Source organism: Anaerotignum faecicola, from assembly GCF_003865035.1.
Classification (GTDB): Bacteria; Bacillota; Clostridia; order Lachnospirales; family Anaerotignaceae; genus Anaerotignum_A; species Anaerotignum_A faecicola.
Window position 1 is genome coordinate 634386 of record NZ_BHVZ01000001.1, and the last position, 56175, is coordinate 690560.

Annotated in this window: 56 protein-coding genes, 2 tRNA genes, 1 pseudogene and 1 riboswitch (1 of these 60 cut by a window edge); of the genes and pseudogenes, 18 read left to right on the plus strand and 41 right to left on the minus strand. The window is 49.3% G+C overall.

Going from position 1 to position 56175, the window contains the following annotated elements:
• From EJE48_RS03005 to EJE48_RS03040, 8 genes are all read right to left on the minus strand, one after another.
• Positions 1-259, minus strand: the 5' end (the start) of a protein-coding gene (locus EJE48_RS03005; RefSeq protein ID WP_016407571.1) for a peptidylprolyl isomerase. The gene continues 716 nt to the left of window position 1, outside the view; only the first 259 of its 975 coding nucleotides appear in the window; the start codon lies at positions 257-259; its stop codon lies off the left edge, out of view.
• 53 nt (positions 260-312) lie between these two features.
• The gene (gene mfd, locus EJE48_RS03010) at positions 313-3819 is read right to left on the minus strand and encodes a transcription-repair coupling factor (RefSeq protein ID WP_124984289.1); all 3507 of its coding nucleotides are present in this window, start codon (positions 3817-3819) and stop codon (positions 313-315) included.
• Positions 3816-4520 (minus strand): aminoacyl-tRNA hydrolase, encoded by a 705-nt coding sequence (gene pth / locus EJE48_RS03015; protein ID WP_124984290.1) that lies wholly within the window; start codon positions 4518-4520, stop codon positions 3816-3818. The genes mfd and pth overlap by 4 nt, the downstream gene beginning before the upstream one ends.
• 245 nt (positions 4521-4765) lie before the next feature.
• A complete protein-coding gene (locus tag EJE48_RS03020) occupies positions 4766-5746 on the minus strand; it encodes a 2-hydroxyacid dehydrogenase (protein WP_124984291.1) in 981 nt (326 codons plus the stop codon).
• A gap of 389 nt (positions 5747-6135) precedes the next feature.
• The gene (locus EJE48_RS03025) at positions 6136-7098 is read right to left on the minus strand and encodes a ribose-phosphate diphosphokinase (protein WP_016407575.1); all 963 of its coding nucleotides are present in this window, start codon (positions 7096-7098) and stop codon (positions 6136-6138) included.
• A 107-nt stretch (positions 7099-7205) separates the two neighbouring features.
• Complete coding sequence (glmU, locus tag EJE48_RS03030) at positions 7206-8576, minus strand: bifunctional UDP-N-acetylglucosamine diphosphorylase/glucosamine-1-phosphate N-acetyltransferase GlmU (RefSeq protein ID WP_118579941.1); 1371 nt, start codon at positions 8574-8576, stop codon at positions 7206-7208.
• A 171-nt stretch (positions 8577-8747) separates the two neighbouring features.
• Positions 8748-9866, minus strand: coding sequence for a glucose-1-phosphate adenylyltransferase subunit GlgD (glgD, locus tag EJE48_RS03035; RefSeq protein ID WP_124984292.1), 1119 nt, complete (start codon positions 9864-9866; stop codon positions 8748-8750).
• Between the two features lie 3 nt (positions 9867-9869).
• Positions 9870-11141, minus strand: a complete 1272-nt coding sequence (locus EJE48_RS03040; protein WP_124984293.1) for a glucose-1-phosphate adenylyltransferase — start codon at positions 11139-11141, stop codon at positions 9870-9872.
• 369 nt (positions 11142-11510) lie between these two features.
• Between EJE48_RS03040 and murC the strand changes: the two genes are divergently transcribed.
• The gene (gene murC, locus EJE48_RS03045) at positions 11511-12884 is read left to right on the plus strand and encodes a UDP-N-acetylmuramate--L-alanine ligase (RefSeq protein ID WP_124984294.1); all 1374 of its coding nucleotides are present in this window, start codon (positions 11511-11513) and stop codon (positions 12882-12884) included.
• A 58-nt stretch (positions 12885-12942) separates the two neighbouring features.
• On the opposite strand, the gene EJE48_RS03050 is transcribed toward murC, so the two are convergent.
• The 6 genes from EJE48_RS03050 to EJE48_RS03075 form a co-directional block, all read right to left on the minus strand.
• Entirely contained in the window at positions 12943-13134 is a 192-nt protein-coding gene (locus EJE48_RS03050) for a hypothetical protein (protein WP_124984295.1), read from the minus strand.
• 27 nt (positions 13135-13161) lie between these two features.
• Positions 13162-13641: a 23S rRNA (pseudouridine(1915)-N(3))-methyltransferase RlmH gene (gene rlmH, locus EJE48_RS03055; protein ID WP_016407581.1), complete on the minus strand. Its 480-nt coding sequence runs from the start codon at positions 13639-13641 to the stop codon at positions 13162-13164.
• A gap of 12 nt (positions 13642-13653) precedes the next feature.
• Entirely contained in the window at positions 13654-14442 is a 789-nt protein-coding gene (locus EJE48_RS03060; RefSeq protein WP_118580469.1) for an MBL fold metallo-hydrolase, read from the minus strand.
• An 83-nt stretch (positions 14443-14525) separates the two neighbouring features.
• Entirely contained in the window at positions 14526-15788 is a 1263-nt protein-coding gene (locus EJE48_RS03065; protein ID WP_016407583.1) for a UDP-N-acetylglucosamine 1-carboxyvinyltransferase, read from the minus strand.
• Positions 15789-16054: 266 nt separating this feature from the next.
• Positions 16055-18328 (minus strand): stalk domain-containing protein, encoded by a 2274-nt coding sequence (locus EJE48_RS03070; protein ID WP_118579956.1) that lies wholly within the window; start codon positions 18326-18328, stop codon positions 16055-16057.
• Positions 18329-18491: 163 nt separating this feature from the next.
• Entirely contained in the window at positions 18492-19124 is a 633-nt protein-coding gene (locus EJE48_RS03075; RefSeq protein ID WP_118579959.1) for a Crp/Fnr family transcriptional regulator, read from the minus strand.
• Positions 19125-19420: 296 nt separating this feature from the next.
• Here EJE48_RS03075 and EJE48_RS03080 point away from each other — a divergent pair, with 296 nt between their 5' ends.
• Positions 19421-19741 (plus strand): helix-turn-helix domain-containing protein, encoded by a 321-nt coding sequence (locus EJE48_RS03080; RefSeq protein ID WP_118579962.1) that lies wholly within the window; start codon positions 19421-19423, stop codon positions 19739-19741.
• A 541-nt stretch (positions 19742-20282) separates the two neighbouring features.
• On the opposite strand, the gene EJE48_RS03085 is transcribed toward EJE48_RS03080, so the two are convergent.
• The 4 genes from EJE48_RS03085 to murA form a co-directional block, all read right to left on the minus strand.
• A tRNA-Met gene (locus EJE48_RS03085) sits at positions 20283-20356 on the minus strand.
• A gap of 70 nt (positions 20357-20426) precedes the next feature.
• The gene (locus tag EJE48_RS03090; RefSeq protein WP_118579965.1) at positions 20427-21140 is read right to left on the minus strand and encodes a M48 family metallopeptidase; all 714 of its coding nucleotides are present in this window, start codon (positions 21138-21140) and stop codon (positions 20427-20429) included.
• Between the two features lie 121 nt (positions 21141-21261).
• Positions 21262-23112, minus strand: a complete 1851-nt coding sequence (gene ftsH / locus EJE48_RS03095; RefSeq protein WP_118579968.1) for an ATP-dependent zinc metalloprotease FtsH — start codon at positions 23110-23112, stop codon at positions 21262-21264.
• Positions 23113-23307: 195 nt separating this feature from the next.
• Positions 23308-24570 (minus strand): UDP-N-acetylglucosamine 1-carboxyvinyltransferase, encoded by a 1263-nt coding sequence (gene murA / locus EJE48_RS03100; protein WP_118580472.1) that lies wholly within the window; start codon positions 24568-24570, stop codon positions 23308-23310.
• A gap of 184 nt (positions 24571-24754) precedes the next feature.
• On the opposite strand from murA, the gene EJE48_RS03105 reads away from it, so the two are divergent.
• Positions 24755-24825: transfer RNA gene (locus EJE48_RS03105), tRNA-Gly, on the plus strand.
• 99 nt (positions 24826-24924) lie between these two features.
• On the opposite strand, the gene EJE48_RS03110 is transcribed toward EJE48_RS03105, so the two are convergent.
• From EJE48_RS03110 to EJE48_RS03125, 4 genes are all read right to left on the minus strand, one after another.
• Positions 24925-25428 carry an HD domain-containing protein gene (locus EJE48_RS03110; protein WP_118579971.1) on the minus strand — a complete coding sequence of 168 codons (504 nt, stop codon included), beginning with the start codon at positions 25426-25428 and terminating at the stop codon, positions 24925-24927.
• 77 nt (positions 25429-25505) lie between these two features.
• The gene (locus EJE48_RS03115; protein WP_016406818.1) at positions 25506-26747 is read right to left on the minus strand and encodes an aspartate kinase; all 1242 of its coding nucleotides are present in this window, start codon (positions 26745-26747) and stop codon (positions 25506-25508) included.
• A 44-nt stretch (positions 26748-26791) separates the two neighbouring features.
• Positions 26792-27694: a homoserine kinase gene (thrB, locus tag EJE48_RS03120; protein ID WP_016406817.1), complete on the minus strand. Its 903-nt coding sequence runs from the start codon at positions 27692-27694 to the stop codon at positions 26792-26794.
• Positions 27695-27782: 88 nt separating this feature from the next.
• The gene (locus EJE48_RS03125) at positions 27783-28226 is read right to left on the minus strand and encodes an ACT domain-containing protein (protein WP_016406816.1); all 444 of its coding nucleotides are present in this window, start codon (positions 28224-28226) and stop codon (positions 27783-27785) included.
• A gap of 291 nt (positions 28227-28517) precedes the next feature.
• On the opposite strand from EJE48_RS03125, the gene EJE48_RS03130 reads away from it, so the two are divergent.
• From EJE48_RS03130 to EJE48_RS03160, 7 genes and pseudogenes are all read left to right on the plus strand, one after another.
• Complete coding sequence (locus EJE48_RS03130; protein WP_124984296.1) at positions 28518-30107, plus strand: hypothetical protein; 1590 nt, start codon at positions 28518-28520, stop codon at positions 30105-30107.
• Between the two features lie 40 nt (positions 30108-30147).
• Positions 30148-31244, plus strand: a pseudogene (locus tag EJE48_RS03135) (pyridoxal phosphate-dependent aminotransferase).
• 326 nt (positions 31245-31570) lie between these two features.
• Positions 31571-31966: a hypothetical protein gene (locus EJE48_RS03140; RefSeq protein ID WP_118579977.1), complete on the plus strand. Its 396-nt coding sequence runs from the start codon at positions 31571-31573 to the stop codon at positions 31964-31966.
• 12 nt (positions 31967-31978) lie between these two features.
• Positions 31979-32935, plus strand: coding sequence for a TIGR01212 family radical SAM protein (locus EJE48_RS03145; RefSeq protein ID WP_118579980.1), 957 nt, complete (start codon positions 31979-31981; stop codon positions 32933-32935).
• A 38-nt stretch (positions 32936-32973) separates the two neighbouring features.
• A complete protein-coding gene (locus EJE48_RS03150) occupies positions 32974-33534 on the plus strand; it encodes a DUF4364 family protein (protein WP_118579983.1) in 561 nt (186 codons plus the stop codon).
• 149 nt (positions 33535-33683) lie between these two features.
• A complete protein-coding gene (locus EJE48_RS03155; protein WP_016406810.1) occupies positions 33684-34271 on the plus strand; it encodes a VanZ family protein in 588 nt (195 codons plus the stop codon).
• 287 nt (positions 34272-34558) lie between these two features.
• A complete protein-coding gene (locus EJE48_RS03160; protein ID WP_243107949.1) occupies positions 34559-34795 on the plus strand; it encodes a DUF3955 domain-containing protein in 237 nt (78 codons plus the stop codon).
• A gap of 54 nt (positions 34796-34849) precedes the next feature.
• Here the strand turns inward: EJE48_RS03160 and trmB are convergent, their stop codons facing one another.
• From trmB to EJE48_RS03185, 5 genes are all read right to left on the minus strand, one after another.
• Positions 34850-35485 carry a tRNA (guanosine(46)-N7)-methyltransferase TrmB gene (gene trmB / locus EJE48_RS03165; protein WP_118579986.1) on the minus strand — a complete coding sequence of 212 codons (636 nt, stop codon included), beginning with the start codon at positions 35483-35485 and terminating at the stop codon, positions 34850-34852.
• Between the two features lie 69 nt (positions 35486-35554).
• Entirely contained in the window at positions 35555-35764 is a 210-nt protein-coding gene (locus EJE48_RS03170) for a hypothetical protein (RefSeq protein ID WP_124984297.1), read from the minus strand.
• Positions 35710-36639 carry a hypothetical protein gene (locus EJE48_RS03175; RefSeq protein ID WP_124984298.1) on the minus strand — a complete coding sequence of 310 codons (930 nt, stop codon included), beginning with the start codon at positions 36637-36639 and terminating at the stop codon, positions 35710-35712. Before EJE48_RS03175 ends, EJE48_RS03170 begins: the two co-directional genes overlap by 55 nt.
• A 79-nt stretch (positions 36640-36718) precedes the next feature.
• Entirely contained in the window at positions 36719-37204 is a 486-nt protein-coding gene (locus EJE48_RS03180; RefSeq protein ID WP_243107950.1) for a CYTH domain-containing protein, read from the minus strand.
• Entirely contained in the window at positions 37201-37665 is a 465-nt protein-coding gene (locus tag EJE48_RS03185) for a hypothetical protein (protein ID WP_016406805.1), read from the minus strand. The genes EJE48_RS03180 and EJE48_RS03185 overlap by 4 nt, the downstream gene beginning before the upstream one ends.
• 252 nt (positions 37666-37917) lie before the next feature.
• On the opposite strand from EJE48_RS03185, the gene EJE48_RS03190 reads away from it, so the two are divergent.
• Positions 37918-38469: a DJ-1 family glyoxalase III gene (locus EJE48_RS03190; protein WP_016406804.1), complete on the plus strand. Its 552-nt coding sequence runs from the start codon at positions 37918-37920 to the stop codon at positions 38467-38469.
• Here EJE48_RS03190 and EJE48_RS03195 read toward each other — a convergent pair.
• The gene (locus EJE48_RS03195; RefSeq protein WP_016406803.1) at positions 38438-38857 is read right to left on the minus strand and encodes a hypothetical protein; all 420 of its coding nucleotides are present in this window, start codon (positions 38855-38857) and stop codon (positions 38438-38440) included. The two genes, EJE48_RS03190 and EJE48_RS03195, sit on opposite strands and share 32 nt — an antisense overlap.
• Before the next feature lie 88 nt (positions 38858-38945).
• Here EJE48_RS03195 and EJE48_RS03200 point away from each other — a divergent pair, with 88 nt between their 5' ends.
• Entirely contained in the window at positions 38946-39467 is a 522-nt protein-coding gene (locus EJE48_RS03200; protein ID WP_016406802.1) for a DUF6648 family protein, read from the plus strand.
• A 220-nt stretch (positions 39468-39687) separates the two neighbouring features.
• Here EJE48_RS03200 and EJE48_RS03205 read toward each other — a convergent pair whose 3' ends face one another.
• Complete coding sequence (locus tag EJE48_RS03205) at positions 39688-40551, minus strand: MurR/RpiR family transcriptional regulator (RefSeq protein ID WP_118579992.1); 864 nt, start codon at positions 40549-40551, stop codon at positions 39688-39690.
• Positions 40552-40849: 298 nt separating this feature from the next.
• On the opposite strand from EJE48_RS03205, the gene EJE48_RS03210 reads away from it, so the two are divergent.
• The 3 genes from EJE48_RS03210 to spo0A all read left to right on the plus strand — a co-directional run bounded on the left by EJE48_RS03210 (position 40850) and on the right by spo0A (position 43574).
• Positions 40850-41347: a COG2426 family protein gene (locus tag EJE48_RS03210; RefSeq protein ID WP_243107951.1), complete on the plus strand. Its 498-nt coding sequence runs from the start codon at positions 40850-40852 to the stop codon at positions 41345-41347.
• Positions 41348-41359: 12 nt separating this feature from the next.
• Positions 41360-42238, plus strand: coding sequence for a 16S rRNA (adenine(1518)-N(6)/adenine(1519)-N(6))-dimethyltransferase RsmA (rsmA, locus tag EJE48_RS03215; RefSeq protein ID WP_118579995.1), 879 nt, complete (start codon positions 41360-41362; stop codon positions 42236-42238).
• A 550-nt stretch (positions 42239-42788) separates the two neighbouring features.
• Complete coding sequence (gene spo0A, locus EJE48_RS03220; RefSeq protein WP_016407644.1) at positions 42789-43574, plus strand: sporulation transcription factor Spo0A; 786 nt, start codon at positions 42789-42791, stop codon at positions 43572-43574.
• Between the two features lie 53 nt (positions 43575-43627).
• Here the strand turns inward: spo0A and EJE48_RS03225 are convergent, their stop codons facing one another.
• The 3 genes from EJE48_RS03225 to EJE48_RS03235 form a co-directional block, all read right to left on the minus strand.
• Complete coding sequence (locus EJE48_RS03225) at positions 43628-43909, minus strand: hypothetical protein (RefSeq protein ID WP_016407643.1); 282 nt, start codon at positions 43907-43909, stop codon at positions 43628-43630.
• 74 nt (positions 43910-43983) lie between these two features.
• Positions 43984-45873 (minus strand): ferrous iron transport protein B, encoded by a 1890-nt coding sequence (gene feoB / locus EJE48_RS03230; protein ID WP_243107952.1) that lies wholly within the window; start codon positions 45871-45873, stop codon positions 43984-43986.
• A gap of 1 nt (position 45874) precedes the next feature.
• Positions 45875-46102 carry a FeoA family protein gene (locus tag EJE48_RS03235; protein ID WP_016407641.1) on the minus strand — a complete coding sequence of 76 codons (228 nt, stop codon included), beginning with the start codon at positions 46100-46102 and terminating at the stop codon, positions 45875-45877.
• Positions 46103-46261: 159 nt separating this feature from the next.
• Here EJE48_RS03235 and EJE48_RS03240 point away from each other — a divergent pair, with 159 nt between their 5' ends.
• From EJE48_RS03240 to EJE48_RS03250, 3 genes are read left to right on the plus strand one after another with little or no spacing between them, the layout of a single operon-like run.
• Positions 46262-46813: a biotin transporter BioY gene (locus EJE48_RS03240; RefSeq protein WP_118580004.1), complete on the plus strand. Its 552-nt coding sequence runs from the start codon at positions 46262-46264 to the stop codon at positions 46811-46813.
• The gene (locus EJE48_RS03245; protein WP_118580007.1) at positions 46810-47211 is read left to right on the plus strand and encodes a DUF1284 domain-containing protein; all 402 of its coding nucleotides are present in this window, start codon (positions 46810-46812) and stop codon (positions 47209-47211) included. The genes EJE48_RS03240 and EJE48_RS03245 overlap by 4 nt, the downstream gene beginning before the upstream one ends.
• Before the next feature lie 32 nt (positions 47212-47243).
• Entirely contained in the window at positions 47244-48224 is a 981-nt protein-coding gene (locus EJE48_RS03250) for a biotin--[acetyl-CoA-carboxylase] ligase (protein WP_118580010.1), read from the plus strand.
• A 58-nt stretch (positions 48225-48282) separates the two neighbouring features.
• On the opposite strand, the gene metK is transcribed toward EJE48_RS03250, so the two are convergent.
• The 9 genes from metK to EJE48_RS03295 all read right to left on the minus strand — a co-directional run bounded on the left by metK (position 48283) and on the right by EJE48_RS03295 (position 56171).
• Positions 48283-49461 (minus strand): methionine adenosyltransferase, encoded by a 1179-nt coding sequence (gene metK / locus EJE48_RS03255; protein WP_118580013.1) that lies wholly within the window; start codon positions 49459-49461, stop codon positions 48283-48285.
• A gap of 139 nt (positions 49462-49600) precedes the next feature.
• Positions 49601-49700, minus strand: a riboswitch (SAM riboswitch).
• A gap of 147 nt (positions 49701-49847) precedes the next feature.
• A complete protein-coding gene (locus EJE48_RS03260; RefSeq protein WP_118580487.1) occupies positions 49848-50339 on the minus strand; it encodes a GAF domain-containing protein in 492 nt (163 codons plus the stop codon).
• 84 nt (positions 50340-50423) lie between these two features.
• Complete coding sequence (locus EJE48_RS03265) at positions 50424-50975, minus strand: DNA-deoxyinosine glycosylase (protein ID WP_118580016.1); 552 nt, start codon at positions 50973-50975, stop codon at positions 50424-50426.
• Between the two features lie 4 nt (positions 50976-50979).
• Positions 50980-51945, minus strand: coding sequence for a porphobilinogen synthase (gene hemB, locus EJE48_RS03270; RefSeq protein WP_118580019.1), 966 nt, complete (start codon positions 51943-51945; stop codon positions 50980-50982).
• Positions 51942-53465 (minus strand): uroporphyrinogen-III C-methyltransferase, encoded by a 1524-nt coding sequence (gene cobA / locus EJE48_RS03275; RefSeq protein WP_118580022.1) that lies wholly within the window; start codon positions 53463-53465, stop codon positions 51942-51944. Before cobA ends, hemB begins: the two co-directional genes overlap by 4 nt.
• Complete coding sequence (gene hemC, locus EJE48_RS03280; RefSeq protein ID WP_160117306.1) at positions 53462-54325, minus strand: hydroxymethylbilane synthase; 864 nt, start codon at positions 54323-54325, stop codon at positions 53462-53464. The genes cobA and hemC overlap by 4 nt, the downstream gene beginning before the upstream one ends.
• Positions 54322-54939: a precorrin-2 dehydrogenase/sirohydrochlorin ferrochelatase family protein gene (locus EJE48_RS03285; protein WP_016407631.1), complete on the minus strand. Its 618-nt coding sequence runs from the start codon at positions 54937-54939 to the stop codon at positions 54322-54324. The genes hemC and EJE48_RS03285 overlap by 4 nt, the downstream gene beginning before the upstream one ends.
• Before the next feature lie 88 nt (positions 54940-55027).
• Positions 55028-55738 carry a DNA alkylation repair protein gene (locus EJE48_RS03290; protein ID WP_118580028.1) on the minus strand — a complete coding sequence of 237 codons (711 nt, stop codon included), beginning with the start codon at positions 55736-55738 and terminating at the stop codon, positions 55028-55030.
• A complete protein-coding gene (locus tag EJE48_RS03295) occupies positions 55710-56171 on the minus strand; it encodes an HD domain-containing protein (protein WP_118580031.1) in 462 nt (153 codons plus the stop codon). Before EJE48_RS03295 ends, EJE48_RS03290 begins: the two co-directional genes overlap by 29 nt.
• Between the last annotated feature and the right edge of the window lie 4 nt (positions 56172-56175).

Consider the following 56175-nt stretch of genomic DNA (forward strand, 5'->3'; position numbering starts at 1 on the left):
GCAATGTGCTGATGGTGCGCTCCTCCACCAGCTCATCCGCCGTCTGCCCATCAAAATCCAGATTCCAGACATCCTCTCCCGCCGCAGAAACAAAGCTCTGCGTTGTGGTATAAAGGTAAACCATATATTCATATTTCGTAATATCGTGATTGTCAATTTTCAGCACAACCGTATCCGCTGTTCCGCCGCTGCCACAGGCTGTCAGCGCAAGCACCCCTGCCAGCAGAAGCCCAAGCAGACCTTTTCTTCTCTTTTTCATTCTGCACCCTCTCTCCGCATAGATATTGGTTTTTTTATTATACAGATATTCTCTCAGTCTTTCAATGCCTCAAAGCATTTTTTAATCAGTTCGAGCGGTTTTTCTCCCTCTCCCCTTGCCGGCTTGATGGTAAGGTATGGATTTGCGCCCGCGGTAAAGAGATATTTGCCCTTTTCCTTTGCAAGCAGCTGCATCAGCTTCTGTGGGTCAATATTAGGCTGCGGCTGAAATTCCAGAAGAAGATTCCCATGCTTCTGGCTGATGGCGCGAATCCCCATCTCATGTGCCTCTGCCTTCACAAGAACCACCTCCAGCAGAAGCTGTACGCTCTTTGGCAAATCGCCATAGCGGTCTTCGAGCTCCTCCTGCATGTCGTAATATTCCTCCATGGTGCGGATGCCTGCGATTTTTTTATACAGCTCCATCCGCTGCTCCTGATTCTTAATATAAAAATCAGGGATAAAGGCACTGATATTCAAATCAATCGAGGTTTCAAATTTTTCCTCCTTCGGTGCATCTCCCTTGAGGTTCTGCACCTCCTCCTCAAGCAGGCGGCAATACATATCATACCCGACTGCCTCCATGTGTCCATGCTGCTCCGCACCAAGAAGATTGCCTGCACCGCGGATTTCCAAATCACGCATGGCAATCTTAAAGCCCGATCCAAATTCCGTAAATTCACGAATGGTCTGCAAACGTTTTTCCGCCGCCTCGCGCAGCATTTTATCCCGCTTATACATCAGATACGCATACGCAATGCGATTGCTTCTGCCCACGCGTCCGCGCAGCTGATACAGCTGAGAAAGCCCCATGCGGTCGGCATCCTGAATGATGATGGTATTCGCATTGGAAATATCCATCCCCGTTTCGATAATCGTTGTGCAGACCAGAACATCAATCTCGCCGCTGATGAAATCACCCATAATGCGTTCCAGCTCTCGCTCCGACATCTGCCCATGCGCGTAGGTCACATTTGCATCCGGCACAAGCCTCTGCACACGGAAGGCCTCCTCACTGATGGATTCTACACGATTATAGAGATAATAAACCTGTCCGCCGCGGCTGATTTCCCTGTGAATGGCTTCACGAATAAATTCGGGATTATTTTCCATCACATAGGTCTGAACGGGATGCCTTTCCTGCGGCGGCTCCTCCAAAAGGCTCATATCGCGAATCCCCGCAAGGCTCATGTGAAGCGTTCTGGGAATAGGGGTTGCGGAAAGCGTCAGCACATCCACGTTTTCTTTGAGCGCCTTCAGCTTTTCCTTATGCGCCACGCCGAAGCGCTGCTCCTCATCCACGATAATCAGCCCCAAATTCTTGAACTTGACATCCTTTGAGAGAATCCGATGCGTCCCAATCAAAATTTCAGAATAGCCCTTTTCGATATTCTGCAAACTCTCCTTCTGCTGCTTCGGCGTACGGAAACGGGAGAGCAGCTCGATATGCACGGGGTAGCCCGTCATTCTCTGGGTAAAGGTATTGTAATGCTGCTGTGCCAAAATGGTGGTCGGAACTAAGAATGCGACCTGCTTGCCCTCCTGTGCCGCCTTGAATGCCGCACGAATGGCAACCTCCGTCTTGCCGTAGCCAACGTCCCCGCAAATCAGTCTGTCCATAACCTTGCTGCTTTCCATATCCTTTTTGACATCCTCAATGGCGTTCAGCTGGTCATCCGTTTCCTCATAGGGGAAGCTTTCCTCAAATTCCTGCTGCCAGACGGTATCCGCACCATAGACAAAGCCCTGCGCCGCCGCACGCTTTGCATAAAGCGCAACCAGATCCTCCGCCATAATCTGCACAGCCTTTCGCGCCTTCGCCTTTGCCTTTGCCCAGTCCTGTCCGCCAAGCTTATTCAGCTTGGGTGCGGCAGAGCCTGTACCGATATATTTCTGTACCATATCCATCTGGTTGACAGGTACAAAGAGACTGCCGCCATCCCGATAGGAAATCTTCATATAATCCTTCTGCACGCCCTCGACAGAGATTTTTTCCAGACCGCGAAATACGCCAATCCCATGGTTATCATGTACAACATAATCCCCGATATGCAAATCGGTAAAGCTTTCGATTGCCGCGCCGTTTTTCCTGCGCTTCTTTCGTTTTTTCTTTTCCTTGCCGCCGAATAATTCGCTGTCGCAGAACACGGCAAAATCAATATAATCATACCGAAAGCCCTTAGAAAGCGTGCCGCGTGCCACCCAGACGGCACCCTTCGGCACCTCCTTTTCCAGAGAATCGATATAAACGGCTTCCAGACCCATTTCCTGCAATTCCTTTGCCATACGCTGTGCCCTTGTACCGCTGCCGGCAAGAATCAGCGTGCGGAAATGGTTCTTTTTCAGATATTCCAGTTCCTCGCAGAAAAGGTCTGCGCGCTGCTGGAAGGAAGGCGTAGAGCGCACCGAAAGATTTACCATGGTTTTCGGATGGAAATCCACCGTCTTCCGGTTCAGCCCTGCAAGCAGAAGCTCCGCAAAGCCCTCCGCCTGCCGCAAAATTTCCGTATAATCATAGAGCATATTGCTCTGCCCTGGCAATAAATAGCCCTGCGCGATACGCCCCTTCACACTCTCGCGGTATTCCTCCGTCAGAATATCCATGTGCTCACGGATGCGCTCAGGCTCATCGAACACAAGCAGGGTGTCCTCCCGCAAATAGGAAAGCAGGCTGACGGGATTTTCATAAAAATAATCGGCATACGCCCCGAGTGCAGGCAATGTTTTTTCCGCACGCAGGCGTTCCGCATCCTCGCCGATATGCTCCCGCAGACGCTCTGCATTTTCCGCTTCGCCCTTCTGCTCCAGATTTTTCAGTACCTTCCGATATTCCTGCTCGATGCGCTCCGCCGCAGAAACTGCCTGCTCCTCGGTATAAACCATTTCCCGCAGGGGGAAGATGCTCGCCTCCTCCAGCTTTTCTACGGAACGCTGGCTTTGCGCATCCATGCTGCGGATAGAATCAATTTCATCATCCCAAAATTCGATACGCACGGCATCCTCCGCCGTCAGCGACCAGATATCCAGAATACCGCCGCGCAGGCTGAACTGCCCGGGGCTTTCCACCAGCTCCGTCCGCTCATAGCCCATGCGTACCAGCTTGCGTGTCAGCTCTGCGATTTCAACGATTTCACCTGTCCGCAGGGTCAGCCGAAAGGAGGCGAAAATTTCCTTCGGGGGATATTTATCTAACAGCGCTTCGGCAGATGCTACAATGATGGGCGTTTCGCCCTTGAGCAGACGCTCCAATACCAGAAACCGCTGGCGGTTCATTTCCATGCTATGCACATCCGCGCTGTAGAAAAGGATATCCTTCGCAGGATAATATGCACAGTCCTTCGTAAAAAAGGTCAAATCCTCCAGAATTTCCTTCGCGCGCAGCTCACTGTAGGTCAGAAGGAAAAGCGGACGCTTTGTTTCCGCCTGCAGGCTGTACGCCAGATGATTTTTTGCCGCATCAATGACACCTGTCGCAAAAACAGGCGTATTTCCCTTTGCAATTCCTTCCAGAATCTGTTGAAAACTGCCCAATTCGGTCAGCGGTGCGGTTAAGGCTTTCATTCTTTATTCACCCCGTCAGTAGTCTTTTCCGTTTCTTTTTCGGCTTTTTCTGCCTGCTCCTGCAAGGCCTTCTGTTTTTTCATGCTTTTCGGTTTCTGGTTCACACGGTTTGCCGCCTCCGCCACGCCGCGAGAGAGGATCAGCTCCACACCCTTGACCGCCTTCTCCATGCCTTCTTCCATGGCAGGCAAATCATCGGGACTGAATTTCGCAAGAACATAATCCGCCAAATCCCAGCCCTTTGGCTTTTCGCCAATGCCGACCTTAATGCGGTTAAACACATCCGTCCCCATTTGGTCGATGATGTTGCGGATGCCGTTATGTCCGCCATGGCTGCCCTTTTCGCGAATCCGCACACTGCCGCAGGGCAGGCTCGTATCATCGAAAATGACAACAAAGCGTTCCTGCGGAATTTTATAGAAATTCACGATTTCACGCACACTTTCGCCGCTGAGGTTCATAAAGGTCTGCGGCTTTACGAGAAGCACCCGCTTATCGCGAATCATGCCATCCCCAATCAATGCTCTGTTTTTGTATTTTTCCACCTTAATCTCATATTTTTCCGCCAGCTTATCAATTACACAGAAGCCGACATTATGCTTTGTTTCGGCGTATTCTCTGCCGGGGTTGCCAAGACCCACGATGCAGTAAAACTCCTGCCCTCTCGCTTCCTGATTTTTAAATCTGTCAAAAAGACCCATGTGCCTTTCCTCCTGTCCGTAAACACAACGAAATGCCCTAATCAAAAAATTAGAGCTGCTGTTCTAAGGTGTGTCCCAATAAGAAAACTTTCAGCATTTCAGAATGCAAGGTTTCTTATCCGGGCGCACCTTTATTCTGTTCATTTTTCAGAGTCATTATAGCATAAAAAAGCGGCAGAAAACAATAAAAAAGTGAGCACTTTTCAGTGCTCACTTTAATATTTCTATCTATGTATCAGATGAAATTATTTTACTTCGTTAACCAGTTCAGCGCCTTCCAGGAATGCCTTTGCATTATCCATTGTAATCAGAGCCATCTGTTCCAGAGCTTCTTCTGTCAGGAATGCCTGGTGACCGGAGATAACAACCTTATCGCTTGCCAGCAGTCTGGACAGAGTCTTGTCATGTTCTTTCAGGTTGCTTCTGTCTTCGAAGAAGTATTCATGTTCTTTTTCGCAAACGTCCATACCTACGCCACGGAATTTGCCGGCTTCAACTGCATCAGCCAGAGCTTCGGAGTCAACCAGACCGCCACGAGCAACGTTGATGAAGATAACGCCGTCTTTCATCTTAGCGATAGCATCCTTGTCGATCATGTGTCTTGTTGCGGGCATCAGAGGGCAGTGGATGGAGATAACATCAGCACGAGCATACAGTTCGTCCAGAGTTACATATTCCAGACCCAGGTTGGGGTTAGGGAATGCATCATAAGCGATGATGTCCATGCCGAAGCCTTTCAGAATGTTAATCATGCACTGACCGATTTTACCTGTACCGATGATACCTGCTGTTTTGCCGTACAGAGCGATACCTGTCAGACCAGCGATATCGAAGTTGAATTTTGTTGTTCTTTCATAGGACAGATGAGGCTTTCTGTTAACAGCCATCAGAAGCGCTGCGCCCTGTTCTGCTACGGACTGAGGAGAGTAAGCGGGTACTCTCAGTACGGGCAGACCACATTCTTTTGCAACATCCAGATCAACGCTGTCGAAACCTGCGCAACGCAGCAGCAGAACCTTGATACCCAGATTTTTCAGTTCACGGATAACTTCTGCGGGAACTTCGTCATTAACGAAAGAGCAAGTAGCGTCATGACCTGCTGCCAGATGAGCTGTAGCGGGTGTCAGTCTTTCGTTGAAGAAAGTGATTTCATAGCCATATTTTGCTGCTACGGGTTTAAAAGCGTCTACCCAGTAAGACTTTGTGTCAAAGAATGCAATTTTCATCGATATCTTCCTCCTAAAAATTTAAAAATTTGATAAGTGGATAGTAAAATTTTATAGCAAACAGAGCCATTCCCACACTGCGAATAGGAAATATGTCTTACTCTGTTTGTTTTACTTTTAACAATATAATCTATTTTACCCTTCTTGTCAACCGAGTTTCTGTAAAATTGGCAGTTTTGCCAAACCCATTTTTCCCAAAACGCTAAAAAAACACCAGTTTCCGCCGAGGTTTGGCTACCGCTTTTTGGATATTATTTTTTTTACCCATAACTGCTAAAAATATCTCCTCTCACTGCACTATTTTTCAGTAAATAAAAAGAAAAACTCCCATTTTTGTATTTGGGAGTTTTTTCTGTCATGATTTTGTGAATTTTTCGGCGCAATGCGAATCAGTCAAACAGCTGAGAAATAGAAACGCCGTTATGGATGCAGTTGATTGCATCTGCGAAAATATCTGCAACGGAAACCATTGTAATCTTGTCGATTTTCTTTTCCTCAGGCAGCTCGATGGTATCCAGAACCAACAGCTCCTTGATTGCGGATTTTTCGATTCTTTCGATGGCAGGACCGCTCAGAACGCCATGTGTACAGCAGGCATCTACCTCGATTGCACCTCTTTCAATCAGCGCATTGGCTGCATTTGTAATGGTACCCGCGGTATCAATCATATCATCCAGCAGGATAACCTTTTTACCCTTGATGTCACCGATGATATTCATAACCTCGCTGACATTTGCCTTCGGTCTGCGTTTATCAATAATTGCAATAGGAATATTCAGCTTTTCCGCAAATTTTCTGACTCTTGTTACGCTGCCCAGGTCGGGAGAAACCGCAACAAAATCTCTTTCCAGAGAATCGCCGAATTTTTTGATGTAGAAGTCTGTCAAGAGAGGGCTGCCAACCAGATTATCTACGGGAATATCGAAGAAGCCCTGAATCTGCGCACAATGCAGATCCATTGTCAGCACACGGCTTGCGCCTGCGCTTGTCAGAATATTTGCAACCAGCTTTGCACTGATGGGATCTCTCGCTCTTGCTTTTCTGTCCTGACGAGCATAGCCGTAATAAGGCATAACGGCTGTGATTCTTGCTGCGGATGCACGCTTCATTGCGTCAATCATGATGAGCAGCTCCATCAGGTTATCGTTTACGGGATAGGATGTGGACTGGATGATGAATACATCTGCGCCACGAATGGTTTCATTGATCTTTACGGAAATCTCACCGTCGCTGAACTTTTCTACTTCACAGTCGCCCAGTTTCAGACCAAGCTTATCTGCGATTGCATTTGCCAGCGTTTTGTTGGAATTGCAGGCAAAAACTTTAATGTTGCTGATGCCGGAATTAAGCATTTATCTGTCCCCCTATAAAAAATAATTTTAGGTTATATAAGCACATACAATATTATGTTACACCGAAAAACAATCAATTTCAACCGCTATTCGACAATTTTTTCAAATTATCTTTCAATTCTCTTTTTTGTCCAGCCTTCGATGACCTGCTGTCTTGCTCTGGCAACCGCCAAAACGTCCTCAGGCACATCCTTTGTGATGGTGGAGCCTGCGGCAATGTAGGAGCCCTTCTTCACGGTTACAGGTGCAACCAGATTTACATTGCAGCCGACAAAAACATTATCCTCAATGGTAGTGCGGTGCTTTTTCTTGCCATCATAGTTTACCATAATGCTGCCGCAGCCGAAGTTGATTTTTTCGCCTGCATCGGTATCCCCAACATAAGAAAGATGGGGAATTTTTGTGCCGTCGCCAATGGTGGAATTTTTCACCTCAACGAAGTCGCCAACCTTCACCCTGTTGCCGATATGGCAGTTCGGGCGGATATACGCGAAAGGCCCAACGGTGGTTTCGTTGCCGATTTCGGATTCGATTGCCGTAGAGGTCTGGAATTTCACGCCATTGCCAAGCTTGGTATCTGTCAGTCTGGAATTGGGGCCGATTTCGCAGTCCTCCCCGATTTCCGTATTGCCCTCCAGCACACAGCCGGGCAAAATCACCGTATCCATACCGATTTTAACATCACTGCCGATATAGGTATTTTCGGGATCCACGAGGGTAACACCGCTTTCCATGTGCTTACGGTTGATGCGGTGCTTCATGATTTTTGCAGCTTCCGCAAGCTGTACACGGCTGTTTACACCGAAAAATTCATCGGCATCCTTTGCCACAACAGCCTCCACCTTGCCGCCTGCCTTCAAAATCAGCTCCAGACAATCTGTCAGGTAATATTCCCCCTGCGCGTTATTGTTATTCAGCTTGCCCAGGGATTCCTTCAATTCCCTGCCGTTGAAAATATAAATCCCTGTGTTGATTTCGTTAATCATTCTCTGTGTATCTGTTGCATCCTTATGCTCCACAATGCGTTCAAAGCCGCCGTGGTCATCGCGCATGATGCGCCCGTAGCCGGCAGGGTCCTCTATTTTAGAGGAAACCACAGTTACGCTGTGTCCCTCTGTACGGTGTACCTCAACCAGCTTTGTCAGGGTTTCGCCTGTAATCAGCGGCGTATCCCCGTAGAGAATCAGCATATCACTGCTTTCATCAATAAAATCGCCTGCCATCATAACAGCATGTCCTGTGCCCTTCTGCTCTGCCTGCAAAGCAAAGGAGATGCCTTCCGCGCGGATGCCTGCCTTAACCTCCTCCGCCTTATGCCCAACCACAACGCAAACGTCCTCTGCGCCACAGCCTTTTGCGGTTTCAATCACATAATCCACCATGCTCTTATTCAGAATTTCATGGAGTACCTTAGGTTTCTTGGATTTCATACGGGAGCCTTCGCCGGCAGCCAGAATGATTGCTTTCAACTGTCTCATTTATTTTTCCTCCTACGCCAAAGGGCGAAATATTTTTCAAGATATTGTATACATACATTTTAGTATCGCATTTTTCCCTATAAAATTCAATATACTCTTTTACTAAAAAATGATTTCCGGAAAAGAAAAAAAGCAGAGAAAACTCCCTGCTTTTCGTTCTTAAAATCCGATTTATAATTTTGTGCCCTTTTTCAGCACTGCCGGTTCCTCGGAGGAAACGCCGATGACTCTTTGTCCTGCGGAAAGGACAACCTCCTTATCGAAGATAGCATTTTCCACTACGCAGTTTTCGCCAATCTGGCAGCCCTCCATCAGAATGGAATTCCTTACAGCTGCGCCCTTGCCGACACGCACCCTACGGAACACAACGGAATGCTCCACCTTCCCGTCAAAAATCGCACCGCTGCCGACGATGGAATCCGTCACATCCGCGCCCCTGTTGTATTTTGCAGGGGGCTCATCCTTCGGCTTTGTTTCAATATAGGGATATTCGTTGATAAAATGATCACGGATATCCTTTTTCAGGAAATCCATATTCGTCTCAAAATAAGCCGCAATGCCTGTGCCGATGGCATTCCAGTAGCCATCATATTCATAGCCGTAGATTTTCAGCGTATGGATAAAGCGGATGATAATATCCTTTACCAGACTGTATCTGCCTTCGGGGATAATCTGATTCAGCAGATTGATGAGCAGCGTTCTGGAGATAACATAAATCCCCAGGGAGGCCGCATCGGATTTCGGCTGCTCCGGCTTTTCCTCGAAGCCCTCCAGCTTATTGTCCGCATCCATCTGCAAAATACCGAATTTGGATAAATCCTTTCCCGTCATTTTCTGATAAACCACAGTAATGTCCGCATTTTTTTCCTTATGATATTCCAGCACCTTACGGTAATCCATTTTATAGATGGAATCGCCGGAGGTAATCACAACGTATTCCTCATTGCTGCGCTTGAGGAAGGTCATATTCTGATAAATGGAATCCGCCGTGCCGCGGAACCATGTAGAGCCTGCATTGCTGGTATACGGCGTGAATACGAACAAGCCGCCCTGCTTTCTGCCGAAGTCCCACCATTTGGATGACATCAGATGGTCGCGCAGGGAACGAGAGTTATACTGCGTCAGCACAGCCACCTTCCCAATGCCGCTGTTGGACATATTGCTCAATGTAAAATCAATGGCGCGATAGCAGCTGCCGATGGGCAATGCCGCCGCCGCTCTATGGTCGGTCAGAACGCCCAGTCTGCCGTCGTTATTGCCGCCTGCCAAAATAATACCGATTGCTTTCATCTGTTACACCTCCCGTACAACGGCCTTGCCGCTTTCCAATCTGCCGTCGGGATAATCCTCCGGGAAGGTTCTGCCGTAAATCACGCAGTTTTTCCCCATCACAATCCCATCGGGAACACTGCTGTTCATGCCCAGAACGGTGATGCCTGTATTATAAATATTAGGCTTTGCCTCGTTAGGGATATTTTCCCCGACACCCATCTGCACACTTTTGCCGATGCTGCATTTTTCATCAATGACGCAATGGTCAACCAAAGCATTTTCGCCGATAATCGTGCCTGCCATGATGATGGAATCCTTCACCACTGCCCCCTTTTCCACCACAACACCGGGGCCGATGATGGAGCGACAGACCGTACCGTAAATCTCACAGCCGTCAGAAAGCAGCGCTTCCTCTGTCTTTGAGCCGGGTGCCGTATACTGCGGCGGCTGATGGTCGCTGTTGGTATAAATCTTCCAAAAATCCTCGTAGAGGTTGAATTCGGGCAGGGTGCGGATTAAATCCATATTGGACTCCCAATAGGACTGAATGGTGCCGACATCCTTCCAGTATCCATCGAAGCGCCATGCATACATGGGCTGTCCCTCATCCAGCATTTTAGGGATGATGTGCTTGCCGAAATCGCTGTCCGGATGGATGGAATTATCCTCAATCAACGCATCACGCAGTCTGTCCCATGTAAATATGTAAATCCCCATGGAAGCAAGATTGCTCTTGGGGCTTTCCGGCTTTTCCTCAAATTCGTAAATCTTATCGCCGTCCTCGGTATTCATAATGCCGAAGCGGTTTGCTTCCTCCATCGGCACCTCCATAACGGCAATCGTTGCCGCTGCATTGTGCGTCTTATGGAAGGCAAGCATCTTGGAATAATCCATTTTATAAATGTGGTCACCGGAAAGAATCAGCACATATTCCGGATTATTGCTGTCGATAAAGTCAATATTCTGATAAATGGCGTTTGCCGTCCCGTTGAACCATTCGCCGGAATCCCCTGTTTTCACATGCGGTGCAAGAATCGTCACACCGCCGTTTTTCTTATCCAGATCCCATGGAATCCCAATCCCGATATGCTGATTCAAACGCAGCGGCTGATACTGTGTCAGCACGCCGACGGTATCCACACCGGAGTTAATGCAGTTGCTCAGCGGAAAATCGATGATACGATATCTCCCCCCGTATGCAACGGCAGGCTTTGCCACCTTTCTTGTCAACACGCCCAGACGACTGCCCTGTCCACCCGCCAGAAGCATTGCTATCATTTCTTTTTTACGCATATTACCCACCCCTATCTTTTCAGGTTGTATATATGTAACAAAGTCATAGGCTCTGTTTTGATTATTATAGCATAGGAAAATAAACTTGCAAAGATTATCTACGGCATCTGTGCCGAAATTTCGCCTTATTTCGATTGGCTTTTTCTCTTTCCTTTTTTCTGATTGAGAAAATTTGCACGTTGCTCCTGCGCCCGTATGGGTTTATTTCCGGTGCTTTCTGTATAAAATATAAAACACAGAAAAAGAAAACGCAGAGAAAAGATTGCCTTTCTCATGCCAGTATACTATAATGAAGGTTAAACTATATGATGATTTTGTTAAATTTCAGAAAAATTTGAACCCATTTAATAGATTTTGAGGCGATAGAATATGACAACATTTCAAAAAGGACAACACATTTATTTCATCGGCATCGGCGGCATCAGCATGTCCGGTCTGGCAGAAATTCTGGCAGATAAGGGCTGTATCGTTTCCGGTACGGATATCAAGGAATCCCCTGTGACAAAGCACCTGCAGAATTTGGGGATTCATATCAACTTCGGACACAAGGCGGAAAACATCACGGATGATGTAGATTTAGTGGTCTATACCGCGGCAATCCATCCTGATAACCCCGAATATCAGGCGGCGCAGGCAAAGCATATCCCCCTGATGGACAGAGCCAGACTGCTGGGCGAAATCATGGCGGAATATGAGGATTCCATTGCCGTTGCAGGCACACATGGCAAGACTACAACCACATCCATGGTTTCCGAAATCCTGCTTGCCGCAGGGACAGACCCCACCATTACGGTTGGCGGCATCCTGCCTACCATCAGCAGTAACCTGAAAATCGGTCACTCTCCGTATTTCGTTGCCGAGGCATGCGAATATTTCGACAGCTTTTTGCAGTTCAAGCCCTTCGTCGGTGTGATTCTGAATGTGGAAAGCGACCATCTGGATTATTTCAAAAACCTTGCGAATATCCGCCGCTCCTTCCATGCCTTTGCAGAGCGTATCCCTGCGAAGGGTGCATTGGTTATCAATCAGGCGATTGAAAACGTGGCAGAGCTGACACAGGGACTGGACTGCACCGTAGAAACCTTCGGACTGGCGGACGGTGCGGACTGGCAGGCGAAAAATATCATCCATGAGCCGGACGGCAAGAATACCTTTGATGTATATTATAAAGGCGAATTATTCGGGAATTTCCATCTGAATGTACCCGGAGACCATAATATCACAAATGCGGTGGCATCCATTGCGGCGGCACATTTTGTAGGTGTCTGTCCTGCGGATTGCCAAAAGGGGCTTCTGCATTTTACGGGCACAGAACGCCGCTTCCAGAAAAAAGGCGAAAAAAACGGCGTTGTTGTCATTGATGATTATGCGCACCACCCCACAGAAATCAAGGCGGCACTGGCGGCGGCAAAAAAGGTGCAGCACCGTACAACCTGGTGCGTATTCCAGCCGCACACCTATTCCAGAACGAAGTTCCTCTTTGATGCATTCGGCGAAGCATTCACCGATGCAGATGAAGTCATCATTGCGGATATCTATGCCGCAAGGGAATCCGATGACGGCACCATTTCCGCCGCCATGCTTGCGGACAGAATCGCGAAAACAGGCAAATCCGCAAGATATGTCGGGGATTTTGATGCCATCCGCTCCTATCTGGAGAAAAACTGCAAGGCAGGGGATTTACTTCTGACGGTCGGCGCAGGGGATGTGTTCAAAATCGGCGAAGCGTTTTTAGAAAATTAAGTCGAAAACATAAAAAAGCGTTCTCTTTAGGATATTCCATTTGAGAACGCTTTCTTTTTTATTCGGGGAAAATCACGGTGCTTGGTGTAGCTCCGTCATTCGTTTCTTTTGTTTCCGTTACAATGGCAGGCTGCTTTGCCGCCTCTTCTGCCGCTTTTTTCTTCTCCTGATGCCCGTTAATCAGAATGAACAGCGCCAGAAACCAGCACACAATCCCGATAAACCGCACAATTTTCATGCCTTTTTTCATTGCAATCTTCCCTTTCTCGCAATTTCTTTATTTATGATATGGCTCGTTGCGCTGAATCCGCTCCGAGCGGTAAATCTGCTCCAATAAAACCACGCGCATCATCTGGTGCGGAAATGTCATTCTGGAAAAGCTGAGTGCATAATCCGCGCGCCGCATCACCGCAGGGGAAAGCCCCAGAGAGCCGCCGATGATGAACACGATATGGCTCACGCCGCCAACGCTCTTTTTCGCCATAAATTCTGCCAGCTCCTCGGAGGAAAGCATCTTTCCTTCCACCGCAAGCGCCACCGCAAAGGCATCGTCCTTCACGTTTTTCAGAATCCGCTGTCCTTCCCTTTCCTTGACCTCCGCCGCCTGTGCATCGCTCATGTTTTCGGGTGCCTTTTCATCCGCCAGCTCGATAATCTCCAGCTTCATATAACGGCTCAACCGCTTGCTGTATTCCGCGATGGCATCGCGCCAGTATTTTTCCTTCAATTTGCCTACGCAAACGACCGTAACCTTCATGCCAACCCTCCGTTACAGTTCCACCTTCACGCCATTCTGAAAACGGCTCGCCATATCCATTTTTACATGCGTGCCAACCTCAATGCGGTTGTTCCGCAGGATTTCCTCTACTGTTTCATACGCCAGATGGGGGTTATTGTTTTCCTCGCTGAGGTGCCCCAAAAAAACATATTTCATCTTTCCCGTCATCACCTCTGCCAGAAGCCTTCCTGCCGTATGGTTGGAAAGATGTCCGTTTTCGCCCAGAATCCGCTGCTTCAGCGACCATGGATAACCGCCCTTTTTCAGCATTTCCACATCATGATTTGCCTCTAAAAGCAGCACATCACTGTCCTCTATGCTTTCCCGAATCGTATCCGTCACATGCCCGATATCGGTTGCCAGTGTGATTTTTTTCTCGCCCGAAAAGACGTTATAGCCGACCGGCTCTGCCGCATCATGCGGAATCCGAAACGGCTTCACGCAAAGGTCATTCACCGCGCAGACCTCATCCGCATACACAATCCGCTTGTTGCTCGGCGCAATCCGCCCAAGGCCTTCCTCCATCGCCGCCCAGGTATCCGCCGTGGCAAAAATGGGGATATCAAACCTGCGGGAAAGGATGCCTGCCCCCTTGATATGGTCAACATGCTCATGGGTGATAAACAGCGCATCGATTTTGTCGCCCGTCAGCTTCAAATTTGCAAGTCCTTCCTCGATTTTCTTGCCACTGATGCCTGCATCAATCAATATTTTCGTGTAATCCGTCCCGATATAGGTGCAGTTGCCGCTGCTGCCGCTGGCGATGGTGCAAAATTCCATCCGCAAGCCGGTTCACCTCTTTTCCTTCGTGTTTTTCCATAAAATAAGCCTCGGAACTGCTCCGAGGCTCTCTTGTTCTCTTTTTACTGCTCGCCGGGGATACGGTCGATATCCGCGCCCATGGCTCTGAATTTTTCCTCGACATCCTCATAGCCTCTGTCGATATAACGCACGCCGTCAATGATGGTTTCGCCCTCTGCCGCCAGTGCCGCCAGAATCATTGCCGCGCCTGCTCTCAGGTCTGTTGCGGAAACCTCCGCGCCGCTGAAATGCTTAATGCCGTGGATGGTTGCCACTCTGCCGTTAATTTCCACATCTGCGCCCAGCTTACGCAGCTCACCCATGTACTGATATCTGTTTTCCCAGACATTTTCCGTCAGCACACTTGTCCCGTTGCAGACCGCAAGAAGCGTTGCAATCTGAGGCTGTAAATCCGTCGGGAAGCCGGGGTAGCTCATGGTCTTTACATTTACCGCACGCAAGGGCTCATCCGCCATCACGCGAATGGAATCCTCCCATTCCGCCACCTTCACATTCATTTCCTCCAGCTTTGCTGTCAGGGAATCCATGTGCTTGGGAATGATATTCTTCACCAGCACATCGCCGCCCGTAATCGCCGCCGCAATCATGTAGGTGCCTGCCTCAATCTGGTCGGGAATGATGGTATACTGCGCGCCCTTCAGTTCGGGAACGCCCTTAATACGAATCACATCTGTCCCTGCGCCCTTGATATTTGCCCCCATCATGTTCAGATAGTTTGCAGTATCTACCACATGCGGCTCCTTTGCCGCGTTTTCAATCGTTGTGGTGCCCTCCGCCATGGTTGCCGCAAGCATGACATTGATGGTCGCGCCAACGCTCACCTGATCCATGTAGATGGAAGTACCAATCAGCTTTTCGGCATAAGCCTTCACCATGCCGTCCTCCTCAATGACGGTTGCACCAAGCGCACGGAAGCCCTTCAGGTGCAGGTCAATGGGGCGTTTGCCAAAATTGCAGCCGCCGGGCATTGCCACCTCTGCCTTTTTATAGCGTGCCAAAAGCGCACCGATGAGATAATAGGATGCGCGCATTTTCTGCACGCCCTCAAAGGTCGCCTGATAGCTGACACCCTCGTTACAGTCAATTTCCAAAGTATGTTTATCTAAAAATCTGCATTTACCGCCCATTTCCTGAATGGTATGACAGATATTTCTAACGTCCTCAATACTGGGAAGATTCTCCAGTACACTCACTCCGGTTGCCATTACCGCCGCCGGAATAACAGCCACCGCCGCGTTTTTCGCACCGCTGATGGTAACCTCTCCGGTCAATCTTTTTCGGCCCCTTACAACTAATTTATCCATAAAAACATTCATCCTTCCAATCAATTCCAAAGGACAATCTATATCTCTGAACAGGCGAAAAAGCCGCCGTTCCCCAAAAAGTAGTCGTTTTTCTCTATATTTCGCCCTATAACATTAGAATTATATCACGAAAACGGTGCAGTGGAAAGTGTTTTTTTTCGAGGGCTGTATTTTTCGCCCCACTTCTTCCCGAAAGCAGAAAACAGCGTCCATCCTTGCGGATGAACGCCATTTTGATTGTTTTCAGCTAAGATTTTCGGAAAAATTTATTTTACCGCCTGAATTGTTACAGTCTTTGTTGCATCGTCCCATGTGGTCACTGCGCCCAGCTCATCCGCTACAAAGCGAACGGGTACAAAGGTGCGGCCGCCGATGATAACAGGAGCAACGCCGTATTTTTCCAGAGCTTTGCCGATAGTCATTTTGATTTCCTTGCCGTTAACAGTCAGAGTAACCTCTTTTGCGGCTTCGTTCCAAGCAACCTGACCGCCCAGTGCTTCTGTGATGACTCTGATGGGAACCAGAGTTCTGTCGTTGCGGATTACGGGTGCAACATCGTTGATGATTGCCTGATCGTCCACAATCACTGCTGTGCTGCCAATCTGCAGAAGGATTGTCTTTGTTGCTGCTGCGGGCTTGTCTGTGTTGGCTGCGCCCTCTGCCTGCTTGAAGGTTGTATCAACGGTTACGCCGCCCTTCGGCATGGTGAAGGAGTATGTGCCGTCCTTTTCTGCTTTCAGCTTAACTTCCTTGCCGTCCTTGTCCTTTGCGGTAATCTTATCCAGTGCATAGCCCTCGTCAGCCTTGGGTGTCAGAATAACCTTGTCACCTGTTTCTGCCTTTGCCGCGCTTGCGGTTACAGCACCGTTTTTGCTGTCAGAGATGGTTGCACCGTATTTTGTAACACTGCTGCCGCCGCCACCGCCGGAGGAGGAGCTGGAAGAAGATTTCTTGAATACTGTTACGGTGCAGCTTGCCGTCAGTATGTTAGAAGGTGTATTGTCACCGTCTGTATCTGTGCCGTCACCTGTTGCTGTATCACCTTCTGCCTGAGTTGTAGGCGCATCTGTTGTATCAGGTGTTTCTGTTTCTCCGGGTGTTGTGGGTGCTTCTGTTACACCGCCCAGTGTTGCTGTGATGGTTGCACTACCATAGTCTACACCTGTAACAACGCCATTTTCTACAGTTGCGACTGCTTCTTTATCACTTGCCCATGTTATAGGGTCTGCTACTTCGTATGTTTTGCCGTTTGCTTCTACGATGGCTTTCAGTGTGTCTGTGTAACCTCTGCGGATTCTTGTGCTTGTTTTGTCCAGAGCAATCTTGTTCGTTACAACGTATTTGTCACCTTTAACCTGAATTGCTTTATAGCCCTCTGCTACATAAGCATTGGCAGGCTTATCGGAGAAAGTGCCGCCGGAGATAGAGATTGTAGCATTAGAGTTTGTACCTTTAACAATTGCACCTTTAGCACCACTAAAGCAACCACCAGAAATATTCACAATAGCAGGCTGACTGCTGACATCAGCAATCGCATAATCCGCACCTTCAAAGATACCGCCGGTTACAGTCAATGTACCAAGGTCAATATTAACACCACAACCACAGTTATAAACACCGTAGGTTTCTTTTCCTGTACTGCTTGCATCACTTGCAGCTTTGTAGGTACCACCGTTGATTGTTGCAATATTATGATTCTGAACAGTTGCCTGATAGAAATTCTTGAATGTACCGTTGTTAATAGTCAACTCTGCACGGTCATCATTTTTAATCGTATTCAGACCTCCCGAGAAGGTACCATTATTGATAATCAACGTAGGGTTATCCACTCCCTTGTCGTTGTCGTATGTAGTACCATTGTAGTAACCATTCGCAACAAGGCTGGAGAATCTGCCCAACTCGTCATTCCCCTCCGCTGTCAGCACGTTTACGCCTTCGTTAATGGTCATATTACCAACATTCTTGATGGTGTAATAGGAGTTACCGCCAGAAGAACTATCACTTTTACCATTTTCTTGAGTACGGTCAAAAGTACCTCCGTTTAAAGTAACCGTCCCCTTATTATAGAGAGCTGCTTTCCCGTGAGTAATATTATCAACTGTACCTTCACCCTTAATAGTCAAGGTGCCGTTATTCATAATTGTGTGCCCAACACTGTTTGTAATCCTCTTACCATTCAGGTAGATTGTAATATTTGCCTTTTCAGGTACTACAACATCCCCTCTGATATCAGCAGCAAGTTTAATAGTAGTTTCTGTTTCCCCTGCGGCAGTAATTGCGGCATTTAACTCATCAATAGTCTTAACACCTTCGTTTTCGGCAGGTGTATCAGGTGCTGTTGTGCTACCGCCTTCTGTGCCGCCATTTTCACTGCCAGTTTCACCTGTACTGCCAGTTTCACCACTGCCGCTTTCGCCTGCCCCTGCACCGCTTTCTGTACCTGTTGTGTCTGCCACATCATCTGCCAATGCTGTCACAGGTGCAGTTGCAGTTGCCATGCTCATTGCCATGAAAATCGCAAGGTATTTTTTCTTTTTCATTTTTCCTTCAACCTTTCTTTATTTTTCCGTTCCTTTGAAAACCCTTTTTTTCTATTTCAAACAGCCTTCTTTCTCGCTGCATCTCCCCCCTTCGCCTCTCCGCTTCTTATATTCGCACATCCTCCTTTGAGAAAAATGTGAAAGATGCCTTCCTTCCGTTGCTTCAATCGGGCTTTTCCTCCCGCAGGCACCGCTTCTGCCGGCTCAGCGTCTCCGGCGACATATCTAAAAACGAAGCTAAAAAACGGTCGCTGACCACATCCTCCAGCCCCTCATATTCCTTCAAAAAGAAAAGATACCGCTCCTTCGCCGCCATCTGATACCGCGCACTTTTGAGCGCCCATTGCTTGTGGTACGCCTGCATCAGCCATTCAAAAAGGATTGTTTGAAATTCCGGATAGGTTCTAAACAGCGTGATTACATCCATATTGGCAATCACAAAAACATCTACATTCGACATCGCGACCACAGAGGTCAGCGCTTTTCTCTGCCGGTTCGTAAACGGCGTAATCATCTCGCCGGATACAAAAGAAAAATCATCCGAAATCTGCTTTCCGCCCGTCGTATAAAGAAATGCGCCCGTCACGCCTTCCATCAGGAAGCAGCAGGTATCCACCGGTTCTCCCTGATTGTACAGTGCCCGCCCCTTCGGGTAGTGCCTGGTGCTGGAAATACCAATAACTTTTTCGATTACATCTTTATTATGGATGTCCAGAACATCCACCAGAAACCGTCTCATCCTGTCTTTCATACACATACGATATCCCCAAACCTCTAAGCCTTGTCTTTCTGCCAATACATCTTCTTCCTTGTTTTATAAGGTTCATCATGCTTCATGAGTTTTTGCTGTTTCCTACAACATAACATAAAAATCAAACCCTTTCATTGACCTATGTCAATATCCTAGCATTTTTAAGAGCAATTTTCAAATATTTTCAAGAAAAATGAAAATTTTTTGATACATTTGTTTTCTTCTTCTATTTTCTATCTGTTTATTAGGTACAAACCGATATCTAGTCAAAAATAACTGATTATATAGAATATTTCAAGTTTTTTATTAGATATAATATGACACATGGAGGTGATACAAGCATGTGTAAAGAGGCATTTTCCAAAAGATTGGTACAGCTGCGTATGGCAAAGGGCGTTTCCGCAAGGGATATGAGTCTTTCCCTCGGGCAGAACCCCGGCTACATCAACAGCATTGAAAACAATAAGACCTTCCCTTCCATGTCCAATTTTTTTGAAATCTGTGACTATCTGAACATCACCCCAATGGAATTTTTCGATCTGGAGTCAGAGCATCCCGAAAAAATCCACACCCTCACAGAGCAGCTCAAGCGCCTTGATGCTGCCCAGCTTGATAGTATCCTTCGTATTGTAAATGGGCTGGTCTCCAATCATCCCTATTGATTTTCTTTTTTCCGATTCCTAAATCTGTAAAAACCCGTCTGTCACAGGGCATAAAAAAAGATACAAGATTTTCTCTTGTATCTCAGACTGTAGACAAAGTAATTTTGAGGCAGCGGAAGGGCTTGGGAAACAAATCCGTTTCCCAAATGGAATCCGCAGTCGGAATTCACTTCCGGCGAGGAAAACAGCGAGTTTCGAGGCTTTTAAGCTGATGGAACTCGTCTGTTTATTCTTCTGTCTTAGCAAGTCGAAATCCTGATTTCGACTTAGGGTGTCGACTTTGTCGACACCCTAAGATACAAGATTTTCTCTTGTATCCCTTTTTCGCTTGCGGAGACAGGATTTGAACCTGCCTTGCCCACCTCGAAATCTGGTCGCCCGCTCTCCCTCTCTGCGTTCTGTCTGCGGAACTCCCGATTTCTCGCCTGCATCACCTTCCTTCTTCTGCCACCGGCAGCGGTCGGTGCTGCAGCCCCGGAAACCCGTCGGTCGCAGGGCATAAAAAAAGATACAAGATTTTCTCTTGTATCTCTCTTTTTGATTGCGGAGACAGGATTTGAACCTGCGACCTCCGGGTTATGAGCCCGACGAGCTACCGGACTGCTCTACTCCGCGTCAATATGAATTTATTATCATTACCTATTATACCCCCAAAGCGGGGATTTGTCAAATCCCCCTCCCGATTTTATATCCCATCCTTGAAATTCTTATCCAGTCGCTCCTTCCGCACCCTCCAATCCGGCATCAGCCGTCCCAGAAGGTCATAAAAGGCTTTCCCATGATTGGGATACCGAAAATGCAGCAGCTCATGCAGCACCACCTGCTCAATACAAGCCTCATCCGCCTTCAGCAGCTGCAGGTTCAACCGAATCGTGCTGCCCGTTGTAGTACAGCTACCCCAGATGCTTTTCATATTTCGGATTTTAATTTCCGGCCTTGCTATATGATATTCTTTCACCAAGGGATATATTCTATCCATAATTTCCGCAAATTTCTTCTCCGCCTGCGCCTTCAGCCAAGCCAGATATTCCGCCTTCAGCACATCGGAATACAGCTTCGGGGAGGAAAGCAGAATGGTATCCTCCGCAACCGTAATCCGCTGTTCGCCGCGTTCCAGTCTGAGCCGATAGGGCTTGCCGAGGTAATACACCGTTTTCCCGTCATACAGGCTCGCATCGGAAATCTCATTCCTAATCTTCTCAATCTCTGCCAGATGGGTAATAATCCAGAACGCCTTGGACTGCACAAATTCATCAATCACCGCAAAGGGCACCTGCTCCCCCGCAGAAACAACCACCTTGCCATGCTTATTCACACGCAGGTTGATATACTTCACGTTTTTGCGCGTCAATTCGTATTCAATTTCAATCCCTTCATATTGCACCGTATGCACCGACATGGGTATTCCCCTTCCTCTCAGAACTTCCTTTCTATTTTACACTTCCGTAAAAAAATTGTCTATCTTTTATGTATAAAAATAACGGAACTCCGTGAAGTCCCGCTATTTTTGATATTCCGTTTTATTCCTCTGTACGGTTCAGAATTTCCATAAATTCCTCGCCTGTAATCGTTTCCTTTTCCAGAAGGAACTGTGCAATTTCATCCAGCTTATTCATATTCTCCCGAATAATGCCCACAGCCTTCTCATGCGCCTGCTTCACCACAGCAACCACAGCCGCGTCAATCTTCGTTGCGGTTTCATTGGAGCAAGCCAGAGAGGTGTCGCCGCCGAGATACTGGTTATTGATGGTTTCCAGTGCAACCATGCCGAATTCCTCGCTCATGCCGAAGCGTGTAATCATCCCTCTTGCCAGGCGTGTTGCCTGCTCAATATCGTTAGATGCACCTGTCGTGATGGAGCCAAACTTCAGCTCCTCCGCCACACGCCCACCGGTAAAGGTTGCAATCTTATTGAACAGTTCCTCCTTGCTCATCAGCGATTTTTCGCCCTCATCCACCTGCAAGGTATAGCCCAATGCACCGCTGGTTCTGGGAATAATCGTAATCTTCTGCACGGGAGCGGAATTTTTCTGCTTTGCCGCAACCAATGCGTGTCCAACCTCGTGGTATGCAATGATTTTCTTTTCCTCCGGAGAAATCACAGCACCCTTTCTCTGGTAGCCTGCCAGAATCACCTCAACGCTCTCCATCAGGTCCTCCTGCTTTACGCGATTGTGCCCCATGCGTACCGCACGCAGCGCCGCTTCATTGATGATATTCGCAAGCTCCGCACCGGAGGCACCCGAGGTTGCCCTTGCGATTGTGCCGAAATCAATTCCGCCTTCCATCTTGACATTTTCCGCATGTACCTTGAGAATTGCCTCTCTGCCCTTCAAATCAGGCAGCTCCACGGGAATTCTTCTGTCGAATCGACCGGGACGCAGCAGTGCCTTATCCAGTGTTTCGGGGCGGTTCGTTGCCGCCAGAATAACAACACCCTTTCTGCCGTCAAAGCCGTCCATCTCCGTCAGCAGCTGGTTCAGGGTCTGCTCCCGCTCATCGTTGCCGCCCATGCCGTTGCCGTCACGCTTTTTCCCGATGGTATCAATTTCATCAATAAATACGATACAGGGTGCTTTTTCGTTTGCCTGCTTAAAGAGGTCACGCACCTTTGCCGCGCCCATGCCGACAAACATTTCCACAAATTCCGAGCCGGAAATGGAGAAGAAGGGAACCTCTGCCTCGCCCGCAACCGCCTGCGCCAGCAGTGTTTTCCCTGTTCCGGGAGGGCCTACGAGCAATGCGCCCTTTGGCATGGATGCGCCGATTTCCGTATATTTCTGGGGATTATGCAGAAAATCCACAATTTCGCGCAATGCGTCCTTCGCTTCATCCTGCCCTGCAACGTCCTTAAAGGTCTTGCCCGTCTGCGCCTTCACATATACCTTCGCATTCGATTTCCCGAAGGACATCGCATTGCCGATGCCGCCCATCTTGCTCATGGCTTTTTTCATCACAAACTGCCACAGCAGGAAGAACACAACAAACATCACAAGCGTGCTGAACCAGGGGGAAACCTCCCTCGGCTTCACCTCTCCGAAGGATGCCCCTGCGTTATACAGCCGCTCTACCAGCTGCGGGTCATCCATCCTTACGGTAGAGTATACCTTCTGGGTGTTCTCCGAAAAAATTGTTGTGCCTGCTTTATCCGATTTGTCCTCATCCTTCAGATAGAAATAAATGACATCCTCATTCACCTCTGCCTGTGAGATATTTTTATTCTGCATCTGCGTCAGGAAAACATCATAATTCACCTGCTCTATGGTGTTCTTCGTCATAAAGGGCAGGAAAAACATATTGATTACTCCCATAATCAGCAGTGCAATCAGCCAATAATATAATAAAGGCTTTCGTTGGTTATTCACATCCATAGACCACAACTCGCTTTCTTCTTCCAAACAAATTCACTAAACACTCTTTCACTAAACACTCTCTATGTAGCAGGGAGTAGAAACTCCCCCTTTATAATACTAAAATATAGGATAAAAGAAAAGCATTTCCGCCTCATGAACGAATTGTAAACGTTTTGTAAATAAAAGGCAGTTCCTTCCTATTATATTTTATATTTATTCCTCCTCCCTGCGGATATCCGCCCCCAGCCGCCGCAGCTTTTCGTCAATCCTGTCATAGCCTCGTTCAATGTGATAAATATCACTGATTTCCGTTTCGCCCTTCGCCGCCAATGCGGATAAAATGAGTGCCGCACCTGCGCGCAGGTCGGTTGCGCGCACCTTTGCCCCCGTCAGCGTTTCCACCCCTTCGATTACCGCACTGCGGCTGTCAATCTTGATATTCGCCCCCATCCGCTGCAGCTCTCCCACATGAGAAAAACGGTTTTCAAAAATTGTTTCCGTCATCACGCTGGTTCCCTTCGCCACTGCCAAAAGGCTCATAAAGGGTGCCTGCATATCGGTCGGAAAGCCGGGAAAGGGCATGGTCTTTACCTGCACACCGCAGAGCCTGCCCCTTCGCCAGACCCGTATTCCCTCCGCCGTCCGCTCCGTTTTGATGTTGCATTCCGCAAGCTTTGCCAGTACAGGCTTCAGGTGCTCCTCCTGCACATTTTCCAGAATGATATCACCGCCCGTAATTGCCGCCGCCGCTAAAAATGTCCCTGCCTCCATACGGTCGGGAATGACCCGATGCACTGCGCCGTGCAGCTCCTTTCCGCCCCGAATCGTAATCGTGTCCGTGCCGTCCCCTTCAATTTCTGCGCCCATCTTCCGCAGAAAATCCGCCAGATCGCAGATTTCCGGCTCTGCCGCCGCATTTTCAATCGTTGTAATCCCCTTCGCCCGTGTTGCCGCCAGCAGGATATTCTCCGTTGCACCCACGCTTGGAAAATCCAGATAAATGTCACTGCCCCTGAGTGCCTTCGCCTGTAATTCCACCATCCCATGCGCCTGTCTGCTTTTCGCCCCCATCAGATGAAAGCCCTTTAAGTGCAGGTCAATCGGCCTGCTTCCAATCTGACACCCGCCGGGCAGGGGCAGCCTTGCCGCACCGCATCTTGCCAATAACGCCCCTGCCGCCAGAAAGGAGGCACGCATCTTTCTTGCCGTTTCGTATGCCCCTTCCACATGCGTAAGCTCTGTCGCCTGCACGCACATCTTCTCCGCCGCCGCATCATATTCTACCCGCGCGCCCAGCTCCGTGAGCAGCTCCGCCATGTGCCGCACATCCGCAAGTGGCGGTACATTCTGAATCTCGCAGACCTCCTCTGTCAACAGACACGCCGCCAGAATCGGCAAAACCGCATTTTTCGCACCGCTGATTTTTACCCTGCCATGCAGCCCTTCTTCTGTTCCCGTTATCACAAATTTTTCCATCCCGCATCCCTCGCATCCTTTCAGAATCACTGTTGCTAGTATGCCCGTCAAAAGAAAACTAAGTCTCCTGACGAAAAAGAAAGTATACGAAAAAATGTCAAAAAAAGAAAAGAATTTATATGAAATTAGGACTTTACATCAGCAGCAGTTCAGAGTATAATGATTTAGTAACAAATAAATCCATGCGGATGTAGTTCATTGGTAGAATGAAAGCTTCCCAAGCTTTAGAGGCGGGTTCGATTCCCGTCATCCGCTTTTTGCCCTTGCGTTTGCAAGGGCTTTTTCTTTTGCGGAAATTAAAAAAACGAGGTCTTGCTTTCCCTAAGATCTCGCTTTTTTATACTTCTCTCTTTTTTATTTATGAGGGTTCCCTCTTTTTCTGAAAATTCTGAAAAACGGGCGCACCGTTTCCTCCGCCGCGCACCATTTATCCGCCAGACAGACCATCCACCCCTCCTTGGATTTCGGCGGCAGAACCGTCAGCGGAAACATGTGCCTTGCAATGATATATTCCTCCAATCGGTTCAGCCGATAGTCCCGTTTTGCGTTTCTCGCCGCTGTTTTTCCGTGGCGAAATCCATGCCAGCGATGCCCGTCATCCTTCTTATGCCAGTCATACAGAAAATAATCATGCAAAAGCGCCCCGCGCACCAGTGCCCCGCGGTCTGTCCGCAGCGGAAGCCTGCCTGCAAGCCAGAGACTCAGGTATGCCACATTGATGCTGTGCTGATAAACCGAGGTGCTGCCATGCTGCTTCGCCAGCTTTTCCTCCTGTAGCCGCCCCTGTCGGTTCAGCTCCTTCAGCGTTTCCTTGAGCAGCCTTCTGTCCTTCGCTGAAAGCCTTTCGTTTCGTTTCATGGCACCTCCTCCTTCCTTTTTCAGAAAAAGCAGTATCAAAAAAGTCGGCACTCAGGTGCCGACTTTCGACTTAGAAATCATTCCTCCGTATCCGCTGCCTTTCTCATGTTTACGGATGCCATCTTGAATTTATCATGTACCGCAACCATAGCCGCATCTACGTCATCCTTCGCAATCAGCACAGTGATTTTGATTTCGGATGTGGAAATCATCTGAATATTTACCCCTGCGTCATACATTGCTTCAAAGAACATTGCCGCAACGCCGGGGTTGGTTGCCATGCCTGCGCCAACAATAGAAAGCTTCGCTGTGTTTTCGTCATGCACGATTTCTCTCGCTGTCAGGCGTTCCTTGTTCTTTTCCAGAGCCTTTAGCGCAATATCCAGATCATCCTCGCCAATGGTAAAGGAAATATTCTGCTTGCCGTCTGCACCTGTGGACTGCAAAATAATATCTACGCTTACCTTTTCCTTCGCCATCAAAGAGAATACCTCAAATGCCTTACCGGGTTCATCATTGATACCCATGATAGAGATACGGGATACTTTCTTATCTGCTGCAACGCCGCTAACCAGCATTCTTTCCATCTTAACGTCCTCCTTCACCTCTGTACCTTCCGCTTCGGACATGCTGGAACGTACAACCAATTTCACATTGTATTTTTTCGCTACCTCAACAGAACGGCTGTGCAGCACCTTTGCACCCAAAGAGGCCAGCTCCAGCATTTCATCGTAGCTGATTTCATCTAATTTTACCGCATCCGGCACCACACGGGGATCTGCCGTGTAAACACCCTCTACGTCTGTATAAATTTCACACATATCTGCATTGAGGGCCGCCGCCAGAGCAACCGCGGAGGTATCGGAACCGCCGCGCCCCAGTGTGGTGGTATCGCCAATGGCATTTACCCCCTGGAACCCTGTCACCAATACGATACTGCCTTCATCCAGCTCGTTTTCGATCCGCTCTGTATTGATATGGCGGATGCGCGCATTGCTGTATGTATTTGTGGTTTCAATCCCAACCTGTGCCGCATTCAGAGAAACCGCTCTGCCGCCAATCGCACTGATTGCCATTGCCATCAGCGCAACAGACTGCTGTTCCCCTGTAGAAAGCAGCATATCCATTTCTCTGCGGCTGGGCTTGGCGTTGATTTCCTTTGCCTTCGCAATCAGGCCGTCTGTTGTCTTGCCCTGTGCGGACAATACAACCACAACGTCATTCCCTTCCATTCTTGTACGCATGATGCGCTTTGCAACATTAAACACTCTTTCGGCATTTGCGACGGAACTGCCGCCGTATTTCTGCACAATCAACATCGTCTTTTTCCTCCTGTACTCTTGTCCAACTTTCCTTGGCGGAATTACTCTCTCTCCACCCTTGCGCCCACTCTGTCCGCCTGCAAAAGCTGCAGCTTCCAGTTATGCGGAAGGGTGCCCAGGTATGCAGACATTTCTCTTTCGAATCTCTCTGCCTTCTCCTTTGTCACCATTGCCATCAAGGTAGAGCCCGCACCGCTCAAATAGCTGGCAACCGCGCCAAAATCCTTGGCATGCCGAAAAATTTCCTCCATGCCGTCAATCAGCTGCGCCCTGTAGGGCTGATGCACCTTGTCCTGCATGGCCATATCGAAATTTTCATAATTTCCCGTCATTACAGATGCCACCAGAAGCGCCGCACGGGATGCGTTGAATACAACATCCTTCCTTGTGTAGCTGTCGGGCAGAACTCCTCTGGAGGCAGCGGTAGATACAGGAAAATCAGGAACCATTATAGCAAAAACCAAATCCTCTGGCAACTCCAAGCGAACATATTTCATTTCTTTTTCATTCTGTGCGCCGACCACCATGCCGCCAAAGAGCGCAGGGTTGGAATTATCCGGATGTCCCTCCAGCATAGCCGCCATCTGTGCCAGCTCGTCTCTGGTGCAGGGTCTGCCTGCCAGCTCGTTTGCCGCCAGAAGCCCCCCGACAATGCACGCCGCACTGCTGCCAAGCCCTCGCACCATGGGGATGTAGTCCTCCTGAATCAGGTGAATCCCCGGCATAGGCAGTTCCTTCTTCTCATAGAAAAATTTCATCGTCTGATAGATTAGATTCGTTTCATCGGTGGGAACCTCAAGCTCCTGCTTCCGCCTTACCTCGATCGTTAAGCCGTCTGTCTGCTCCTCCACCCAAATGTGGTTATAAAGCTGCACTGCTACGCCGATGCTGTCAAAACCGGGACCCATGTTTGCGGATGTCGCCGGAATCTGAATATGAATCATGTTTTCATTCCCTCCTATTACACGAAGTATTTCTTATTGATTTTTTCTTTCTTTTTCTGCTTCCGCCTTACTTTTTGTTCCCCCGCAATCATTCCCTTGCAACGATTCGCAGAGACTGTACCCCTGCCAGACCCTCAATGCGTGTCATCAATCTGCCCAGCTCGCCCTGCATTTCATTCGTTTCAATCGTTACGGTAACGTTCGCAATATTGTTGATGGGGATGGTCTGGTTAATCGTCAGAATACTTGCCCCTTCGGATGCAATGCTGTTTAAAACAGAGGACAGAAGTCCTCTCGTATGGTCCAGGTTCATGGAAATGGTTACGGTCTTTCCTCTCGTGTTTTCGTAAAGAGGATGTACCGCATCCCGATATTTATAGAACGCACTGCGGCTGATGCCTACACGGTTCACCGCATCCTGTACCGTTTTTTCCTTCTTGCTTTCCAAAAGATTTTTGACATCCATCACCTTCAAAAAAATTTCGGGCAGTACGGCTTTATCTACGATATAATAATTCTTATCTTCCTTCACTGCGTTTTCCTCCTGTTTTTGTTTTAAAAACATTTGTTTTTGACATAAGGACTATATCATAAATTCTGTTGCTTGACAAGTACAAATCTAAAAAAATGTCCTTCCCAGATGAATTTTTTCCGTTGTTTGAAAAAAAATCGTCTTTTTTCATTTATTTTTGTCAGCTTTTCCGTCAAATTCTCTCAAACAGCACTAATTTTTTCGCTTTGCGGTTTTAAAATCCGTTTTTTTCTGTTAGAATAAGATGATTATGCTTGCGGCGAAAATAACCGCAGACAAAGGAGTTTTGAGATGATAAAACAAACGAATTCCGTGCAGGCAAAGCATGCACCCCTTCTTGGTCTTTTCCTGAACGGATATGAAAATATGCGGCAGAAAATGGATGCCCCCTGTCGCCGCCCCCTGCTTGAAATTGCCCCTCTGGTGTTCGGCAAGTGGTATTATGCGGCATTGGCGCAGGAAACCATCCTTTCCCCTGCCAATCTCTTTGCATTGGATTTGCAAAGGGATTCCGATGCAAAAATCGAATATGCGTATATTATGAATACCAAAGCGGCGGAGGAGCAGTCCGATTTGGAGTTCACCTCCGAATATCACTTCTCCCTCATGACCTATTCCACCCAGAAGCACCCCCTCGTGGCGGATTTGCAGGCACTCATCGGCTATTGCACGCCCGATCGCGCAACTGATGAAAACGGGATGCTTTTAGAAGAAGAAAAAAAGGAAATTCTGGCACAGCTAAGTCTCCGTGCAGAGTTTTATCTGGAATATCTCACCCGTCTGGCGTGGCTGCATGGGCTTCTGACTCCCATGCCCTCCATTCATACCCAGAGGGTACAGCCTGCCTCGGAGTGTGATGCCTTTTTCGCACAGCCCACAGCCGATATCCTCTTTCAGCTGGGGGAATCCGCCTGCACGCTTGCATCCGAGCGCTTCATTGAAGCCATGGATTTGGAGGACGGCATAGCACCCCCCGATTTTTTCTATCATTTACTGGAAAGCAATCAGGAGGTTGACCGCATTTTTATAGATTTCTATAAACGGGTCGATGTGGATATCGAAGAAATCTGGCGCACGCCGCCCGAAAAGCTGAACGCAGAGGAACGCTCCATTGTTTCCTCCTTCCTCTTTACGGGCATCATGCTGGATAAGTGGTTCCTGACCCCCATGAGCGTCTTTTTCCGCTTCATCCGTCCGATTGCCTTCACCCCCATGCAGTTCTATCCCTTGGTGAATACGCTTGCCTCTCTCATTCTGATGGAGCATAATGTCGGCGCAGAGCTGTTCACACCCCCGACCTATTATAGCCTGACCGCCTTGGGAAAGGAGCTTTTCGCAGATCCCGATATCATTGATGTCGATAAGCAGCAGATGCCGCAGACCATGCCCTATGAGCAGCTGCAGGCGGCGGTGCTGCAGGAGGCAGAGGCGCAGGAGCAGGAGCTGCTTTTCCTCACAGAGGTTGTCCCCGATGTGCTTTCCCTGAAAATCTCCCAGAGTGGGGATGCGGATTTGTGGAAGATTATCGAGGTTGGGCAGGATATGGATGTCAACGTCCTTTGCAGAGATCTCTGCGGCGCGTTTGCGCTGGAGGATATGGCAGATTATCTCCTCTCCGTCCCCGATCGAAACGGCTTCCCTCTGGAATATTCCGCGAATGGCTCCAAGCGTTCCTTAAATAAGGCAAACGGAAAAATGCTGCAGGAGCTGCCCCTTTCCGTCGGCACAACGCTGCTTCTTTACCCCACCCATAGCAGAGCCGCTTACCTCAGGCTGGAAATTCTGGAAAAGGGCAAGGGCAATCCCTATCTGATGTATCCCCGTGTAACAGAGCAAAGCCCGAAAATGATTGAATTAGAGAAAATGGACGAGCTTTTCTGATAAATAAAAACATTGATTCTTGAAAGAAGGTAATGCAATCATGACAGTATTGACACACGCGCACGGCGGCGATCTGGATGCCATCCAGAGAACCTACGGCATCCCCAAGGAAGAAATCATTGATTTCAGCGGCAATATCAACCCTCTTGGCTTTCCCAAAAGGGCAGAGGACGCGCTGAAGGAAAATCTGCACCTCATCTGCACCTATCCCGATAAAAAATATAAGGCACTCAAGCAGGCAATCGGCACCTATACCGGCGCAGACCCCTCCCATATCGTTGTAGGCAATGGCTCTACGGAGCTGATTTCCACCTTCATCCAGACGGTGCATGCAAAGCATTCCATCATCATGGGGCCTGCCTATTCCGAATATGAAAGAGAGGTTTCTCTGGGCGGCGGCAAATTTAAGTATTTCCCCCTGAAGGAGGAAGAGGATTTCAAGTTGAATCTGCCTGCTCTGCTCAAGGCACTCACCCCCGATGTCGGGATGTTTGTTGCCTGCAACCCCATAACCCCACAGGCACCGCCATCCGCACAGAGGAAATGCGTGAGATTCTGGCGCACTGCAAAAAAATCGGGGCCTCTGTCATGATTGATGAGACCTATATCGAATTTTCCGATATCCTGCCCGAAATCTGCTCCATCCCTCTGGTGAAGGAGTTTGATAACCTGTTCGTCATCCGTGGCACCTCCAAGTTCTTTGCCGCCCCCGGCATCCGTCTGGGCTATGGCATTTCCTCCAATCAGGCATTTCTGGATCGCTTCAAAACGAACACAAACCCTTGGAGCGTAAACAGCCTTGCGGATTTTATCGGTCAGCATATCTTTACGGATTTTGCCTTCCATAAGAAAACACAGACCCTCGTTTCCGAGGAAAGAAGAAAAGCCTTCGCAGAGCTTTCCACATGGAAAAATATCAAGGCATATCCCTCCGAAGCGAACTTCATTCTGCTGAAGCTGAAAACAGACCGCATCACCGCGCATGAATTATTCGAAAAATGTATTCAGAAAAAAATGCTCATCCGCGATGCGTCCTCCTTCACCTTTCTGGATGAAAGCTATCTGCGCTTCTGTATTCTCTCCCCTGCGCACAATGCCGCACTTCTGGCAGAGCTCAAAAAGTGGGTCGAAGAATAAGGGTGTCGACAAAGTCGACCCCTAAGTCGAAATCAGGATTTCGACTTGTTGAAACAGAAGAATAAACAGACGAGTTCCATCGGCTGAAAAGCCTTGAAACTCGCTGTTTTCCTCGTCGGAAGTAAATTCCGACTGCGGATTCCATTCGGGACACTACTTACCGCCCAAGAAGGGGCGGCAGTCAAAACCTGCTTTGCGTAGCAAAGTAATGAACTCGGTTTCCCGAACCCTTTCGCTATTTGCAGCACCGTAAAAAATTGCTATCGTAAACCCTTCGCTCCCTGCGCATATTATCTCAGAACAACTCTCATTCTGAGGTGATTTTTATGACAGAATCCATCAGCCGCAAAGAACTTTGCGGCTATTTATCTCTTTTGCGCAGACAGCTTGCAGGGCAGTCTCTGTTCCCTGCCCCGAATGTGATTTTCCTCAACAGCCGCGCGCTCTATCATCATCTGGCAAGGCAGACCTGCGGCGGCATAACCGTTGGAGAAATTCTTCAGAAAATAGAAACCTGTATCCCCCTCGCCGTAACGGAGGAAAGCTTTTCGCTCTTTCTCTCCGTCTGCAAGGAGCCAAGGGCAGAGCGCACGCGCAGCTTTCTGGAAAGCAGTAAGGCTGATTTTCTCCTGCTGGTTCATCAGACAGCGGAAAATGAACCCCAATGGTGCGCCTTAACCGCTCTCTGCGAAAAATTACGGCAACGAAATCTCCGAACCTGAAAGGCGGCTTTTATGGAAGAAAAACCCTACCGCAGCTTAAATGAATATTATCGCAGCATCTTCGGGCGCAAAGCGGCGAAAATCTCTCTGGATGGCGGCTTTACCTGTCCCAATCGCGATGGCACCTGTGGCACAAGGGGCTGTCTGTTCTGCAGTGCCGGCGGCAGTGGAGATTTTGCGGAAAATGCCGCCCTCTCCATCACGGAGCAAATCGAAAAAGGCAAGGCGCAGACGGCAGGCAAATGGAAAAACCCTGCCTATATCGCCTATTTCCAAGCCTTCACGAATACCTATGCCCCCGTGGAGGAACTGCGGCAGAAATACGAGGAGGCTCTCGCCTGTCCCGAAATCGAAGGTCTTTCCATTGCCACCAGAGCCGATTGCCTGCCCGCGGATGTTCTTGCCCTTCTGGCAGAGCTAAATAAAAAAACAAACCTCTGGGTAGAGCTTGGTCTGCAAACGGCAGATACACGGTCCGCCGCCTTCATCCGCCGCGGCTATCCGCTCAGCGTGTTCACACAGGCGGTCTATGCCCTCGCAGAGCACAATATTCCCGTTGTGGTGCATATCATTCTCGGACTTCCCGGTGAAAGCAGAGAAACCGTTCTCCGGACGATTGATTATCTCAACCGCCTGCCCATTCAGGGCGTGAAGCTGCAGCTTCTGCATGTCCTTTCCGACAGCGACCTTGCAGACCTCTACCGCGCAGGCGAATACACCCCCTTGGAAAAGGAGGAATACCTCGCCCTTGTCGGGAACTGCATCGCGCATCTGCGCACGGATATCGTCCTGCATCGCCTGACAGGAGACGGCGATAAAAGCACCCTTCTCGCCCCTCTCTGGAGCCTCAGAAAACGGGATGTCCTCAATCATCTGCACCGCTATCTCAGGGAAAACCATATCCGACAGGGAATGTCCTGCAAAATAGACCTCTCTGTTATTTACAACAAACCAAAAGATGTGCTATGATAAGAGACAACGACTTTATTTGAAAGGAGGCTCTGTCCATGCAGTATTCCACAAAAAAGCTGGCGGAGCATAAGCTGATTATTCTGCATCTCTTGCAAAAAATGGGAATTTCCCTCTCCAATAGCGAAATTTGCCAGTTCCTTCTGGAAAAAAACTATATGGACTATTTCTCCGTACAGCAATATCTTGCCGAGCTGGAAAGCGCCGGCTGGCTGGAAAAAACGCGCGAGCAGAATAACACACGCTATACCCTGACGGATGACGGCGAGGAGGTTATCAATTACTTCATCAACCGCATTTCCGATGAGGTGAAAAACGAAATCAATGTCTATGTCCACGAAAACAGCAGACGCATCCGCGCAGAATATGCCGTAACTGCGAATTATTTCCCCGAGCTGAATGGGGATTATCTCGTCAAATGCAGCCTTTGCGATGATAATGGCGCAACCCTTATGGAAATCAGCGTTTCCGTTGTCTCCAAGGCACAGGCGCAGCAGGTCTGCCGTAACTGGCGCAAGCATGTCAATCAGTATTACCGCGACTTCCTCACCTCTCTGGCAACCGAAGCCCCCGAGGACGAAGCCGAACCAAATACATAAAAATCCGACAGATTCAAGTTCTGTCGGATTTTTTTATTCTCTTTCGTCTTTCTTAAAAAAACATTAACCGTTTCTCTATTGTCTTCCCCATCCCCAAACAGGTATACTATCCCCATCCTAACATCGGTATCAGAACAGGAGGGGCTTTCATGTATCGTATTCTTTTTGCACTCGTTGAACTGGCGGCGGCAGGGGTTTTCCTGCTCCCCCTTTTTCTTCTATACGGAAAATTTACCGCACACAGCCGTATGCAGATTTTCTGTTCCATCCTATTCGGCTTTTATTTCGCCGCAGTTCTGGCATTGGTCGGCTTTCCGAGCATCCTCGACCACAGCCCGGATGTCACGCTGCATCTCGTCCCCCTTGCAGGCATCCCTGCCGATTTCCAAAATGCCTGTCTAAATGTGCTGCTGTTCGTTCCTCTGGGGCTATTTCTCCCCCTGCTCTGGGATTCCTGCCAATCCCTCCGCCGCACGCTCCTGTTTGCCCTCTGCGTCACACTTTTCATTGAGCTTTCGCAGCTTTTCACCCTGCGCGCAACCGATATCAACGATATCCTCACGAACCTTGCAGGCGCGGCAATCGGATACTTCTTGGCAAAGCATGCCGCAAAAGTCCTTCCTGCCGCAGCCTCCCCCAATGGAAAGGAACCCATCCTGCTCTGCACCATCACAGCCGCGGTGTTCTTTTTCGCCCAGCCGTTTGTTTCCGCCTTCTTCTGGGAACTCCTGCTGTAGCGCACATACTGCTTTTCAATACCTTTACAACTGCTTCGTTTAACATGATGAATCCTTCCGTTTTTAAAAAAATTCTTGTTTTTTCCGATGCACTCATATTAGCCGATTTGCTCATAAAACGGAAGATATTAGGAAATTTATAAGTCACTATGAAATTTATGAGCCTGCGTATTTTTGCAAAAAAAATCTTAACACTTTCTTTCTGGATTCCTGCCTCCAAAGCGAGTATACTGTGTCAGGCAACAAAAAGAAACTCTTTTATTTTTTATTCAGAAAGGATCTTTATTATGAACACAACAAAAAACTGGGTGATGCGTCACCTTCCCTATATCGGCACAGCCGTCCTGCTTTGCGGCATTTTCTGCCTGATTGCAAAGGCACTTTCCCCCGAATATCTGGATGCGCAGGGCTATCTGCATGAAAACTTCTTCCTGCTGCCCATCAGCTTTGCGCTTCTGCTTGTCGCAGTCCTGCTGTTCCTTGGGGCAGGGATTCATTTCCTGAAAAACAAATCCTCCAGATAAAGCAAAACCCCTCTCCGTATGTATTCTCATACCAAGAGGGGTTCCTTTTTTTCCTTATTTTCTGTTTCTTGCCTCCAGACGATAAATCGGCATCCCGCGAGAGGAGAATTTTTCCTCATATTCCGTCATGATATTGCCCTCGTAATCGCTGTTATGTAAATCCAGACTGATATTGGAAAGCTTCCAGTCATCCGCACAAAATTCATTCAGCGAGAATTCAAACAGACCGCGGTTATCCGTCTTAAAGAAGATTTCCGCATCCTCGCCCATGATGCGGCGATATTCCTGCAAAAAGCCGCGATAGGTCAGGCGGCGCTTATAGGTACGCTTTTTGGGCCATGGGTCGCTGAAATTCAGATATAATCTCTGGAATTCCCCCACCTCGAACAAATCGGACAGATTGCTTGCATTATCCCAGACAAACGCCAAATTCGGCAGCTCCTCATCCGCGCGCCTTGCCGCCATTGCCACAACCGTTTCCTGCTGTTCAATGCCGATAAAGTTCACATCGGGGTAAGCTTCCGCATTCTTGCGCAGAAAGCCGCCCTTGCCGCAGCCAATCTCCACATAAATAGGATGGTCATTCCCGAAATATTCCTTCCATTTGCCCTTTTTCTCAGGGGCATCGTTAATCACCAATGTATTATCCAATAATTCCTGGGCAGCCCAGGGTTTCTTTCTGACTCTCATGTAGCTGTTCCTTTCCTTCTGAAATTTCCGAAAATAACAGAATGAGTATACACGAAAATCCTTACTTTTTCAACCTTCCTGCGCCAAAAAAGCCATCCAGTAGCCCCAGTCTCCATCCACGCGGCGAAATTCCCGAAACCCGAAGCGCTGTGCCTTGGCTTCCTCCTCCTCGCTGTATTCCCCCGGCAGACCGAGCCAGTAGCCGTTTTCCGCCTGCCGCAGAATCAGATGATGATATCTTCTGTGGGGAGCAGAGAGAAGAAAAATTCCTTCTGCCATTTCAGCGGAATTTGTGCGAGCAGGGTCAGCTCCTCCAGAAAAAGGCAATCCCAGAGGACACCATCCCCGAACGGTTCCAGCTTTTTCTGCTGTCCAAGGGTGTCCTTTTGCTGTCCACTCGTGTCCGCTTTGTCCACTATTTCCGTAGTTTTGTCCACCCTTTCCGCCCCTGTGTCCGCACACTGTCCACCCTCCTTGACAGGGGGATTTTCCGTTTTTCCTGTCGCGCGGATATGCGCCGTTTCCTCTGCCGAAAGCACGCCCGTTTCCTCAAGATTTTCCAATTCCCGTCGAAATTTCGCCAGAAGTCCCTGAAAGCTGCCGTGACAGCCCTGCGCCGACAGCGGCTTCTCCTGCGCCTTGGACGGCTCCGCCTTTTGCTCCGATAAAGCTGTGGTTTCCTCTGCTTTAAGGTCGATTTTTTCCTGTAATTTCGGCATTTCCTGCGGTTTTTTTTTTTTGGGAGGCTCTGCCTTTTTCTGCGGCTGAAAGATAGCTTTCCAGTCTGTTTTCTCCCCGAAATATGCCGCAAGCGGCGCAGAACAGCCGCCCTCCTCCGCCAGAATCAGCACCGTATGGAAGTCCTCGGCACGCTTCCCCTCCCCGACTGCATCAGGGTTAAATGCCCATTTCAGCTCGGCATGCCCCTCCTTTTTTTCGGGGTGCAGCTCCCCGCAGAAAATGCTCTCCTGCCCTGCCAGAAGATACACCGCATAGCGAAGCGGGCGCAGCCCCTGCACCGTAAGCATCAGCCTGCCCGTGCCGTTTTTCAGCTCCATGATGCAGCTGCCCCAAGGGGGACGCTTGCCGACGGCATAGCCTGCCGTTTCCTGCCGCAGCATCAGGAATACCTTATCATATCGTCTGTTATACATACCCTTCCTCCTCTGCTTGTCTGTTTCATCGGCATCACTGTTACAGGATATGCGGCGGCAATCAAAAAAGAACTCTGAATCAGAGCTCCTTTGGGATTCCGTATAGCGAAAAAGAGGTGTTCTTATAGGCCTTTTCCTCACTGACATCACGCCCGAACCATGCCGGGGCAACAAATTTCTCTGCCGCTTCCATGGAGGAAAATTCCACCTCGGTGGTCATCAGCCCCTGCAGCTCCCCCTCATAAATATCAACCTCAGCGGTCAGATTCTCCTCGATTGGCACGAGATAGCGTTTCTTGCAGACGGGCGTGCCCTCTGTTTTCAGCGACAGGCGGTTATACTCCTCCTCGCTGAGGGGCAGTTCAAATTCCTCGCGCGCCAGATGCCCCTTTCCCTTCACCGTCAGGATATAATCCGTGTTGCTCCGACGGATGCGGATGGTCGGGGAAAAGGAGAGATACGCCTGCGTGATTGCCTTGCAGGGATATGCCGTAATGTCAAAAGGAAGTTCCTTCGTTAAAAATTTCCGTTCGATTTCCATAGTATATTCCTTTCTTTTTCTCATTGGGGATTGACTGCATCCGCGATGCGCTCCACTGCACCGCCGACAAAGCTAATGACTCTTTGGTCAATGACTGCGCCTTCTGCAGATACTGTCACAACAGCAAGCCCGAACTGATTCTTCTGACTGTCGGTAGTTTCACCGGACAGGGTCTGCCACTGCACAGAGACATCCTCTTTTGTGATTTCTGCATCGGTTTCAATTTCATACTGCATATCCTTGCTGAATGCGGAATTGGAATGGGAAGTGACCAGAAGTCCGCCTGTTTCTTGATACACCTTGACGGTGTAATAAACCAAATCCGCCTCATTTTCCACATATTTTTCATTCGGAGAAATTGTGTTTTCGTAAAGCAGATTTGCTTCCAAATCGGGTTTCATGTCATTGTCGGCTTTGTCATTCTGTCCGCCGCAGCCGACAAGCAGAAACACAAAAACCAAAAACATACACATCTGTTTTTTCATGCAACTTTTCCTCCTATCTGATAGCATACCCATTCGTTCTTCCGTTTTGTCACATGGAAATCGCAGCAATCATCCCCCTACGCGAGGGCACCGTTCTTGCCGTTATTCCATATCTTAACACATCCATCCATTCCTCTCTCTTGCAAATATTTTTAATTATACCACAAGAAAGCGGCATGAGTTGAAAAATCAGGGATTTTCCTGTAAAATAAAACTACTTGGACACACTAAGACAATCAGGAGGGATTCCCCATGAAAAAGGTATATGTATTTCTGGCAGAGGGCTTTGAGGAAATGGAGGCAGTGACACCCATTGATTTACTGCGCCGCGCAGGCGTGGATGCGAAGCTGGTTTCCGTTACGGGAAACAGGGCTGTCACAGGGGCACACGGCGTAACCTATCTAGCTGACCTGCTTTTTGAAGAAATTGAGGAGGATGCCGATATGCTGGTTCTGCCCGGCGGACTGCCCGGCACAACTAACCTACAGGCACACGAAGGGCTGACGAAACTTTTACTGAAGCAGCACGAAGCGCACAAATGGGTTGCGGCTATCTGCGCCGCGCCGATGGTTCTGGGTGCTTTGGGCATCGTGAAGGACAGACATGCAACCATCTACCCCGGCATCGAGGATAAGCTGATTGGCGCAGCACCGCTTACGGATGAGGTTGTGGTGGACGGAAACGTCATCACATCCCGCGCGCCCGGAACAGCCATCCCCTTTGCGATTGCACTGGCAGAGCTTCTGACGGACGAAAAGACAGCCGCCGCGCTTACGGAAGATCTGGTATTTCGCAAAGCATGATTTCAGAAAACAAGACCGGCAGGGTCTCCTCAGAAAAAGAGGAGCAATCTGTTTTTTCTGCCGCTTCTCGGACAGCCGCCAAGGGCAGACCGAACACATACGCCGCAGTTTCGGGTGTATAGCGTTCGGGCAGACCGCAGGCAACGGCTCTTTTCAGCATGCCGCCAAGCGAATTTTCCCCTTCCGCAAGCAGGCGAAAAAAGATGCCCTTCGTGATGTAGGCGAGGTGCTCCTTCTGCATGCGCGCTGTTAGGGCTTCGGCAGAAAGACCGAGTACCTCTGCGACAGCAGCCTTATCATACGGCGGTTGTTCCGTTTTCAAAAAAATATCTATCATTTCTATCTGCGGTTGTATGCTCCGCCGATAATACTCCAAAAAAGTCCGCATACTACTTCCCCCTTGCGTGGTTTTTCCCCATTGTAACAGGGCAAACACCGCCATGCCTAGCGGGAAAGGATGGAAAGAGGGCGCAGCTATGAATGCCATTCAGAAATATTTCAAATACAGACAGAGTCTCATCGACCAATACGCCAAGGGCGATATGACAAAGCGGGAATATCTTCAGAAAAACTACGAAGCAGTGGTTTACGGGGATATCGGCCCGTTCCGCAACATGGATACCGTAGAAAAGGCGTTATTCAATTACCAGTATTACAACGCGCTGGCGAAGGAAAACAAGACCATCAGCACAACAAGAGATATGGACTATGAGCTGAAACGGGATTATCTGGAGAAAAGCAATTATTACTACAGCAGGAAGGACAGAGCAACGCTGACAGCACTACGTATGCTGGATTTTCGCGGCGTTGTGGCGTATTTCGTGAAGGTGCGGAGCAGGTTTCTGAAGGGAAAGCTGTTTGAAATTGTGATCGAGGAGGAAAATATTATTCTGCACTCTACCAGTCCGCTGATATTGAACTGTCTGCGCGAGGAAGGGGTTTTTCAGGAGGAAAGCAGAAAGTCATTGATTGATGAATATGTGAACCATAGATATTAAGTCGAAATCAGGATTTCGACTTGTTGAAACAGAAGAATAAACAGATGCGTTCCGGCGGCAAATGCCTTGAAACGCCCTGTTTTCCTCGAGTGGGCAAAGCCCCCTCTGCGGATTCCAGTCAGAGAACGCTTCGTTCCCCGAACCCTTCCGCCGCTTAAAATTCGATTTTCGGCATACAAAAAAGCCTGCAAATGCAGGCTTTTTGATTTCGACTTAATTTTCAGAATAAACCGACCTTTGAAAGATACTTATCAATCAATTCCAGCTTGGCTTCCGTGGAATAGCCCATCTTCTTACTGATGAAGGAGCAGAGCAGCTCCATGGTAAACAGCACTGCCACATAGGAATTGAAGAAGGTATTACTATCCACGCTGACGGTCAGAATCTGGGTTGCATACTGCGCCAGAGGGGAGCTTGCCTTATCGGTAATGAGGATAATTTTCGCACCGGCATCATACGCCATCTGGGTTGCGAGAAAATCCATTTCGGAATAACGGGGAAAGCTGACCGCAACGATACAGTCATTTTCCGTAATATCACAGAGATGGTCAATCACATTAAGCGCAGGGTGCGAGGTTTCATACACATCCGGCAAAAGATGCTTGAGCAGGAGCAGCAGCATATCCCCGATGCAGCTGTTCGCACGGGAGGTGACGATGAACTTCCGCTTACTGCCCGCAATCAGGCTTGCCGCGCGTTCAAAATCAATGGTATCGTTTCGGTTGATGCAGGAATTGAGATTCTGCATCACATTGGAAAAATAGCTTTCCACGATATCACTCTGATCCAGCTTGGAAATGCTCAGCTTGAGCCGCTCCGAGGGAATGGTGATATGATCGGAAACGCTGTTCATCCGCTCGGTATATGCCTTGCGGATTGCCCTCTGAAATTCCATGAAGCCGCTGTAGCCCAGCGTTCTGGTAAAGCGGATGACGGAAGAATCGCTGACGTGAATCCGTTTTGCAATCTCCGTAGAGGTAATAAAACACGCCTCCGCAAAATTATCCAGTATAAAATCCGCAATAAGCTTCTCCTTTTTTGTCAGCTTTACACCCATGAGCTGCGCTCTTAATTCTTCTGTCATACTTCTCACCTTCTATTTTTATATTTTTTGTTTGTTTTTTTGAAGCAATCAAATGTCTCTTTTTCACATTGAAACATATCAGACAATTTTTTTCAATATAAAAACAAAAATTCGTGCATATTACTGAAAAAAATACAATCTTTCAAAAACAACAGAAAATAATTACGGAAAATCGCAGGGATTCTTCAAAATTAAGAAATTCTTTATTGTTCCTATCCCCCTGTTCATGTATAATATATTAGTTGTAAAAACCGAAGATTCGGATACAAAACCCCTTAGGAATTAGGAGGAGATTGATTTGGCTGAAACCCTAGCAACATGGTTTGTAGAACATTTATCGGGCAGTGTTTCCAGAGAGATGATTGTATTCATCGTTTCGCTGCTGCCGATTCTGGAGCTGCGCGGCGGCATTATTGCAGGCTTTGCAATGGGGATGCACTGGCTGCCCACCTTCATCATTGCATATATCGGGAACCTTTTGCCGATTCCCTTTATTTTGTTATTCATCCGCTTTATCTTTCGCGTACTGAAAAAAACACCTCTGCACGGTTTGGTGGAATGGTGCGAGCGGAAGGCAGATGCGAAAAGTGACAAAATCCGAAAATACGCCTATTGGGGGGTCTATCTTTTCGTTGCCATGCCCCTGCCGGGGACGGGTGCATGGATGGGCGCACTCATCAGCGCACTTCTGCACATGGACCCCAAAAAGACCTTCCCCGTCATTATGCTTGGCGTTCTGACGGCAGGCATGATTGTTTCTGTGCTCAGCTTCGGCATCCTCGGCAATATTATCTAAAAGGAGAAAAACATGGCAGAAAGAATTTCAACCCCCAGCAAAACAAAAGAGATTATCGAAGCGAACCGCTTTGCATTTAAGAAAAATTTTGGTCAGAATTTTCTGATTGATTCCAATATTCTGGACAACATTGCTGCCTGCGCAGGCGTAACTAAAGAGGACTGTGTGCTGGAAATCGGCCCCGGCATCGGCTCTCTGACGCAGGTTCTGGCAGAAAATGCAAGACAGGTGGTTGCGGTGGAAATCGACAATACGCTGATTCCCATTCTGAAGCAGACCCTGGAGGACTATGACAATATCGAGATTCTGAATCAGGATATTCTGAAAACGGATATTGATGCCATCATCCGCGAAAAAAACGGCGGCAGACCGATTAAGGTCGTTGCAAACCTGCCCTATTACATCACCACGCCGATTATCATGGACCTTCTGGAAAACGAACGTCATGTGGACAGCATCACCGTTATGGTGCAGAAGGAGGTGGCGGAGCGGATGCAGGCACGCCCGAAGGAAAAGGAATACGGCGCGCTTTCCATTGCGGTGCAGTATTACTGTGATGCCAAGCTGGACATGATTGTGCAGCCGGCATGCTTCATGCCACGCCCGAAGGTGGCTTCTGCGGTGATTACGCTAAAGGTTCTGCCTGAGAGAAAGGTAAAAACAGCTGATGAAAAGCTATTTTTCCATCTGGTGAAATGTGCCTTTGGGCAGCGCAGAAAGACATTGATGAACTGCCTGTTTCATCTGGGCAACCTCGGCTTCAGCAAGGAGGAGCTGGCGGAGCTTCTGGAGGAGCTTGGCTGGGATACGCGGGTGCGCGGGGAAGCATTGGGCTTAGAGGAATTTGCCGCACTGACCGACAAAATCGCACAAAAAAAAGCAAGCATATAATCAAAAACCAGGAAACCTCATCTGAAACAGATGAGGTTTCAGACTGTAGACAAAGTAATTCTGAGGTAGCGGAAGGGCTTGGGAAACAAATCCGTTTCCCAAATGGAATCCGCAGTCGGAATTCATTTCCGACGAGGAAAACAGCGAGTTTCGAGGCTTTTAAGCTGATGGAACTCGTCTGTTTGTTCTTCTGTCTTAGCAAGTCGAAATCCTGATTTCGACTTAGGGTGTCGACTTTGTCGACACCCTAACCTCATCTGAAACAGATGAGGTTTTTTCATAAATTGACTTCTTTTTCACAGATTTTCGTCCGCATTATCTCCCTTTTTCTGCCAATTATTACCAATTCAGTATGCATCCTTCGACGGCATACGGCAGGCTTTTTACGCGGATTCGAGAAAAATCGGAAAATCTTGGTTTTTCTTGTCATTTCGGGCTTTTTTTGTCCTACGAATGGTTCTTGTCGGGGGAAATTTTCTATACTATAATCAACCCAAAAGCAAGGAAGTTCTGCATAAACATTCAGGAAGCTACAACGGGAGGGATTATTTTGAATCAAAATACAATAAAAGTGCTTTTGGCGGATGACAATAAGGATTTTTGCGACATCATCGTCGATCATTTGAATAAACAGGAGGACATTACTGTGGTGGCAGTTGCTATGGACGGTATTGATGCCATGAATAAAATCAGAGATACGCACCCGGATGTTGCGGTGATTGATGGCATTATGCCCCGTCTGGATGGGCTTGGCGTTCTGGAACGACTGCAAAAAACGGAGGAAGACGATCGCCCGATTACAATCATTCTTTCTGCGCTGAGTCAGGACAAGGTGGTGCAGAAGGCACTGGACTTAGGTGCAAGCTATTACATGGTGAAGCCCTTTGACATGGATGCGCTGACACAGCGGATTCGCCAGCTGATGCAGGAGCAGAAGCCGCTTCTGAAAGCCGTTGCCCCCATTACCGCAAACACTGCCGTGTACGACCTAGAAACAAAGGTGACGAATATTCTGCATGAAATCGGCGTGCCGGCACATATTCGCGGCTATCATTACATGCGCGAGGCAATCATCATGAGTGTCAACGATATGGATGTGCTGAATTATATCACGAAGGAGCTGTATCCTTCCATCGCAAAAAAATGCAACACCACGCCCAGCCGTGTGGAACGCGCCATTCGCCATGCGATTGAGGTTGCATGGAACCGCGGCAAGGTGGATGCGATTGATGCGCTGTTCGGCTACACCATCAATAACCATAAGGGCAAGCCTACCAATTCGGAATTTATTGCACTGATTGCAGACAGATTGCGGCTGGAAATGAAGGCAAGCTGAAAAAACAGAACAAAAAAAGGCACAGCATGAAAAGCATCATGCCATGCCTTTTTTTATTTCTCCAACGCCTCCATAGCGGCAAAGAACATATCGAAGGGGTCATCCCAGCCATCCAAGGGCTGTACGGCACTGCCATTGCAGCTACGGAACAGGTTGCAGAAAAATTCCTCCTGCTCGGAAAACAAACCACCCACAGTCAACGGAAAGCCCTCTGCAGTGCAAAGCTCACACAGCGCCAAAGCAGGGTCCTTTGCTTCCTTCACTGCCCAGATGCGTTTACGCAGCTCTGCATCCTCTCTTGCCTTTTGCAGCAGCTTATATAATTGCTCATTCATACAAATCCCCCATTTCTCTTTTGTTCTAGTTATAGATTAGTATAGCACCAATTTTTTTTGATGAAAATATTTTTTCAAAAAAAGATACCAACAAGCAATGCAAGCAGATGTACCGCGATGCAGAGCAGCACACCGACCACAGTCGGCAAAAGAAAGCTGAGCCCCGTCCAGAGCAAACTGCCGGTTTCCTTACGGATGGTCAGAAGCGTAGTGGCGCAGGGGAAATGGTTCAGCGAGAAAAGAATCACGCAGACTGCCGTCACCCATGTCCAGCCATTGGCGGCGAGAATGGCACCTGCCTGTGCAATGCCCTCCGCCTCTACCAGCGTGCCGCTTTGACTATAGACCATCAGAAGGATGGGGATGACGATTTCATTCGCAGGAATCCCAAGCAGAAATGCCATAAGAATTACGCCCGAAAGTCCCATGAGTGCGCCAAGCGGCTCCAAGAGGGCTGCCATGCCGTACAGGAGTGTATGCCCATTCACCATGATATTCTGGCAAAGCCAGATGACTGCGCCGGCAGGGATGGCAACCGTCACCGCTCTGGCGAGTACAAAAATCGTTCTGTCCAGCATACTGCGGACAATCACATCCCAAAGCTTCGGGCGGCGATACGGCGGCAGCTCCAGAACAAAGGCGGACGGCACACCGCGCAGTATGGTTTTGCTCAGCAAAAAGGAAACAGCAAGCGTAATGCCGACGGCAAGCACAATCAAAAGGAACACGAAGCCGCCTGCGGCAATAGGATTTCCCCTTGCAAAGAAAAAGCCCGAAAGCAAAATCAACGTCGGGAAACGCCCATTACAGGGAACGAAGCAGTTCGTGAGGATGGCGATCAGGCGTTCTCTGGGGGATTCAATGATGCGGCAGGCTGTGACCCCTGCGGCATTGCAGCCAAAGCCCATGCACATCGTCAATGCCTGCTTCCCATGCGCCCCCGCCTTTTGAAACAAGCCATCCAGATTAAAGGCAATCCGTGGCAGCAAACCGAAATCCTCTAACAATGTAAACAACGGAAAAAAAATCGCCATCGGCGGCAGCATAACCGCCACCACCCAGCTTACCGTCAGCCAAACGCCATCCAGTAGCAGTCCTTGCAGCCAAAGGGGTGCTTGCAATGTCAGCAAGCCGTTTCGCATCACAGCACCGCATTGATGGAACTGCCGCATGAGAAATTCGGACGGCACATTTGCCCCTGCCACCGTAATCCAGAATACGCCGCCCAGCAGGAGCAGCATGAAGGGTATCCCCGTTTTCGGGGAAAGCAGGATTTTATCCATGCGCTCGGTGCGGCTATCGCGTTCCTCTTTTTTCTGCACCACTGCATCGCAGATTTCCTTTGCGCGAGAGAGGAAGGCAAGGGAGCGCTTTTCCTGAAATTCCGCGGAATGATAGCCGCTTTCCGTTTCAGGGGCAAAGGCATCCCAATCAATGCCTATGGGTCGGATGGATTTTCGCCCTTCTGCCACCGCAAGGAGCATTTCTTTAAGCTCCCGCAGACCTACTCCCTGCCTTGCCGCCATTTTAATTACAGGCACACCCGTCAGCTTCTCCAGACGCACATCATCCACAGAAATGCCCCTTTTCTCCGCTTCATCGGTGAGATTCAGACAGAAAATCACATTTTCCGTCAGCTCCATAATTTGCAGCCCCAAAGGAAGATTGCGTTCCAGAGAGGTCGCATCCAGAACCACAAGGACAATGTCCGGCTGCTCATAGCAGATAAAATCCTTAGCGGCGCGCTCCTCGGCACATTCGGAAAACAGGGAATAAATGCCCGGCAGGTCATACAGCTTCGCCTGCCATGCGCCAAAGGAAAATTCCCCGACTGCATTGCCGACGGTCTTCCCTGCCCAGTTGCCCGTATGCTGCTTCAGCCCGGTCAGTGCATTGAAAACGGTGCTTTTCCCCGTATTGGGGTTGCCTGCCAAAGCAATCCGCAGGCGTGTTTTCTCAGGCATCCTACATCCCCTCCTCCACAAAAATACGCGCGGCATCGGCATCGCGCAGAGCAATCAGCGTATCCTTCACCCGATACACTCGTGTGCCGCCGCCCGCACATTCATACAGCGGCAAAACCCGACTGTCTCGGAAAAAGCCCAGATCAAACAGACGCAGATAGCCTTCTCCCCGTACCTCCTGCACGAAGCAAGGACATTCCACAGGAATTTCCGTCAGCTTCTTGGGCATATCCATTCCTCCTTCAATGGTTTGATATATTCAATATATCCGAAGGAGGCGGTTCGGGTGCTTGTCAAAGGGATTCTCTTAATTGTAAACCATTTCACTTTTTATCATTGACAATAAAAGCCGCCTATGTTATACTTCCAAAAAACGGAGGTAAGAAACATGAATACAACAACAATGCAACAAAACAAAACAAGAGATATTGTCTTTATCGGGATTTTCGCCGCACTGATTGCCATCTGCTCGTGGATTTCCATTCCCACAACCGTCCCCTTCACTTTGCAGACGATGGGTGTTTTTACGGCAGTCGGGCTTCTGGGCGGCAAGCGCGGCAGTCTTGCAGTTCTTGTCTACATCCTGCTGGGTCTGGTAGGTCTGCCTGTATTTGCAGGCTTTTCCGGCGGTGTCGGCGTTCTGTTCGGCACAACAGGCGGCTATATTATCGGCTTTCTGGCATCTGCTCTGCTGATGTGGGGCATAGAGACCGTCTGCGGCAGAGGTAAAATTGTGCTTGCCATTTCCATGGTGCTTGGTCTAGTAGTCTGCTACGCCATCGGGACGCTCTGGTTTATGGTGGTTTACGCGAAAACCTCCGGCGCAGTTGGATTGGGTACCGTTCTGGGATGGTGCGTCATTCCCTTCATTATCCCCGATCTGATTAAAATTGGGATTGCATTGCTTCTGACGGAGCGTTTCCGGAAGGTGATTGCATGAAAAATGTAGAAATAAAGTTGCGGGCACATCATGGGATGTGCCTTGCTTTCTTTGAGGGAAAGGGCTACAGCGCCGGCTTTACTGCCCACATGGCGCAGATTCTGGAATATTTGGAGCAGGAAAACCCAACCGTTACAGTTGTTGCGGAGGCGGACTGCATTTGTGCCGCCTGTCCCCATCTTGCAAACGGCATTTGCGAAAGTGCAGACTTGGTGCAAAGCTATGACAGACAGGTGCTTTCCCTTTGCGGCATGGAGGAACACTCCCCTTCGGATTGGGAGAGCTTTTCCGCACGGGTGGCAGAGCGCATCCTTTCCCAAGGAAAGCGGAGCGAAATCTGCGGCGGGTGTCAATGGAGCAGCATCTGCAAAGAAAAAGAGGCTCTGTACCGTCTGTGATTTCTATGGTAGGATAAACAAGAGGTGATACTATGACAAAGGACGCAGTTCTTGCGATTTTGAGAAAAGAAAACGATTATATTTCAGGGGAACACATCAGCCGACTTCTGGGCGTAAGCCGCGCGGCGGTCAACACTGCCGTAAAAGCATTGCGCGCGGATGGCTATGAGATTTCCTCCTCGACAAATAAGGGCTACCATCTGGATGCCGTACCGAACAGCATTTCCGCGCAGGAGCTTGCCGCCTATCTGGATGAAGCGCGCATGCAGACGGTGGAATGTCTGGCTTCCGTGGATTCGACCAACAACCGTCTGCGTGAGCTGGCACTTGCGGGCGCACCAAACGGGCAGGTGGTGCTCGCCAACGAGCAGACACAGGGGAAAGGCAGACGTGGGCGTGCCTTTGCTTCTCCGCAGGATAACGGAATTTATCTTTCCATCCTCTTTCATCCCGACACCCTGCCGACGGATATCGTGGAGATTACGGCATGGACGGCGGTTGCCACAAATAATGCCATCGAGGAGGTCTGCGGCGTGCGTGCAGGCATCAAATGGGTAAATGATTTAGTCATCGACCGCAAAAAAATCTGTGGGATTCTGACGGAAATGTCTGTGGAAAGCGAAAGCGGCTATATTCAGTACCTCATCATCGGGATTGGCATTAACGTGAATGAGCAGGCGGAGGATTTCCCCGAGGAGGTGCGGCACATTGCAACCTCCTTGGCAATGGAAACAGGAAAAACCCATTCCCGCGCAGCGCTTGCCGCCGCACTGATTCGGGAGCTGGACAGCATGTGTCAGGCTTGGCCGAAGGAAAAAACGGAATATCTGGAGACCTACCGCAGGGACAACATCACAACGGGAAAGGAAATCACCGTTGTGCGCGGTACAGAGGAAGCACCTGCCTTTGCGGTTGCCATCGGGGATGATTTTTCTCTGAGGGTGCGCTATGCCGATGGACGAAGCGAGGCGCTTTCCAGTGGAGAAATCAGCATTAAGGGATTATATAATTAAGTCGAAATCATATAAAAAAGCCTTCCATTTTCACGGAAGGCTTTTCTTTGTTTTCAGCTTAGATTCTTTCTTTGAATACATCTACCATGTCCAGCTTTTCCCAAGGCAAATCCAAATCGGTTCTGCCGAAGTGACCATAAGCCGCTACCTGCTTATAGATGGGTCTTCTCAGATCGAAGTTTTTGATGATTGCCGCAGGGCGCAGGTCGAAGTTTTTCTTTACGATTTCTGTGATTTCTTCATCGGAAAGCTTCCCTGTGCCATAGGTATTTACCAGAATGGAAACGGGCTGTGCCACGCCGATTGCGTAAGCAAGCTGTACCTCACATTTTCTTGCAATGCCGCTGGCAACAATATTTTTTGCAACGTGTCTTGCCGCATAGCAGGCGGAACGGTCAACCTTTGTAGGGTCCTTACCGGAGAATGCGCCGCCGCCATGTGCCGCATAGCCGCCATAGGTATCCACGATAATCTTTCTGCCTGTCAGACCGGAGTCACCCATAGGGCCGCCGATAACAAATCTGCCTGTAGGGTTGATGTAATATTTTGTGTTTGCATCCAGCAGAGAGGCAGGGATGACCTTCTTCACTACATTTTCGATGATATCCTGTTCAATCTGGCTATGCTCCACATCGGGATCATGCTGAGAGGACACAACAACGGTATCCACTCTTACGGGTGTATCGTCCTCATATTCCACTGTCACCTGTGCCTTGCCATCGGGGCGCAGATATGCCAGTGTACCGTTTTTACGCACCTCTGCCAGTCTTCTTGTCAGCTTATGGGACAGGGAAATAGGCAGGGGCATCAGTTCCTCTGTTTCATCGCAGGCAAAGCCGAACATCATGCCCTGATCGCCGGCACCTGTATCAAATTCGCTGTCATCCGCGCCTGTTTTGTTTTCCAGAGAATGGTCAACGCCCAGTGCGATATCGGGGGACTGTCCGTGGATAGCGGTCAGAACGGAGCAGGTTTCGCTGTCGAAGCCGTATTTTGCTCTGGTGTAGCCGATTTCTGTCAAGGTTTCTCTGACGATTTTTTCAACATCAACATAAGCCTCTGTTGTAATTTCACCCATAACCATAATCATGCCTGTTGTGGTGCAGGTTTCGCAGGCAACACGGGAATTGGGGTCCTTTGCCAAAAGTGCGTCCAGCACGCCGTCGGAAATCTGGTCACAGATTTTATCGGGATGTCCCTCTGTAACAGATTCGGATGTAAATAATCTTCTGCTCATTTTTTGTTCTCCTTTTTTACACAAATGTTTAGTGACTGTGAATAAAGTTTTCTAAGGAGAGACGTGTTTGCATTGTTTTTCCGAAAGCCTTTTTTGCTTCTTCTTCAACAAAAGAAAGCCCCGCAGGGCTTTTACATCAATCTCATCTTCCGCAATGCTGCGGGGGAATTAGCACCGATGCGTTTCCGCCGGTTGCCGGGTGTCACAGGGCCCTGTCCCTCAACCACTCTTGATAAGTCCTTTATTCACTTCCTGTTGTATTTTATCGGGAAAATGGATGTCTGTCAATAAAAAATCCGCTGATTCGGGCAATTCCCACAAATTGCATAGGACACTGCCGCAAAACAGCGGAAAAACAAGACAGTTTTACATCATATCTTTTTTGCTCAGCCTGCGATTTTCTTTGCCAGAAGCGCCGCCGATGCTTCCAGACCGTCTAAATCGTCACCATCAAAGCGGCCGCTGACGGGGCTGTCGATATCCAGAACGCCAAGCACCTCTCCTGCATCATTCAGCAATGGCACAACGATTTCTGCATTGGAATTGCAGTCACAGGCAATATGTCCGGCGAAGCAATGCACATCTGCTACCAGCTGTGTGCGTTTTTCCGCCCAGCCTGTGCCGCAGACCCCCTTGCCATAGCCGATTCTGCTGACCGCAGGCTTACCCTGAAAAGGCCCAAGCACAAGCTCCTCACCCTTTACCATGTAAAAGCCAACCCAGTTAATGTCCTTGAGCGCGATGCCCAGAACCGCAGACGCATTCGCAAGAATTGCTGTTTCGTCTGTTTCGTTCTCCGTATATTTTTCAAGCTGTTCCTTCAAAAGCGCGTAAAAAGCACCTTTTTCCGCAGGATATTCCACAGGGATATATGCCATAACAAATCCTTCCTTTCTGCTTTCTCTTTTGTTTTTTATAATTTTTATATCGGAAACCACAGGCATCTGTCAAGAAAAATTTTTCTATTCTTCCTCTTTTCTCAAAAGGGGCAAAAGCACCTCGCCCCATGCCGCAGAGAGCCGCTCCAGATTCCACGCCGCATTGGCAGGGCTGGTCGAGGGAAGCTGCACCGCAGAAATCCCCAATCGCTCCTCCTGATATTTTCGATATAATTTATAGGACATGCCGCCGTTGCAGAGGATAGCGACCCTGCCTGTAACGGCAAGAATCCGCTCCAAATCGGCAGGCTCCACATTTTTAATGCTGCTGTCACTGCTCCCGATGATATCACAGCTATGAATCACATCATGCAAAGCAATATGGTTGCGCAGCAGCAGTGCCTTCTTTTCCGCAATGCTTTGGGGAACCCTCTCGCCCGTCACTGCCGCAAGCATTTTCCAGAAGCGATTCTGCGGATGTCCGTAATAAAAGCCAACCTCACGAGATTTCTTAGAGGGGGCTGTCCCCAGAATCAGTACCCTGCAATCTGCATCGCAGACGGGGGCAAATTCCTGCGTCACCCGCTCCCAGTGCTTTTCGTTTTCTTCGGTTTTCGCTGTTTTCTCCTTCTTCATGCAATCAGTCCTCTTTCAGCCAGCTTGCCGCATCCAGTGCGTGATAGGTAATCAGGATGGAGGCACCTGCGCGCTTCATGGCAATCAGATTTTCCATGACAATCCGCTTTTCCTCTATCCAGCCCTGCTGTGCCGCCGCCTTCACCATGGCATATTCGCCGCTGACGTTATAGACGGCAATGGGTAAATCAAAGCGATTTGCCGCCGCTTCGACCACATCCAGATATGCAAGGGCAGGCTTGATGATATAAAAATCTGCGCCCTCCTCGATATCATCCGCAATTTCACGCAGGGCTTCCTTTTTATTGCAGACATCCATCTGATAGGAGCGTCTGTCCCCAAACTGCGGTGCGGAATGTGCCGCATCCCGAAAGGGGCCGTAATAGCCGGAGGCAAATTTCGCGCTGTACGCCATGATGGGGATATGCAGAAGGCCCGCTTCATCCAGAGCATGACGAATTGCCGCCACGCGCCCGTCCATCATATCCGAAGGGGCGATGATATCCGCGCCTGCCTGCGCGAGCGTAACGCTCATTTTCGCCAGAAGGGGCAGGGTTTCATCATTTAAAATATGCTCTCCCTCAACTAAGCCGCAATGCCCATGCGAGGTATATTCGCAAAGGCAAACATCCGCAACCACAAGCAGAGAGGGATACTTCTTTTTGATATGGCGAATGGCTCTCTGGGTGATGCCGTCCGGAGCATACGCCTGCGAGCCGACCGCATCCTTTTCCTTGGGAATCCCGAAAATCAACACGCCTGAAATGCCGCTTGCCGCCACCTCTGCGAGCATTTCATCCATGCGGTCAACGGAATATTGGAACACGCCCGGCATAGAAGGAATCGGATTTTTGATATTCTCCCCTTCTATCACAAAAATGGGGTAAATCATCTCCTCTGCGGAAATTCTGGTTTCGCGCACCAGCCTTCGCATGGCTTCTGAGCCGCGCAGTCTTCTGAATCTTCTCATTTGTCCGTCTCCTTTTCGGTTGTTTTTGTTTTGCTTGCTTCTTCCAAAATCACCTCTATGATGCCATCCACATTGAAGGTCTGCGCCGTCAGAGCAGGAAAATCCCCATAGGACGCAAGCGTTTTCGCGGTAGAGGTACCGATGCAGACCGCCGTTGTGCCTTGGGGCATTGTGCCGCCCTGTGCAAAAAAGCCGCGCACGCCCGAGCCGCTCGCAAAGGTGATAAAATCCATTTCCTTGGCTGCTTCATGGGCAAAGCGGCGTTTTTCGGCATCAATGGCAATATCATATAATTTTACATCTGTGTATTGCTTCTTTTCTTTTGCTAAAATCTCCGTCAGGACAGGAGAACCCTGCGCCGCACGGAGAATCAGAATTTTTTCATCCGCACCGACTACACTGCAAAGCCCCTTCGCAAGGCTTTCCACATCGTAGGTTTTGGGGAGAAAGGCGGGATAAATGCCGCGCTTTTCCAGAGCGGCGGCTGTGCCTGTGCCGATGACGGCAAACCGCAGCTGCGCCAGTGTGCGGATGTCGATTCTCCGCTTTTGCAGCGCTTGAAAAAAAATTTCAACCCCGTTAGGGCTTGTGAATACCGCCCATGTATAGGCGGTGATGCTCTGCAATGCCTGTTCTAAGGCTTCATTTTCCCAATCGGGAACGAGAGTGGCGTAATCCAGCTCCGTGACAGTCGCACCCAATTCCTCTAAGCGGTTCCTGAGCTTCTTCGTGATGGATTTTGTGCCGGTTACGCCGATTTTCACGCCGTATAGGGGATACTCGATTGTGCCCGAAAGCTGCATTCCTGCCGTTTCGCCAATCACGATGACGGCAGGGGCGGCGAGATTGGCTTTTCTTGTTTTCGCTGCCAGATTGCACAGCTTCGCGCGGACAACCCGCTGCTTAGGGGTTGTTCCCCTGGAAATGACAGCCGCAGGGGTATCGGCAGGCTTGCCGCCCTGCAATAAGCCGTTTGTGATTTCCTCCAGATGATGCAGACCCATCAGAAAAACAAGCGTACCTTCCAGTTTTGCAAGGGTATCTATCTGTTCCGTCAGTGTCTCTGCGCCATCTGCCGCGGTATGCCCTGTTATGACATGAAAGCTGCGCGCAAGCCTCCGATGGGTGACGGGAATCCCTGCCGCCGCAGGCACTGCAACCGCAGAGCTTACGCCCGAAACCACCTCATACGGGATGCCTGCCGCCTGCAAGGCAAGCACCTCCTCGCCCCCTCTGCCAAACACGAAGGGGTCGCCGCCCTTCAGCCGTACAACCATTTTCCCCTCCTGTGCCTTGGCAACAAGCAGAGCATTGATTTCCGCCTGCGGCATGGAATGTCTGCCATAACGCTTGCCGACAAAAAGCCTTTCGCAGTCCGTCCGGGTTTCCTCCAGAAGCTTGGGGGAGGACAAATCATCATAGAACACTGCATCGCATGCCCGCAGAAGGCGCAGACCCTTCCATGTAATCAAATCGGGATTGCCGCAGCCTGCCCCGACCAGATAAACCGTTCCGCTCATTTCCGCAACCTCCCGACTACCTCCGCCGCCAGCTGCAAACGCGCCGCAACGGGTGCCTTGCCCTCGGCATAGCCTTCCCCATACATCGCACGCAGACGGATGACCTCCCCTGCCATTTCGGCAAACGCCGCCACAGGCGCACTGCAATCCGCACCCAAAAGCCGCAGCACCGCGCGCTCCGTTTCAAAAATATACTGCGTTTCGAGGTGGGTCATTGCGCCGACAAAAGAGGACAATTCCCGTTTGCCCTCGGCAACGATGATCCCCTGACACGCCGCAGGGAGAAATTCCTCAGGGGAAAGAACGCGGAAGGCATAGCCATCCGCTTCGGTGATGCCCATACGGTCAAGCCCTGCCTTGGCAAGAAGAATGGCATCATATTCCCCATCCTTCAGCTTTTGCAGACGCGTCTGAATATTGCCGCGAATGAGCCGACATTCTGCCCAAGGAAAAACCTTTGCCGCGCACTGCTCCCGACGAAGGCTGCCCGTGCCGATGATTTTACAAGCCTCAGCTTTTTTCCCCTTCGGCATGACAAGCACATCTCGTGGGTCATCCCGTTTGAGCACGCCAATGATTTCCAGACCATCTGCCAGAAGCACCGGCAAATCCTTGCCGCTGTGAATGGCAATGTCAATTTCATCGCGCAGAAGCATTTCTTCAAATTCGGACGCAAAAACGCCCTTCCCCTGATTACTGATTGCCCAGAGGGGCTTATCCAGAATCAGATCCCCTCTTGTGTGGAAGGGGACAATTTCGGTTTCCAAGGCAGGATGCACCTTTGCCAGTGCCGCCAGCGCCAGCTCCGTCTGTCTGGCAGAAAGCAGACTTTTTCTTGTGCCGACTCTCAGCTTTTTCACTGCTCCCCCTCCTTTCTTATGATTTCCTCGATTTCTGCTTGGGATACATTCCCGTTTTTCTCTAAGGCAAGGCGGAAAATATGCCGCAGCACCTGTTCTCTTTTTCCGCTGTCTGCAAAGGCTGCCTTCACGCGTCCGCGCACCTCCGCCATAACGTCTATCACATCGGCAAAGCCTGTGGGGATGGCATCCTCCATCTGCTCGCGGATGAAGCGCGCCGCCAAGGGGCTTGCACCTCCTGTGGAAAAGCCTGCAACAAATGCGCCCCGCTTCACCAGAGCCGGAAAGAAAAAGCTGCATTTTTCGGCATCATCCACAATATTGACAGGGATATGCTTTGCATGGCAGACAGCAGCAATCCTCGCGTTGACAGCCTCGCAATCTGTTGCGCCGATGACAAAGCACATATCCTCTACATCCTCTGCCTGAAATTCTTTGCGGATGCGGCAGATGCCCTCTGTCTGCTCGATTTCCGCACAAAAAGAAGGAGAAACCACCGTTATCTCCACGCCAAAGGGCAGCAATTTTTCAATTTTTCTGAAAGCAACCGTTCCGCCGCCCACAACCAGACAGCGCTTCTGCCCAATCTCCACAAAAAAGGGAAAATAACTCATACTTCTCCTCCGCTCGATTCTTCTCTCTCATTGATTCAGAATCTTAGTATACACCTTTTTCACATGATTTCAAAGCAAAGAATCTCTTTCATTTCTTCCGCAGGCTGCGCAGATATGCCTTATCCTCCGCCGAAACACGATAGGACTCACACGCCTTCTGAATGAACTTACGGAATACCCAAGCATCCAGATGATGATGCGAAAGATACGCCCTGCAGGTGTCCCTGTCCTTCGCCCAAGCCGTTGCCAGCAGCCACGCCTGTCCCATGCGGACATAATACTGCTCGGATTGAACGGCATCTGTCCGCTCCAGCACTGCCGGAAGATATGCAGGGGTGAGATAATAATTGAGCATCAGAATCAGCCCGACGCGCACCGCCCACGGATTTTCGGAAGCCAGATACCTTTTGATATGCTCGAAAAATTCCGCCTCATGTCCCTTGATTCGCTTTTTCAAGGAGGCGCAGAAGCCATCGCAATGCGCCCAGTTTTCGACAATCGTTTCCGTATAGGTGTCGCAATAGGGCAGAAATTCCGCATAGGAAACAGGCAGCGCCGCCGCCACCAAGCCATAGAGCAGACGTTCCTCATAGGTTCCTCTGCCACAGATACGCAGAAAGCCCACGCCGTCCTCCTTGGCGATTTCTGCCGCTATTTTCCGCAAAAGGGGCGCGCGCAGACCAATGACGGGCAAATCTGAGCGGAGCAGCCCTGTATGAAACTGCCGATAGGCTTCCTCCTGCTGTGCATACAATTCCCTGCAGAACGCGTCATAGCGTTCCTGTGTCCAATGCTCCATGCTCCCGTCCTCCCTTGACTGATCTCGTAATCCTTTTCATTGCCTGCTCATATTTTCGGATTCTGGCAAAATCCCTCTCTGTCGGGTTAGGGATGCGTCTGATATCCAGATTATCCTGCAAATCGGCATACTTCACTCTCGCCGCCAGCGCATTTTCGCAGATGCGCGCAATATAATCCATGTAATCCTCCTTTTGCCCACGCGTCAGGCAGCACACCGCCTGCACGATTTCCTCCGGAAAGCCCGCACGCCGCAGGTCTGCCGCAGTCAAAGCGGTATCCTCCAGCGTATCATGCAAAAGGGCAACGATTTTTTCCTTTTCCCCCTCGCAGGCAAGCATCACCCGAATGGGATGGAGGATATAGGGCGCACCGCCCTTATCGACCTGCCCCGTATGCGCTTTTGCCGCCAGAATCAACGCCTTTTCCAACATAGCT

What these genes read in the sequence shown, in the direction of transcription:
- mfd (WP_124984289.1), bottom strand. Translation starts at nt 3,819, where the DNA reads ATGAAAGCCTTAACCGCACCGCTGACCGAATTGGGCAGTTTTCAACAG.
- pth (WP_124984290.1), bottom strand. Translation starts at nt 4,520, where the DNA reads ATGGGTCTTTTTGACAGATTTAAAAATCAGGAAGCGAGAGGGCAGGAG.
- EJE48_RS03020 (WP_124984291.1), bottom strand. Translation starts at nt 5,746, where the DNA reads ATGAAAATTGCATTCTTTGACACAAAGTCTTACTGGGTAGACGCTTTT.
- EJE48_RS03025 (WP_016407575.1), bottom strand. Translation starts at nt 7,098, where the DNA reads ATGCTTAATTCCGGCATCAGCAACATTAAAGTTTTTGCCTGCAATTCC.
- glmU (WP_118579941.1), bottom strand. Translation starts at nt 8,576, where the DNA reads ATGAGACAGTTGAAAGCAATCATTCTGGCTGCCGGCGAAGGCTCCCGT.
- glgD (WP_124984292.1), bottom strand. Translation starts at nt 9,866, where the DNA reads ATGAAAGCAATCGGTATTATTTTGGCAGGCGGCAATAACGACGGCAGA.
- EJE48_RS03040 (WP_124984293.1), bottom strand. Translation starts at nt 11,141, where the DNA reads ATGCGTAAAAAAGAAATGATAGCAATGCTTCTGGCGGGTGGACAGGGC.
- murC (WP_124984294.1), top strand. Translation starts at nt 11,511, where the DNA reads ATGACAACATTTCAAAAAGGACAACACATTTATTTCATCGGCATCGGC.
- EJE48_RS03050 (WP_124984295.1), bottom strand. Translation starts at nt 13,134, where the DNA reads ATGAAAAAAGGCATGAAAATTGTGCGGTTTATCGGGATTGTGTGCTGG.
- rlmH (WP_016407581.1), bottom strand. Translation starts at nt 13,641, where the DNA reads ATGAAGGTTACGGTCGTTTGCGTAGGCAAATTGAAGGAAAAATACTGG.
- EJE48_RS03060 (WP_118580469.1), bottom strand. Translation starts at nt 14,442, where the DNA reads ATGGAATTTTGCACCATCGCCAGCGGCAGCAGCGGCAACTGCACCTAT.
- EJE48_RS03065 (WP_016407583.1), bottom strand. Translation starts at nt 15,788, where the DNA reads ATGGATAAATTAGTTGTAAGGGGCCGAAAAAGATTGACCGGAGAGGTT.
- EJE48_RS03070 (WP_118579956.1), bottom strand. Translation starts at nt 18,328, where the DNA reads ATGAAAAAGAAAAAATACCTTGCGATTTTCATGGCAATGAGCATGGCA.
- EJE48_RS03080 (WP_118579962.1), top strand. Translation starts at nt 19,421, where the DNA reads ATGTGTAAAGAGGCATTTTCCAAAAGATTGGTACAGCTGCGTATGGCA.
- EJE48_RS03090 (WP_118579965.1), bottom strand. Translation starts at nt 21,140, where the DNA reads ATGTCGGTGCATACGGTGCAATATGAAGGGATTGAAATTGAATACGAA.
- ftsH (WP_118579968.1), bottom strand. Translation starts at nt 23,112, where the DNA reads ATGGATGTGAATAACCAACGAAAGCCTTTATTATATTATTGGCTGATT.
- murA (WP_118580472.1), bottom strand. Translation starts at nt 24,570, where the DNA reads ATGGAAAAATTTGTGATAACGGGAACAGAAGAAGGGCTGCATGGCAGG.
- EJE48_RS03110 (WP_118579971.1), bottom strand. Translation starts at nt 25,428, where the DNA reads ATGAAACGAAACGAAAGGCTTTCAGCGAAGGACAGAAGGCTGCTCAAG.
- EJE48_RS03115 (WP_016406818.1), bottom strand. Translation starts at nt 26,747, where the DNA reads ATGTTGATTGTGCAGAAATACGGCGGCAGTTCCGTCGCAAATGCCGAA.
- thrB (WP_016406817.1), bottom strand. Translation starts at nt 27,694, where the DNA reads ATGATTCATATTCAGATTCCGGCGACATCCGCAAACATGGGTCCCGGT.
- EJE48_RS03130 (WP_124984296.1), top strand. Translation starts at nt 28,518, where the DNA reads ATGATAAAACAAACGAATTCCGTGCAGGCAAAGCATGCACCCCTTCTT.
- EJE48_RS03140 (WP_118579977.1), top strand. Translation starts at nt 31,571, where the DNA reads ATGACAGAATCCATCAGCCGCAAAGAACTTTGCGGCTATTTATCTCTT.
- EJE48_RS03145 (WP_118579980.1), top strand. Translation starts at nt 31,979, where the DNA reads ATGGAAGAAAAACCCTACCGCAGCTTAAATGAATATTATCGCAGCATC.
- EJE48_RS03150 (WP_118579983.1), top strand. Translation starts at nt 32,974, where the DNA reads ATGCAGTATTCCACAAAAAAGCTGGCGGAGCATAAGCTGATTATTCTG.
- EJE48_RS03155 (WP_016406810.1), top strand. Translation starts at nt 33,684, where the DNA reads ATGTATCGTATTCTTTTTGCACTCGTTGAACTGGCGGCGGCAGGGGTT.
- EJE48_RS03160 (WP_243107949.1), top strand. Translation starts at nt 34,559, where the DNA reads ATGAACACAACAAAAAACTGGGTGATGCGTCACCTTCCCTATATCGGC.
- trmB (WP_118579986.1), bottom strand. Translation starts at nt 35,485, where the DNA reads ATGAGAGTCAGAAAGAAACCCTGGGCTGCCCAGGAATTATTGGATAAT.
- EJE48_RS03170 (WP_124984297.1), bottom strand. Translation starts at nt 35,764, where the DNA reads ATGGCAGAAGGAATTTTTCTTCTCTCTGCTCCCCACAGAAGATATCAT.
- EJE48_RS03175 (WP_124984298.1), bottom strand. Translation starts at nt 36,639, where the DNA reads ATGTATAACAGACGATATGATAAGGTATTCCTGATGCTGCGGCAGGAA.
- EJE48_RS03180 (WP_243107950.1), bottom strand. Translation starts at nt 37,204, where the DNA reads ATGAGAAAAAGAAAGGAATATACTATGGAAATCGAACGGAAATTTTTA.
- EJE48_RS03185 (WP_016406805.1), bottom strand. Translation starts at nt 37,665, where the DNA reads ATGAAAAAACAGATGTGTATGTTTTTGGTTTTTGTGTTTCTGCTTGTC.
- EJE48_RS03190 (WP_016406804.1), top strand. Translation starts at nt 37,918, where the DNA reads ATGAAAAAGGTATATGTATTTCTGGCAGAGGGCTTTGAGGAAATGGAG.
- EJE48_RS03195 (WP_016406803.1), bottom strand. Translation starts at nt 38,857, where the DNA reads ATGCGGACTTTTTTGGAGTATTATCGGCGGAGCATACAACCGCAGATA.
- EJE48_RS03200 (WP_016406802.1), top strand. Translation starts at nt 38,946, where the DNA reads ATGAATGCCATTCAGAAATATTTCAAATACAGACAGAGTCTCATCGAC.
- EJE48_RS03205 (WP_118579992.1), bottom strand. Translation starts at nt 40,551, where the DNA reads ATGACAGAAGAATTAAGAGCGCAGCTCATGGGTGTAAAGCTGACAAAA.
- rsmA (WP_118579995.1), top strand. Translation starts at nt 41,360, where the DNA reads ATGGCAGAAAGAATTTCAACCCCCAGCAAAACAAAAGAGATTATCGAA.
- EJE48_RS03225 (WP_016407643.1), bottom strand. Translation starts at nt 43,909, where the DNA reads ATGAATGAGCAATTATATAAGCTGCTGCAAAAGGCAAGAGAGGATGCA.
- feoB (WP_243107952.1), bottom strand. Translation starts at nt 45,873, where the DNA reads ATGCCTGAGAAAACACGCCTGCGGATTGCTTTGGCAGGCAACCCCAAT.
- EJE48_RS03235 (WP_016407641.1), bottom strand. Translation starts at nt 46,102, where the DNA reads ATGCCCAAGAAGCTGACGGAAATTCCTGTGGAATGTCCTTGCTTCGTG.
- EJE48_RS03240 (WP_118580004.1), top strand. Translation starts at nt 46,262, where the DNA reads ATGAATACAACAACAATGCAACAAAACAAAACAAGAGATATTGTCTTT.
- EJE48_RS03245 (WP_118580007.1), top strand. Translation starts at nt 46,810, where the DNA reads ATGAAAAATGTAGAAATAAAGTTGCGGGCACATCATGGGATGTGCCTT.
- EJE48_RS03250 (WP_118580010.1), top strand. Translation starts at nt 47,244, where the DNA reads ATGACAAAGGACGCAGTTCTTGCGATTTTGAGAAAAGAAAACGATTAT.
- metK (WP_118580013.1), bottom strand. Translation starts at nt 49,461, where the DNA reads ATGAGCAGAAGATTATTTACATCCGAATCTGTTACAGAGGGACATCCC.
- EJE48_RS03260 (WP_118580487.1), bottom strand. Translation starts at nt 50,339, where the DNA reads ATGGCATATATCCCTGTGGAATATCCTGCGGAAAAAGGTGCTTTTTAC.
- EJE48_RS03265 (WP_118580016.1), bottom strand. Translation starts at nt 50,975, where the DNA reads ATGAAGAAGGAGAAAACAGCGAAAACCGAAGAAAACGAAAAGCACTGG.
- hemB (WP_118580019.1), bottom strand. Translation starts at nt 51,945, where the DNA reads ATGAGAAGATTCAGAAGACTGCGCGGCTCAGAAGCCATGCGAAGGCTG.
- cobA (WP_118580022.1), bottom strand. Translation starts at nt 53,465, where the DNA reads ATGAGCGGAACGGTTTATCTGGTCGGGGCAGGCTGCGGCAATCCCGAT.
- EJE48_RS03285 (WP_016407631.1), bottom strand. Translation starts at nt 54,939, where the DNA reads ATGAGTTATTTTCCCTTTTTTGTGGAGATTGGGCAGAAGCGCTGTCTG.
- EJE48_RS03290 (WP_118580028.1), bottom strand. Translation starts at nt 55,738, where the DNA reads ATGGAGCATTGGACACAGGAACGCTATGACGCGTTCTGCAGGGAATTG.
- EJE48_RS03295 (WP_118580031.1), bottom strand. Translation starts at nt 56,171, where the DNA reads ATGTTGGAAAAGGCGTTGATTCTGGCGGCAAAAGCGCATACGGGGCAG.